The 50,087-nt window shown below is 71.2% G+C and carries 41 protein-coding genes and 1 pseudogene; 29 read left to right on the top strand and 13 right to left on the bottom strand.

Features of this window, described 5'->3' with window-relative positions:
* Window positions 1-50: 50 nt before the first annotated feature.
* The 3 genes from RB628_RS18355 to RB628_RS18365 are packed head-to-tail and all read right to left on the bottom strand — an operon-like array spanning window position 51 to window position 3,336.
* On the bottom strand, window positions 51-1,937 hold the full coding sequence (locus tag RB628_RS18355; protein WP_318321546.1) for a carbohydrate-binding domain-containing protein: 1,887 nt from the start codon (window positions 1,935-1,937) through the stop codon (window positions 51-53).
* Window positions 1,934-2,737 carry a polyphosphate polymerase domain-containing protein gene (locus RB628_RS18360; protein ID WP_318321547.1) on the bottom strand — a complete coding sequence of 268 codons (804 nt, stop codon included), beginning with the start codon at window positions 2,735-2,737 and terminating at the stop codon, window positions 1,934-1,936. The genes RB628_RS18355 and RB628_RS18360 overlap by 4 nt, the downstream gene beginning before the upstream one ends.
* On the bottom strand, window positions 2,734-3,336 hold the full coding sequence (locus RB628_RS18365) for a DUF4956 domain-containing protein (RefSeq protein WP_318321548.1): 603 nt from the start codon (window positions 3,334-3,336) through the stop codon (window positions 2,734-2,736). The genes RB628_RS18360 and RB628_RS18365 overlap by 4 nt, the downstream gene beginning before the upstream one ends.
* Before the next feature lie 700 nt (window positions 3,337-4,036).
* Between RB628_RS18365 and RB628_RS18370 the strand changes: the two genes are divergently transcribed.
* The 3 genes from RB628_RS18370 (at window position 4,037) to RB628_RS18380 (ending at window position 7,596) form a co-directional block, all read left to right on the top strand.
* The gene (locus RB628_RS18370) at window positions 4,037-5,287 is read left to right on the top strand and encodes a sensor histidine kinase (protein ID WP_318321549.1); all 1,251 of its coding nucleotides are present in this window, start codon (window positions 4,037-4,039) and stop codon (window positions 5,285-5,287) included.
* A 128-nt stretch (window positions 5,288-5,415) separates the two neighbouring features.
* Window positions 5,416-6,906: an MFS transporter gene (locus tag RB628_RS18375; protein WP_318321550.1), complete on the top strand. Its 1,491-nt coding sequence runs from the start codon at window positions 5,416-5,418 to the stop codon at window positions 6,904-6,906.
* A 201-nt stretch (window positions 6,907-7,107) separates the two neighbouring features.
* Window positions 7,108-7,596 carry a GtrA family protein gene (locus tag RB628_RS18380; RefSeq protein ID WP_412180682.1) on the top strand — a complete coding sequence of 163 codons (489 nt, stop codon included), beginning with the start codon at window positions 7,108-7,110 and terminating at the stop codon, window positions 7,594-7,596.
* 190 nt (window positions 7,597-7,786) lie between these two features.
* On the opposite strand, the gene RB628_RS18385 is transcribed toward RB628_RS18380, so the two are convergent.
* On the bottom strand, window positions 7,787-11,185 hold the full coding sequence (locus RB628_RS18385) for a S8 family serine peptidase (protein ID WP_318321551.1): 3,399 nt from the start codon (window positions 11,183-11,185) through the stop codon (window positions 7,787-7,789).
* A gap of 337 nt (window positions 11,186-11,522) precedes the next feature.
* Here RB628_RS18385 and RB628_RS18390 point away from each other — a divergent pair, with 337 nt between their 5' ends.
* The 5 genes from RB628_RS18390 (at window position 11,523) to RB628_RS18410 (ending at window position 15,823) form a co-directional block, all read left to right on the top strand.
* Complete coding sequence (locus RB628_RS18390; protein WP_318321552.1) at window positions 11,523-11,648, top strand: hypothetical protein; 126 nt, start codon at window positions 11,523-11,525, stop codon at window positions 11,646-11,648.
* A gap of 45 nt (window positions 11,649-11,693) precedes the next feature.
* Window positions 11,694-12,374 carry a response regulator transcription factor gene (locus tag RB628_RS18395; protein WP_318321553.1) on the top strand — a complete coding sequence of 227 codons (681 nt, stop codon included), beginning with the start codon at window positions 11,694-11,696 and terminating at the stop codon, window positions 12,372-12,374.
* Window positions 12,375-12,497: 123 nt separating this feature from the next.
* The gene (locus RB628_RS18400; protein WP_318321554.1) at window positions 12,498-13,253 is read left to right on the top strand and encodes a class I SAM-dependent methyltransferase; all 756 of its coding nucleotides are present in this window, start codon (window positions 12,498-12,500) and stop codon (window positions 13,251-13,253) included.
* 127 nt (window positions 13,254-13,380) lie between these two features.
* The gene (locus RB628_RS18405) at window positions 13,381-14,571 is read left to right on the top strand and encodes an alpha/beta hydrolase (protein ID WP_318321555.1); all 1,191 of its coding nucleotides are present in this window, start codon (window positions 13,381-13,383) and stop codon (window positions 14,569-14,571) included.
* Window positions 14,558-15,823, top strand: coding sequence for an acyltransferase (locus RB628_RS18410; RefSeq protein WP_318321556.1), 1,266 nt, complete (start codon window positions 14,558-14,560; stop codon window positions 15,821-15,823). The genes RB628_RS18405 and RB628_RS18410 overlap by 14 nt, the downstream gene beginning before the upstream one ends.
* Window positions 15,824-15,921: 98 nt before the next feature.
* Here the strand turns inward: RB628_RS18410 and RB628_RS18415 are convergent, their stop codons facing one another.
* The gene (locus RB628_RS18415; protein WP_318321557.1) at window positions 15,922-16,860 is read right to left on the bottom strand and encodes an RICIN domain-containing protein; all 939 of its coding nucleotides are present in this window, start codon (window positions 16,858-16,860) and stop codon (window positions 15,922-15,924) included.
* 154 nt (window positions 16,861-17,014) lie between these two features.
* Window positions 17,015-18,337 (bottom strand): MFS transporter, encoded by a 1,323-nt coding sequence (locus RB628_RS18420; RefSeq protein ID WP_318321558.1) that lies wholly within the window; start codon window positions 18,335-18,337, stop codon window positions 17,015-17,017.
* Window positions 18,338-18,737: 400 nt separating this feature from the next.
* Here RB628_RS18420 and RB628_RS18425 point away from each other — a divergent pair, with 400 nt between their 5' ends.
* The 14 genes and pseudogenes from RB628_RS18425 to RB628_RS18490 form a co-directional block, all read left to right on the top strand.
* Window positions 18,738-19,559 (top strand): 2-amino-3,7-dideoxy-D-threo-hept-6-ulosonate synthase, encoded by an 822-nt coding sequence (locus RB628_RS18425; RefSeq protein WP_318321559.1) that lies wholly within the window; start codon window positions 18,738-18,740, stop codon window positions 19,557-19,559.
* A complete protein-coding gene (locus tag RB628_RS18430) occupies window positions 19,556-20,758 on the top strand; it encodes a 3-dehydroquinate synthase II family protein (protein ID WP_318321560.1) in 1,203 nt (400 codons plus the stop codon). The genes RB628_RS18425 and RB628_RS18430 overlap by 4 nt, the downstream gene beginning before the upstream one ends.
* A 6-nt stretch (window positions 20,759-20,764) precedes the next feature.
* Complete coding sequence (locus RB628_RS18435) at window positions 20,765-22,165, top strand: fatty acid--CoA ligase family protein (protein WP_318321561.1); 1,401 nt, start codon at window positions 20,765-20,767, stop codon at window positions 22,163-22,165.
* A 126-nt stretch (window positions 22,166-22,291) separates the two neighbouring features.
* The gene (locus RB628_RS18440; RefSeq protein WP_203689508.1) at window positions 22,292-22,567 is read left to right on the top strand and encodes an acyl carrier protein; all 276 of its coding nucleotides are present in this window, start codon (window positions 22,292-22,294) and stop codon (window positions 22,565-22,567) included.
* Window positions 22,564-22,848 carry an acyl carrier protein gene (locus RB628_RS18445; protein WP_318321562.1) on the top strand — a complete coding sequence of 95 codons (285 nt, stop codon included), beginning with the start codon at window positions 22,564-22,566 and terminating at the stop codon, window positions 22,846-22,848. Before RB628_RS18440 ends, RB628_RS18445 begins: the two co-directional genes overlap by 4 nt.
* On the top strand, window positions 22,838-24,118 hold the full coding sequence (locus tag RB628_RS18450) for a beta-ketoacyl-[acyl-carrier-protein] synthase family protein (RefSeq protein WP_318321563.1): 1,281 nt from the start codon (window positions 22,838-22,840) through the stop codon (window positions 24,116-24,118). The genes RB628_RS18445 and RB628_RS18450 overlap by 11 nt, the downstream gene beginning before the upstream one ends.
* The gene (locus RB628_RS18455; RefSeq protein ID WP_318321564.1) at window positions 24,115-24,858 is read left to right on the top strand and encodes a hypothetical protein; all 744 of its coding nucleotides are present in this window, start codon (window positions 24,115-24,117) and stop codon (window positions 24,856-24,858) included. The genes RB628_RS18450 and RB628_RS18455 overlap by 4 nt, the downstream gene beginning before the upstream one ends.
* Entirely contained in the window at window positions 24,845-26,509 is a 1,665-nt protein-coding gene (locus RB628_RS18460; protein ID WP_318321565.1) for a class I adenylate-forming enzyme family protein, read from the top strand. Before RB628_RS18455 ends, RB628_RS18460 begins: the two co-directional genes overlap by 14 nt.
* The gene (locus RB628_RS18465) at window positions 26,506-27,069 is read left to right on the top strand and encodes a hypothetical protein (RefSeq protein ID WP_318321566.1); all 564 of its coding nucleotides are present in this window, start codon (window positions 26,506-26,508) and stop codon (window positions 27,067-27,069) included. The genes RB628_RS18460 and RB628_RS18465 overlap by 4 nt, the downstream gene beginning before the upstream one ends.
* 4 nt (window positions 27,070-27,073) lie before the next feature.
* Window positions 27,074-28,003, top strand: coding sequence for an NAD(P)-dependent oxidoreductase (locus RB628_RS18470; protein WP_318321567.1), 930 nt, complete (start codon window positions 27,074-27,076; stop codon window positions 28,001-28,003).
* Entirely contained in the window at window positions 28,000-30,030 is a 2,031-nt protein-coding gene (locus RB628_RS18475) for an FAD/NAD(P)-binding protein (protein ID WP_318321568.1), read from the top strand. Before RB628_RS18470 ends, RB628_RS18475 begins: the two co-directional genes overlap by 4 nt.
* Window positions 30,031-30,032: 2 nt before the next feature.
* Entirely contained in the window at window positions 30,033-31,499 is a 1,467-nt protein-coding gene (locus RB628_RS18480) for a lyase family protein (protein WP_318321569.1), read from the top strand.
* Window positions 31,487-33,067: an MFS transporter gene (locus RB628_RS18485; RefSeq protein ID WP_318321570.1), complete on the top strand. Its 1,581-nt coding sequence runs from the start codon at window positions 31,487-31,489 to the stop codon at window positions 33,065-33,067. The genes RB628_RS18480 and RB628_RS18485 overlap by 13 nt, the downstream gene beginning before the upstream one ends.
* Before the next feature lie 47 nt (window positions 33,068-33,114).
* A pseudogene (locus RB628_RS18490) lies at window positions 33,115-33,339 on the top strand (SDR family NAD(P)-dependent oxidoreductase); the annotation flags it as partial.
* A 66-nt stretch (window positions 33,340-33,405) separates the two neighbouring features.
* Here RB628_RS18490 and RB628_RS18495 read toward each other — a convergent pair.
* A complete protein-coding gene (locus tag RB628_RS18495) occupies window positions 33,406-33,786 on the bottom strand; it encodes a hypothetical protein (protein WP_318321571.1) in 381 nt (126 codons plus the stop codon).
* 848 nt (window positions 33,787-34,634) lie between these two features.
* Between RB628_RS18495 and RB628_RS18500 the strand changes: the two genes are divergently transcribed.
* Window positions 34,635-37,703, top strand: a complete 3,069-nt coding sequence (locus tag RB628_RS18500; protein WP_318321572.1) for a S8 family peptidase — start codon at window positions 34,635-34,637, stop codon at window positions 37,701-37,703.
* A gap of 61 nt (window positions 37,704-37,764) precedes the next feature.
* On the opposite strand, the gene RB628_RS18505 is transcribed toward RB628_RS18500, so the two are convergent.
* From RB628_RS18505 to RB628_RS18520, 4 genes are read right to left on the bottom strand one after another with little or no spacing between them, the layout of a single operon-like run.
* The gene (locus tag RB628_RS18505; RefSeq protein ID WP_318321573.1) at window positions 37,765-37,998 is read right to left on the bottom strand and encodes a hypothetical protein; all 234 of its coding nucleotides are present in this window, start codon (window positions 37,996-37,998) and stop codon (window positions 37,765-37,767) included.
* Window positions 37,999-38,057: 59 nt separating this feature from the next.
* Window positions 38,058-39,149 carry an ABC transporter permease subunit gene (locus RB628_RS18510; protein WP_318321574.1) on the bottom strand — a complete coding sequence of 364 codons (1,092 nt, stop codon included), beginning with the start codon at window positions 39,147-39,149 and terminating at the stop codon, window positions 38,058-38,060.
* Window positions 39,146-40,096 (bottom strand): ABC transporter ATP-binding protein, encoded by a 951-nt coding sequence (locus RB628_RS18515; protein WP_318321588.1) that lies wholly within the window; start codon window positions 40,094-40,096, stop codon window positions 39,146-39,148. The genes RB628_RS18510 and RB628_RS18515 overlap by 4 nt, the downstream gene beginning before the upstream one ends.
* Before the next feature lie 4 nt (window positions 40,097-40,100).
* Entirely contained in the window at window positions 40,101-40,544 is a 444-nt protein-coding gene (locus tag RB628_RS18520) for a GntR family transcriptional regulator (RefSeq protein WP_318321575.1), read from the bottom strand.
* A gap of 180 nt (window positions 40,545-40,724) precedes the next feature.
* Between RB628_RS18520 and RB628_RS18525 the strand changes: the two genes are divergently transcribed.
* Entirely contained in the window at window positions 40,725-41,129 is a 405-nt protein-coding gene (locus RB628_RS18525) for a response regulator (protein ID WP_318321576.1), read from the top strand.
* Between the two features lie 440 nt (window positions 41,130-41,569).
* On the opposite strand, the gene RB628_RS18530 is transcribed toward RB628_RS18525, so the two are convergent.
* Complete coding sequence (locus RB628_RS18530) at window positions 41,570-41,764, bottom strand: hypothetical protein (protein ID WP_318321577.1); 195 nt, start codon at window positions 41,762-41,764, stop codon at window positions 41,570-41,572.
* A 491-nt stretch (window positions 41,765-42,255) separates the two neighbouring features.
* On the opposite strand from RB628_RS18530, the gene RB628_RS18535 reads away from it, so the two are divergent.
* The 5 genes from RB628_RS18535 to RB628_RS18555 all read left to right on the top strand — a co-directional run bounded on the left by RB628_RS18535 (window position 42,256) and on the right by RB628_RS18555 (window position 48,022).
* Entirely contained in the window at window positions 42,256-42,561 is a 306-nt protein-coding gene (locus RB628_RS18535) for a hypothetical protein (protein WP_318321579.1), read from the top strand.
* The gene (locus RB628_RS18540; protein ID WP_318321580.1) at window positions 42,558-45,446 is read left to right on the top strand and encodes a hypothetical protein; all 2,889 of its coding nucleotides are present in this window, start codon (window positions 42,558-42,560) and stop codon (window positions 45,444-45,446) included. The genes RB628_RS18535 and RB628_RS18540 overlap by 4 nt, the downstream gene beginning before the upstream one ends.
* Window positions 45,332-45,742: a hypothetical protein gene (locus RB628_RS18545; RefSeq protein WP_318321581.1), complete on the top strand. Its 411-nt coding sequence runs from the start codon at window positions 45,332-45,334 to the stop codon at window positions 45,740-45,742. Before RB628_RS18540 ends, RB628_RS18545 begins: the two co-directional genes overlap by 115 nt.
* A gap of 237 nt (window positions 45,743-45,979) precedes the next feature.
* Window positions 45,980-47,320 (top strand): lipase family protein, encoded by a 1,341-nt coding sequence (locus RB628_RS18550; protein ID WP_318321582.1) that lies wholly within the window; start codon window positions 45,980-45,982, stop codon window positions 47,318-47,320.
* A 294-nt stretch (window positions 47,321-47,614) separates the two neighbouring features.
* Window positions 47,615-48,022, top strand: coding sequence for an NUDIX domain-containing protein (locus RB628_RS18555; protein WP_318321583.1), 408 nt, complete (start codon window positions 47,615-47,617; stop codon window positions 48,020-48,022).
* 123 nt (window positions 48,023-48,145) lie between these two features.
* Here the strand turns inward: RB628_RS18555 and RB628_RS18560 are convergent, their stop codons facing one another.
* The gene (locus RB628_RS18560; protein WP_318321584.1) at window positions 48,146-49,708 is read right to left on the bottom strand and encodes a carbohydrate-binding protein; all 1,563 of its coding nucleotides are present in this window, start codon (window positions 49,706-49,708) and stop codon (window positions 48,146-48,148) included.
* Window positions 49,709-50,087: the final 379 nt, after the last annotated feature.

Genomic DNA, 50,087 nt, shown 5'->3' on the forward strand with positions numbered 1-50,087 from the left:
CGCCTGGCAGCTGACGCCAGCCGTCGGACGCCAGCCGTCGGACGCCGCTGTCAGGGGCGACCGCCACCCCCGAAACCGCCGCCCTCCGGGGCCTCGCCCGCCGTCACCGTGGCGATCTTCTCGGCGGAGCCCAACTCGCCCGACTCGGCCAGGCCTCCGGTGTCGGTGCCCGAGGTGCTGCCGCCGGTGTAAATCGTGTACTCCTCACCGTTCTCGATGCCCTTGCCGGAGTACACGATGTTCTGGGCGGCCTTCGAGGTGACGTACGACGCCACGACCTTGCCGTCGGAGTCGGCGATGTGCACGGTGGTGCCGGCCTGGACGGCCGAGTCGAGCGTGGCGGAGAGCCAGCCCTGCCCGGACTCGCTGTCGGGGGCGACGACCATGCCCGCGCTGCCGGCGGCAAGCAGCGTGCCGCCGCTGACGGTGAAGCTGCCGTTGACGTCGAGCGCCCCGTTGCCGTTGCGCTCCGGTCCGTTGACGACGACGGTGCCGCCGGTGATCTCGGCGGTGCCGTTGGAGTCGAAGCCGTCGCCCTCGGCGTCGATGACCAGGATGCCGCCGGTCACCTTGACCGAGTAGTCGCCGACGCCCTCGCCTCCGCCACCGCCGCCGGGACCGCCACCGCCACCGGGACCACCGCCGAAGCCGCCCTGGTCGCTCTGGTCGTCCGAAGTGGCCTCGCTGCCGGAGGCGTTGATGCCGTCGTCGGAGGAGGTGACGTCCGTCGAACCGCCGCTGACGAGGATGTCCTTGCCCTCCAGTCCCTCGTTCGCCCGCGTGACCTTCACCGTGCCGGCGCTGATGACGAGGTCGCCCTCCGCGTGCACCCCGTCGTCGCCGGCGGCGAGGGTGACGGTGGCGCCGCCGAGGTGCACGGCTCCGTCGCCGTGCACGGCGTCGGCGGAGGACGTGACGTCGACGCTGCCGCCCTCCAGGACCGTGATGACGCCCGACTTCAGCCCATGGGCGGAGGAGTCGTCGGATGCCTCGCTGGTGACGGCGACCTTCCCGCCGGTGGCGACGAGGTCGGTGGCCGCGTCGATGCCGTCGCCCGCGCTGGTCACCTTCACGGTGCCGCCGCTGACGGCGATGTAACCGCGGTCGGCGTCCTCGGTGTTGTCCGCCTTGAGCCCGTCGCCCCCGGCGGTGACGGTGACCGTGCCGCCGCTCACCACCACGTAGTCCTTGCCGCGGATGCCGTCGTCGGCGGCGTCGACGGTGAGGGTGCCGCCCTGGATCACCAGGCCGTCGGTGCTGGTGATGCCGTCGGCGCCGTTGCCCTTCACGGTGAGCGAGCCGCTGCCGCCGATCGTCAGGTCGGCGGCGCTGTGCAGGGCGGCGTTCGCTGCCGCGTCCTCGGCGTACGTGTCGGTGTCACCGAGGGTGTTCGCGCTGCCGTCGGCGAGGACGACCACGACCTCGTCGGCGTCGGTGACGTCGATCGCGGCGCCCTTGGAGTTGGCGATCTTCGCGCCGTCGAGGATCAGCGTGACCTTGGCCTCGGGGGCGGTCACCACGACCTGTCCTTCGAGGCTGCCGCTGAGCCGGTAGGTGCCCTCGGCGGTGATCGTGACGGTGGCCCCGTCGACAGTGACGCCGTCCCCGTCGGAGGAGGCGGAGGCACCCTTCAACTCGACGTCCACGGCGGTCGCCCCGTCCACCTCCGTGTCCCCGGTCTCGGCGTGGACGTCCTGGTTGTCGGCGAGCACGGCGGCGGCCTTCTGGGAGCCGTCCACGGAGGCGGCCGAGGACGAACTCGAGTCCGACCCCGAACTGGCCGAGGACGAACCGGAGTTGTCACTCGAACTCGACGAACACCCCATGAGCACGGCGCCGGCGAGTCCCACCGAGGCGAGTACGCCCGCCAGCCTCGTGCGGAACCCCCGGGCTCCCAGCGCTCCTCGCCGACCCCTCGTCCTCAAGTACGCGTTCATGCCGGGCTCCCGTGCAGTGCGGTCGAAACGTTCGGAAAGTGGCGCCGCAGAACGGGCAGCCACCGGTGTGCGGGCAGTCCGGGCCGCAGCGCGGCGAGACCGGTGCCGTACTTGGATATCGCTATGGGCCGGTGTTTCAGCGACCACAGGAGCCGGTCGGCCTCCGACCCGGCCCGCCCCGACTTGGTCTCGACGACGGCCCGGTCCGGCGTGCGCAGTCCGGTCCCGTCGGGCAGCGTCCAGGTCAGCCCGGTGTCGACGGTCACCCTGCTGTCGCTCGCGGGCAGCAACAGGGTCGTGCGCCGGTACGACGTGACCAGCGTGGGGACGAACCGGAATCCGCCGGAGTCGATCCCGGCCCCGGCGAGCACGTCGTCGGCGTACGCGCGCGCCGAGGGGTTCAGGCTCCACAGGTCTCCGTCGTACGGGATGCGCTGTTTGACCGTCGTACCGCGCGGGCCGCTCGTCTTGACCTCGAAGTAGTGGTCACCGGAGTCGAGATAGGTACGGATGCGCAGCTTGAACCGGCGCCGGCGGCGACGCGCGGTCCGCAGGTAGCCGTCCAGCTCCGGGGTGTCGAAGTAGACGGACCGGTATCCGAAGTGCCGCTCCCCGGCCATCTCCAGGACCCGTACGTCCGCGCCCAATCCGCCCAGCACCAGCGGCAGTTCACGGATCGGCAGCATGTACTTACGGTCGAGGCGGGTCAACAGCGAGGCGCGTTCGACGAGTTCGTCGAGCCCGATCGGGTGCAGGGCTCCGACCACCGGTGCGAGGTGGAGGGGCGCGGGCGCGGTCACGCCCCGACTCCCTGTCGCACGGGGGTGGTTCCGGCCTCCCGGGGCGCCTTCGAGCCTTCGGTGACGACGTACCGTACGTCGACCTGGGTCGTGTCGTTGACAAGGTCGACGCCCTTGACCGACATGTTCACCACGCGCCCGCCCAGCAGAACTTCCAGATGGGCCCGCAGTGCCTCGTCGTCGGTGTACGCGGAGTCGAGCCGTAGGCCGAGCTGCCGGTGCCGGCCGAAGAGCCGGGGGTGGTCGCCGACGTACATGGTGAGGACGATCAGCCCCATCAGGGCTGCCGTCAGCACGTTCACGCTGGAGGGGAGCCCGGCGAGCAGGCCGAGGGCGAGAGCGGAGAAGTAGTACGCGATCTCGTGCTGGGCGATCTCGGACGACCGCAGCCGGATGATCGACAGGACCCCGAAGAGTCCCATCCCCAGCCCGATCCCCACCGACGCGGAGCTGAGCGTCATCGCGACGGCGAGGACACCGACGTTCACGCCGAGGAAGGCGGCGATCAGGTCCCGGCGGTGGTGGCGCGGAAAGTACACCCCGAAGGTGAGGACGGCGATGGCTACGAGATCGACGGCGACGAGCAGCGACTGGTTCACGACAGGCGCTCCGTCTTTACGGTGACTTGGCTCATTGTTCAACCATGAGCAACCTGTCTGTGAATCAACTGGGCCGTTTCTTAACGAACCTTGAGAATCACGCGGGCGTCGCGGTGCGGAACGAGTGGGAGCCCGGCATCCCGGCAGAGTGGAGCGGGCTCCACCACCGGTCGGGGGGAGGCCTCCCTCGCCACATCGTCCCCTTCGGGGAATCGTTGATCTCGCCCGGCCGGCCTCCGCACCGAGCCGCTCCGGGAAACCGAAGAAGGTTGCTTGACTTAAGTAACTCGATTATGTTTGCCTAAGTCAAGCAATAAAGAACCCCCCGCACAGGAGTCCCCTCATGGCACACACCACCCTGGCCTGCCTCCTCCTCGGCGCGGTCGCGGCCGGCGTGGCCGCCCTCGTCGCCGCCTGGCACGGCTGGGGCCACCGCCACACCGCCTGACCCGGGGCCCCTCGAAGCCGAGGAGGCCCCGTCGTACCGCGCCCATGGGGACGGGGACGGCGCGGTCGCCGGGCCGGACACCGGAACGCCCCCCATCCGGCATCCGGCCCGGTGACACCACCCCGAGACACACGACGCCGTCCCGGCGCGTGCCGGCCCGCCTCCGCGCACACCTGGACGTCCGCACACGCCGACCCCGGTCACCCCCCTCACCGCTGCCAGCCCCCTCCCCCCGGACAGGAACCGCTACCCATGATCAGCAGCCTGCAGCGGCAGCCGCCCAGCCGTCCCCGCCCCGTCGGCCGTCCCGGCCCCGTCGACGCCGCTGTCGCCGCCGCCGTCTTCGCCTGCTCGTTTCCCGGCATCGTCGTCACACTCCCAGGCGGCCCCGAACTTCCCTGGGGGCCCGGCACGGCGCTGACAGGTGTCTCCTGCGTGGCGTTGCTGTGGCACCGCTGCCACCCTCGCGCCACCGTGGTGATGACCGTCCTGTGCGCCACGGCCATGGCCGGGATCGGCCACGTTCTCTCGGTCCTGCTGCTCGGGCCGCTCATGGTCGCGCTGCACTCGCTGGCCCTGCGTACCGACCGGAAGACCGCCAACTCCTTCACCTTCGGCGGCATCGCCCTGCTGGTCAGCACGGCGCTGATCGTCGGCCCCGCCGGTGAACCGCTGATCCTGAAGCTGGTCGGCCCCGCCGCCTGGCTGGTGCTGCCCACCTCACTGGGCACCGCGACCCGACTGCGCGGCGCCTATCTGGAGGCGGTCCAGGCCCGCGCCGAACACGCGGAGCGCACCCGGGAGGAGGAGGCGCGGCGCCGGGTCGCCGAGGAGCGGATGCGGATCGCCCGCGACCTGCACGACGTCGTCGCCCACCATCTGGTCCTGGCCAAGCTCCAGGCCGGCGCAGTCGCCCGGCAGCTTCCCGCCCGGCCCGACGAGGCGGCGCGGATCGTCACCGACCTGACCGGCACCACCGCCTCGGCCCTGCGCGAACTCAAGGCCACCGTGGGCCTGTTGCGCCACTCCGACCACCCGGACCTGCCCACGGGGACGACCACCCCCGGGCTCGCCCAGCTGCCGGAACTCGCCGCCTCCTTCCAGCACGCCGGGCTCGCGGTCGCCGTCACCGTCGTAGGGGAACCCCGGCCGCTGTCGGCCGGTGTGGATCTCACGGCGTACCGGATAGCGCAGGAGGCCCTGACCAACGTCACCAAGCACGCCGCCGCCCGTTCGGCCGAGGTCCGGCTCACCTACTCCGCGACCGGCGTCGTCCTGGCCGTCACCGACGAGGGACCGGGGAAAAGACCCGCCGGCCCATCCAGCTCCCCGCGCCCGAGCGGCGGTTACGGCCTCATCGGTATGCGGGAGCGGGCCCACTCCGTCGGCGGACGTTTCCGTGCGGAGCATCGCGGCCAGGGGGGTTTCGGGGTGGTCACCGAGCTGCCCCTCCAGGCCGAGCAGCCTGAACAGGCCGAGCAGGCCAAGCAGGCCGGGCTGTGACCCAGACCACCGCCCCGTAACCACGATTTAACTTGCGTAAGTCAAGCAATCCGAATTACGCTTGCGTAAGTCAAGCAACCTGATTGCCCGGCTCGATCCCACGACTCGCCCAACGGAGGCCCGTCCCCATGTCCAACGCCCTTACCCGTCCCGCCGGAGCGGGAACATCCGCCCCGCCGAGGCCGAACGCCGTGGTGGCGGTACTGGCCCTGGCCGGGATCGTCGTCTCGCTGATGCAGACCCTGGTCATCCCGATCGTTCCCGACCTGCCGAGGCTCCTGGACGCTCCCGCGTCCGACACCGCCTGGGCGGTCACCGCCACCCTGCTCGCGGCCTCCGTGGCCACCCCGGTGGTGGGCAGGCTCGGCGACATGTTCGGCAAGCGCCGGATGCTGCTGGTCAGCATCGTGCTGCTGGTGTCCGGTTCGGTGGTCTGCGCACTGGCCGACTCCCTCGTCCCGATGATCATCGGGCGTGCCCTGCAGGGCCTCGCGGCAGCGGTCGTACCGCTCGGCATCAGCATCATGCGTGACGCCCTGCCCGCCGACCGGCTGGCCGGATCCACCGCACTGATGAGCGCCTCGCTCGGTGTCGGCGGAGCCCTGGGTCTGCCCAGCGCCGCCTTCATCGCCGACAACTGGGACTGGCACATCCTCTTCTGGGTCTCCGCGGCCCTGGGCGTCGTCGCCCTCGTCCTCGTCGTCCTGATCGTGCCGGAGTCGAAGGTCCGCGCCGGCGGCCGGTTCGACCTGGTCGGCTCGCTCGGCCTCTCCGCCGGCCTGATGTCCCTGCTGCTGGCCGTCTCCAAGGGCGGCGACTGGGGCTGGACCAGCGGCACCACGCTCGGCCTGGGCGCCGCCGCCGTCCTGATCCTGCTGGCCTGGGGCTGGTGGGAGCTGCGCAGCCCGCAGCCGCTGGTCGACCTGCGCACCACCGTCCGCCCGCAGGTGCTGTTCACCAACCTCGCGTCGATCGCCCTCGGGTTCTCGATGTTCGCGATGTCCCTGGTCCTGCCGCAGCTGCTCCAGCTGCCCGAAGAGACCGGCTACGGCCTGGGCAGGTCCATGCTGACCGTCGGTCTGGTGCTGGCCCCGCAGGGCCTGGTGATGATGGTCATGTCGGCCGTGTCCGCGAAGGTCACCAAGGCCAAGGGCCCGAAGGTCACCCTGATGATCGGTGCGCTGATCGTGGCCGGCGGTTACGGTCTGAACCTCGTCCTGATGTCCGAGGTCTGGCACCTGATCCTGGTGTCCTGTGTCATCGGCGCCGGCATCGGCTTCACCTACGGGGCGCTGCCCGCCCTGATCATGGGCGCCGTCGACCCCACCCAGACGGGTGCCGCCAACAGCCTCAACACGCTGATGCGGTCCCTGGGCACCTCCTTCGCCAGCGCCCTCGCCGGCGTGATCCTCGCCCAGATGACCACCGACTTCGGCGGCATGGCGCTGCCTTCGGAGGACGCCTTCAAGGTGGTCATGGCCATCGGCGCCGGAGCCGCCCTGCTGGCCTTCCTCCTCGCCTCCTTCATCCCGCGCCGGCGTGAGTCCGCGCAGGGGGTCACGGTCGACAGCCCGGTCGAGGCTCCGGAAGCGGCGAAGGCCGCCGCGATCAAGGCGTAAGGCGTCGGGCGTACGCCCGCACAGGCGCCGAACACACAAGGAGGCCGCCGCCCGCATCCGCGGGCGGCGGCCTCCTTCGCGTGATCCGCACGACACCCCCACCATTGCTTGCGTAACTCAAGCAATTCCATATATTTGAGTAAGTCAAGCAATCGCACGTCGGGCATCGAGACCGTACGTACGAAGCGGATGGAGACCGCCATGAACGAAGCGCACCGGCCCCCGGCCGCTCCCGGTCCGCTCGCCTCCTTCGCCCGGTTCGTGCTGTGCGGCGGCGGAGTCGGCGTCCTCTCCAGCTTCGCCGTGACGCTGCTGGCCGTTTCGATGCCCTGGGGACTGGCCAACGCGGTGATCACCATCGCCTCCACCCTCCTCTGCACCGAACTGCACGCACGCTTCAGCTTCGGGGCCGGCCACCGCGCCGGCCGTCGCGAGCACTGGCAGTCGGCGGGCTCGGCGGCGGTGGCGTACGTGGTGACCTGCGCGGCGATGGTGCTGCTGCACCTGCTTCAGTCCTCGCCCTCGGCGCTGACCGAGCAGATCGTCTACCTCGGCGCCGCCGGCCTCGCCGGCGTCGGCCGCTTCGTGGTCCTGCGGCTGTTCGTCTTCGCCACCGGCAGCGGCAGCGGTACCGGTCGCGTTCGCGCCACGGAGCCGGTGCGGGAGAACGTCCCGGCCGGCGCCGTGTGACGTTCCCCCCGTCGCCGGTCCCCCGCGACCAGTGGCCTGGCTATCCCCGCTCGGGGCTGACGGGAACCCGTCAACCTCCCTGCCACGCGTGGCAGTTGTGGGACAGCGAAGAGTCCTGCCCGGGGCGGTGTCGACACCGCCCCGGGCAGGACTCGGTACATGGTCCGCGAAACGCACGCGGTCCGAGGAGTTACTCGGTGGTGAGGTAGGCGCGTTCGATCGTCTGGACCAGCGTGTTGCCGGCCCGGTCGGTCAGCCTGGCCCGCAGCGAGACGGAGCCGGCCGTGGCCGGGTGGGTCAGCGCCAGGTGCGTACTGCCGACGGCCTTGGTGTGCTGCCAGGTGGAGCCGTCGTCGTAGGAGACCTCGAAGGCGAGCCTGGCGGGTCGCTGTCCGGCCGCCGCGCCCTCGACGGTGAAGGGGACCGCGAACCGCCTGCCCGCCTTCGCCGTGCTGGACAGGCTCAGGTCGGGTGAGAAGCGGATCACCGACAGCGGCAGCCGCGTCGACTCGTCCCCGGGGGGCGTGGCGGAGCGGAAGGTCCACTCGGCCCGGACGCGGGTCGAGACCGGATGCACCGCCGGGTCACGGGAGTTGTCGACCGTCAGCCTGTACGCGGTGTCCTGGGCCGGAACCGTGTACTCGGTGAGGCCCTCGCTCGGCGCGATGCCGAAGTCGTCGGCGATCTCCTTGCCGTCCGCCTCCAGCTTGCCGCTCACCGACGTGTAGTCGCTGAGGCCCCAGTGCCCGGCGCCATCGCCGAACAGCGGCACGAAGGCCCTGATGACGTTGCCGTACCGCATGACTCCGGGGAGTGCCCGCTCCGCTCCGGCGTCCGTGGCGGCGGGCATGGCCGGGCCGAAGACACCGACGTTGAAGCGCTCGGTGTAGTTCCGGCCGGCCTCCCAGGTCCTCGGCATCCGCATCAGGAAGTTCTCCGCGACCTTGTCCTCACCCTCGCCGACGGTCTGCCAGGTGCGGAAGGACCACTCGACGTCATTGGCGAGGACGTAGTCGGTCGTGCGCATGGGCAGTTCGCCGCGGAGGTCGTGGGCGGTGAAGACCAGGCCCCCGTCGGGGGTGTGCGGCGACACCTCGACCTGGACGCGCCTGCCCTCGACGGGCACGCCCACCTGGAGGTCGACCTTGGCGAGCTGGTCCTGGCGGACGTCGGCGGTGAAGCCGTCGAGGCGGACGGTGCGGTTCCAGCCCAGGTGGTAGGTGACCGGCCTGCCCTGGTCGTCCTCGCGGGTCCAGTCGCCGGCGAACACGGCGGACATGCCGTCCGTGGTCGCGTCCGGTCCGAGGTGCCCGAACCGCGAGCCCTCGAAGGTCGGCAGGATGTACTGGTAGGCGCCGGTCCTCATGCCCTCGCCCTGGTCGTAGCTGAAGAGGACCGTGGCTTCGGTGTTCTCCGCCGCCGCGTCGGGCACGGTGATCTCCACCGGCCGCGCCTGCCGGGCGTCGACCGTGACGGTGGTGTCCCCGTCCAGGCTCAGCTTCGGCAGCACGAGCATGGCGTGGGTGGCGGACTCGAGAGAGGGGTGGATCACCCCGTTGAGGACGTAGTCGCCCTTGGGCAGCCGCACCGTGAGCTCGCCGTCCTGCTCGTCGGCGTAGTCCGCGTAGAAGGTGCCGTCGAGGTCCGCGAGGGAGGTGACGGCGTCGCCGGTCGGCTCGCCGTTCTCGTCGAGGTGCCTGAGCGTCAGGCTGTACGACTCCACCTCACGCTCCACGCCGACAGCCGTACGCACCTGCACCTCGCCGTCGGCCGAGACGGCGGCCACCGAGCCGCCGAAGGAGCCGTCGGCTGTGCCGGCTCGGCTGTCGGCGGTGACGGAGGCGCTCGCCTCGCCGCCCGCCGGGACGGTGATCCGCTGCGGCGACACGGCGAACATGCCCTCGGCGGCGGGCTCGCCGTCCACCGAGAACGCGTCGACGGACAGGTCGAGGGTGACCGGCTCCGTACCGAGGTTGCGGTACGTCACCTGCTTGGTCGCCGGGTGGTCGTCGCCGTGCGGCCACTGCTGGAGACCGAAGTCGAGCGGCTGCTGCTCGGTGACGACGCCCTGGTCCAGGGCCCTGACCAGGTCGGTTCGCCCGGTGCCCTGCTGGTAGGAGCTGTACGGGCCCGGCTTGGCGGAGCCCGTGAGGGCCGCCTTGATGCGTTCGCCGGTCCAGTCGGGGTGCTGCTGGGCGAGGATCGCGGCGGCGCCCGCGACGTGCGGGGTCGCCATGGAGGTGCCCTCGATGGTGAGGTATCCGGGTACGTCGGAGGGGTACCACTCCTCCAGGAGGCTGCCGGCGGCCGCGGCGGCCGTGATGGCGACGCCGGGCGCGGTCAGGTCGGGCTTGACCCCGCTGTCACCGACGCGCGGGCCACGGCTGGAGAAGCCGGCGAGGGCGTCGGCCTTGTCGACCGCGCCGACGGTGAGCGCGGCGTCGGCGCTGCCGGGCGAGCCGACCGTGCGTTCGCCGGACCCGCCGTCGTTGCCGGCGGCGATGACGAAGAGCGAGTCGCTCTCGGCGGAGAGCCGGTTGACCGTCTCCTCCAACGGGTCGATGCCGGGCATGTCCTCGCCGCCGAGGCTCAGGTTGACGACGTCGGCGCCCTGGGCCACCGCCCACTCCATGCCCGCGATGATCCCGGAGTCCGAGCCGAAGCCGTCGTCGTTCAGGACCTTGCCGTTCAGGAGCTTCGCGCCGGGAGCGACGCCCTTGTAATTGCCCCCGGCCCCGGCGCCCGTACCGGCCGCGGTGGACGCCACGTGCGTGCCGTGGCCGACCTTGTCGCCGGTGCCGGAGGGGGAAGCGGTGAAGTCCTGCTCGGCGATCACCTGGGAGGCGAGGTCGGGGTGGGCCGTGTCGATGCCGGTGTCCAGCACGGCGATCCTGACGCCGGTGCCGTCGTAGCCGGCGGCCCAGGCCGTCGGCGCGCCGATCTGCGGCACGCTCTTGTCGAGGCTGGCCTTGCGCCTGCCGTCGAGCCACAGCTTCTCGACGGCGGTCGAGCCGGTGAACTCCGTTGCCCCGTCGGCTTTTCCGCTCGCGCCGGTCACGGCGTTCCAGAAGTCGGCGCCGCGCTTCTTCACGGGCCGCATCGCCTTGCCGTTGACGACCGGAAGCGCCCGGCCGACCTTGGCCCCGGCCCCGGTGAACGGGGTCATCGAGGGCGCCTTCTTGCCCCGGAAGGTGACGATCAGCGGTACGTCGCTCCGGCCGGCGTCGTCGTAGCCGTCGGCGACCAACTGCGTCACGTCGAACAGGCGGGCGTCCAACTTGCCCTGTGCCAAAAGTAGTTGGGCGTCACCGGGCACGACCTGGGTGTGTCCGTCGACCACCCGGACGGAGAACGGCACGCGCTCCCGGCCCTCCGCCCGCTCCACACCGGTGACCTGGCCGGCGCCGTCCATCATGACCCGGTCACCGGTGACCAGGGTCACCGTCTTGACCGCCTTGGCCGTACCGGCCGCCCTGGCGGCATCGGCCACCCCTGACGTCCTGACGGTGGTGGCGCCGCTCGCGTCCTGGGCTTCCGCGCCCGGCACACCGGCCAGCAGAAGGGCCGTGGAGGCCACTCCGGCCGCCACGACCGCGCGCCTCGGCCTCGCGAGTCTCCCGTGTAACTCCACCTGAACTCCTGACACTTCGACATCGGACAGTGGCCGCCGCACGTACTCCCGACGGCTCGCGCACAGAGACGGACGGGGGTGGCTTCGGGTTGGAAAAACATCCGACCGGTTTCCGACGAGAGGTCAGCGAGCGGACCTCCCCGGAACCCCCTCCTCCACCGTTCGGCCAGTACAGAGGCGGTCCCGGGCCACAGGTTCCAGCCGTTCGGCCGAGGCGGTGGTGCCCTCCGGGGCAGCAGATTGGGCTGCCGGGCCCCGCGGACGTGCGCGGGGTGACACGGAGAGGGAGTCGGACATGACCAAGGCACCTCCGCGCGGCACGCGGACGAACCGGCACCTGGCGCGGGTCACGACACTGGCCGTGGCCGCGCTGGTCGCCACGCAGTGGCTCGCCTCGGCTGCGGGCATCGGCGCCCGCTGACCTCGACGTACTCGAGCAGGCACGACGGCAGGAAAGCAGGGCGGCATGGCAATTCGGGTGGTCGTCGTCGACGACCAGGACATGGTGCGCTCGGGATTCGCCGCGCTGCTGTCCGCACACAGCGACATCGACGTCGTGGGCGAGGCTCCCAACGGCCGGCTCGGTGTCGAGGTCAGCCGCCACACGCACCCCGACGTGGTGCTGATGGACGTACGGATGCCCGAGATGGACGGGCTGGAGGCCGCCCGGCAGCTGCTCGACCCGCCGCGTGGCGTGGTGCACCGGCCCCGGGTGCTCATGCTGACCACGTTCGACATCGACGACTACATCTACGAGGCGCTGCACGCCGGCGCCAGCGGCTTCCTGCTCAAGGACGCGCCGGTCGCCGAGCTGGTGCAGGCGGTACGGGTGATCGCCGCCGGTGACGCGCTGCTCTCGCCGTCCGTCACCCGTCGCCTCATCGAGGAGGTGGCCCGGCGCCGTCCCGCCGCGCCGCGGGGCGCCCGGCTGCGGCTGAACGGCCTCACACCCCGGGAGACGGAGGTCCTGTCGCTGGTGGCGCGGGGCCTGTCGAACACCGAGATCGCGGCGCGGCTGGTGGTCGCCGAGCAGACCGTCAAGACCCACATGACCCGTCTGCTCGCCAAGCTCGGCGCCCGCGACCGGGCCCAACTCGTCGTCCTCGCCTACGAGTCGGGGCTCATCGTGCCCGGGGCACCCGCCTGACCGGGCGCGGTGTCATACCCAGGTGCGACTTCGGAGTCGGCACCCGGGTGTGATGTGCCGCCCCCTGCCCACGCTCCAGCATCACCGCGTCCCGAACGGAACGGTTTCGCAGGAGCGTGACGCATGCACCAGCCCATCGGCCACCACACGAACGACGGTCAGCCCGCCGCCGACCGGCTCGACGGCCGGTCCATCGACCTCGACCACATCAGCCGCCTCTACCGCACCTACGCCGAGGACCTCGACCGGGCCCGCGAACGCCAGCGCACGCTGCTCGCGCCGCCCACCTCGATGAAGGCCCAACTGGACGACATCGAGGCGGAGATCACGTATCTCCTGCTGCGCGAGGCCCGCCCGGAGACGGTCGTGGAGATCGGCACCTTCCACGGCTGGTCCACCACCTGGATCCTGCGCGCCCTGCGCGACAACGGCACCGGGCACCTGCACTCGTACGACATCGTCGACCACGTCGTACGGGAGGTGCCGGACACCCTCTCGGAGGGACGCTGGACGTTCACCCAGGGCGACGCGCGGGAGAACCTGGAGAAGATCCCCACCGCCGCGGACTTCCTCTTCATCGACGCCGCGCACTCCGCGGGCTTCGCCCGCTGGTACATCCGCGAGCTGTTCCCGCGGCTGCGGCCGGGCATCCCGGTGTGCGTCCACGACGTCTTCCACGGCCGCCGGGCGCTGCCGTTCACCGAGGGAGCGGTGGTGCTGCGCTGGCTGGCCGAGCGGGGGAACCCCTGCTTCACCGCCTCCCGGGCCCACGCTCCCGAGATCCACGACCGGCTGAAGGACGTCAAGCGGTCCCTGGCCCTGGGCCACCCCGTCCGGGAGAGCACCGACAACCCGATGATCTTCTTCGACCTGCGGTGAGACCGCCTGCGGTGTCGCTCCCCTACCGGGGTGCTACCCGGAGGTTGGCACCCCGGTGTGACGCCGGCAGGCACCCCCGCTTTCTACCTTCCGCGGCAACGGAAGCACGGAAACGGGGAGACACACCATGAGGCGTTTCAAGCGCGCGCTGACCGCCTGCGCACTGGTCCTGGCGACGGTCGCGGGCACGGTGGGCTGGGCAGCGGGCGAGGTCCAGGCCGCCGTCACCGGCCCGCCTCCGGGTACGGCGGCCTGGACGGCCGACCAGGTGCTCGGCAGACGGCTGCCGGACCCGGCGTCGGCCGCGCCCGCACAGGTCGCGCGGTTCTTCACCGGGCTGACCGCGGCACAGCGGACCGCACTGGCCGCCCGGCACCCGCTCGTCGTGGGCGGCCTCGACGGCGCCCCGCCCGAACTCCGGTACACCGCCAACACCCGCGCCCTCACCGTCGAACGCGCCCGCGAACTGGCCCGCGCCGCCGACCCGGGGCAGCCCGAGGACGTCCGGCGGCAGGCCCGTGCGCGGGCGACGGCGTACGACGGACTCCTGGCTCCCGGGCGCCATGTCCTCGCCTTCGACCCGCGCGGCCGGGGGCAGGTCGCCGAGGTGTACGGGGATCTGCGCACCGCCCGCCGGGTGGCGGTCGTCGTACCGGGCTCCGACACGGACCTGGCCTCGTACGACGCGGCGGCGGTGATGGCCCGGAACCTGCGCGCCGAGATGACCCGGCTGGCGCCGGCGGACCACCCGGCGGTGATCGTGTGGGTCGGCTACACGACCCCGGTCGGCGTCGGCTGGGACGCCGCCACCGGACACCTCGCGGAGGAGGGCGCCCCACGGCTCCTCCGCTTCCTGGACGGTCTGGCCGCGACCACCCACCCGGTGACCCCGGCCTCGGTGTTCTGCCACAGCTACGGCTCGGTGCTGTGCGGCGCCGCCGCCCACCGGCTGACCGGCCGGCAGGTGTCCGACCTGGTGGTCGCGGCCTCGCCCGGTATGCGTCTGGGCCACGCCGGCCAGGTGCGGGTCGGGGCGCGGGCGCGGCTGTGGGCGACCGCCCGGGACGCGACCGACTGGATCCGCCGGATCCCTCCCGTCGAGCTCTTCGGTGTCGGCCACGGCGCCGACCCGGCCGACCCGGACTTCGGCGCCCGGGTCGTGGCATCCGACCGGGCCGAGGGCCACACCGGCTACTTCACCCCCGGCACCGCGTCCCTGCGCAACTACGCCGACATAGCGGTCGGCCACTACGGGGCCGTCACCTGCGCCCACCCCACCCCGGACACCACGGAGGACTGCCGCCATGGCCTTCACTGACCTGCCCGTACGGGCCGCCGCCCGTTCGCGGCTGCCCCGTGCGGTCGACGCCGCGGCCGCACGCATCGAACAGCGCACACCCGCCCACCGCGACCGCGCCCTCGACGGCCTGCGCGCCCTCGCGCTGCTCTCCGTCCCCGTGGGCCACTGGCTGCTCGGCGGCCTCACCCTCGGCCCCGAGGGCGCGCTGCACAACACCAGCCCGCTCGCCACCTTCGGCTTCCTGGCCCCCGCGAGCTGGGTGCTGCAGCTGCTCGGCATCTTCTTCCTGGTGGGCGGCTGCGCCTCCGCCCTCTCCCTGCGCCGCTCCGCCGGACGCGGGGTGCCGACGGGCGTCTGGCTGCGCGGGCGGCTGGCCCGTCTCGGGCGCCCCGTTCTCGGCGTCGCGGCGGTGTGGGCCGTACTCCTGCCGGTGCTGTACGCCGCCGGCGTGCCGACCGGGACACTGCGCACCGGGGTGGTGCTGGTCGTGCAGCCGCTATGGTTCGTCGGCATCTACGTGCTGGTGACCGCCCTCACGCCCTGGTGCGTGCGCGCGGCGCGGACGTACGGCGGGTGGGCCGCCGTGCCGCTGCTCGGCTCGGTCGCCGTCGTGGACCTGCTGCGATACGGGCCCTGGGCGGACTCCGTGCCCTCCTGGCTGGGCCTGCTCAACCTCGGTCCTGGCTGGCTGTTCGCCTACCAGCTGGGCGTCTGCTGGGGCGAGGGGCGGCTCGGCCGACGCGGCGGACGGCTGATGCTGCTCGGGGGCGGCGCACTGTTCGCCGTACTGCTTCTCGCCTTCCACTATCCGGCGAGCATGGTCGGCGTGCCGGGCACGGACCGCACCAACTCCCACCCGCCGTCGCTGCTCGTGCTCGCGCTGGCCTGTGTGCAGTGCGGCGCGGCCGTCCTGCTGCGGGACCGGCTCGACGGGCTGCTGCGGCGCCGGCGCGTGCTGTGGGCGGCGGTCGTGGGCGTCAATCTGTCCGCGATGACGATCTTCTGCTGGCACCAGAGCGCCCTGCTCACCCTGGCGATACCCGGTTCGCTCCTCGGGACCCCGATCCCAGGGCTCACCACTGCCCCGGACACCACCGCCTGGATACTCGCCCGGCTCGCCTGGCTGCCGCTCATCGCCGTCGCCCTGCTCGCCGTGGGTCGCCTCACCCATCGCTTCGAGGCGCCCTGGACCGGTATCCGGGGGTCCCGGCGGGCGGCGGTCGCGGTGCTGGCGGCGGCCTTCGCCGTGTATGCCCTGACGGTCGTCTGAGCGACGTGCGTCGGGCGGGGGTGTGGGCGCCCACCTGGGGTGACGGCACCTGCCGACCGCCGTCGGACACGCGTCGGCGGTCGGCCACCTGCCTCACATCAGCCGAAGACCTGCACCCAGGAGCCGCTGGCGTAGGCCGGGTCGATGTTCCCGGAGTCGTAGCCCATACCGGTCCTGGTGTAGTTGCAGTTGAGGATGTTCCCGCGATGGCCGGGACTGCTCATCCACCCGTAGGTGGCGTCGCTGACCACGCCGTTCGGATCGCCCTGGAAACCCATGGCGATGTTCTCTCCGACGCCGCCCCGGGTGTATCCGGCGTCCCTGGCACGGTCCGTGGGGGACTTTCCGGCGGTCGAGGTGTGCGAGAAGTTGTGGGTCCGCACCATCTCGGCCGCATAGTCGTGGGCGGCCTTCTGCAGGCTCGCGTCGATCACCAGTGCGGCGCAGCCGTTCGCGGTCCGTTGTGCGTTGACGTTGTCGAACGCCTGCTTCTCCAGCGCCGTCATCGCCCCCGCGTCCGCGGGTGCGGCGGGGGCGATCCCGCTCCACCTCTGGTTGCCGCCGCCGTTGCAGGACCACAGCTGGACCGGGGTTCCGTTGGCGACGCCCAGACCGGCCGCGTCCAGGCACAGGCCCAGCCCGGCGTTCTTGACGGTCCCTCCGGAGACGACGTCCCACTGCTGGGTGGTGGTGTCCGTGCAGTCCCTTATGAGAACTGGGGTGCCGTCGACCGCGCTGTCGCTCTCACTGTCCAGGCACTTGTTTCCGTAAACTCCCAGCGTTTTGGTCGTGGTGTCGTACGACCACTGCTGGTTACTGCCTCCGCTGCAGTCCCACAGGGTGAGTTCGGTGCCACTCCCGGTGTTTCCACCGGGGACATCCAGACATCGCCCGGAATCAGCACCACGAAGAGCGGCGGTCGAGACGGCGGCCGATGCCGCCGGAGCCGATATTGCGGCCCCGGCAGCCATCAGACCCAGCGAAACCATTACTGCACCGCTTCGCGCGACCCGGGATTTATAACGGTGGGTAGCCATTCGGAAGCTCCTTGCCTGAGGCGACTCGGAGGCCATTTTGTGCCTCACTTCGGCCCAGACTAGGGCACGCTCCGAAACGGCTCACCGGTAGTCCGGATCCATCGAAAGAGGGCTTTGTTCCCGGTAGTACATTTTGTTGTTGTCGCAGCAGGTGTCAGACGTCGAACTCGTGATCCCGGGTCTCCGGCAGCGCCAGCAGGCACAGGAGGCTCAGCAGGCAGAGGCCGCCCGTGTAGAGGCCGAGGACCAGCGGTGACTCCCAGTGGCTGTTCAGCCAGGTGGCGACGGACGGGGCGAACCCGCCGCCGAGGGTGTTGGCCAGGATGAAGGCGGCGGAGGCGCCGGTGTAGCGCAGCCGGGCCGGGAACAGCTCCGGGAGGAACGCCGCCACCGGGGAGAACATCAGCGCGAGGAACATCAGGCCGACCGTGTAGGCGCCGGTGATCACCAGCCCGTTGCGTGAACTCAGCGAGGCGTACATGGGCACCGCCCACACCACGCACCCGACCGCCCCGGCCAGCATCAGCGGCCGACGGCCGATCCGGTCGGACAGCCTGGCGACCGGGATGGTGATGGCGATTCCGGCCGCCGCGCCGATACTCGCGGCGGTCAGCATCGTGTTCCGGGGGATGCCGAGTTCCTGTGGGCCGTACGAGAGGCTGTAGACGATCGTCAGGTAGTAGACGGCCGAGCCGCCGATCGCCGCGCCGGTGCCGAGCAGCAGCCGGCCGGGGTACTGCTTGAACAGCGCGCCCAGCGGGAACCGGGGCACCGGCTCCGACTCCGCGGCCCGTGCCGCGGCCTTGAAGACCGGCGACTCGGAGACCGTCGTACGCACCCACAGGCCGACCACGACGAGGACGGTGCTGAGCAGGAACGGGATGCGCCAGGCCCAGTCGGTGAAGCCCTCCATGCCCACGATGTTCATGGTGGGCAGGATGACCGCGGTGGACAGCAGGAAGCCGAGCGAGGGGCCGATGTTCGGGATGGACGCGTACAGCGCGCGGCGGCCCGGCGGCGCGTGTTCGGCGGCGAGCAGCACCGCCCCGCCCCACTCGCCGCCCATGCTGACGCCCTGGAGCAGACGGAGTGTCACCAGCAGTACGGGGGCGAGGATTCCGGCGGTCTCGTACGTGGGCAGCAGCCCGACGCCGACCGTGGCCACGCCCATCAGCAGCAGGGAGACGACCAGTGCCTGCCTTCGGCCGAGCCGGTCACCGATCGTGCCGAACAGGACGACGCCGAGGGGGCGGGAGAGGAAGGCCGCGGAGAAGGTGAGGAACGCGGCCAGGGAGGAGAGGGTCGGGTTGCCGGAGGGGAAGAAGGCGGGGCCGAGGACGAGCGCGGAGGCGGTGCCGTACACGGCGAAGTCGTAGTACTCGATCGTGGTGCCGACCAGGCTCGCCGCGGCGACCTTCGGGGCCTCCGTCCTCGCTGTCCGCGGTGGTGACGTGGTCAGTGTCGGTAATTCAGGCATGGGGGGTCACTTCCGGGTCCTGATCGGGGAGGGGGACGACGTCGCATGAAACACGAACCGGAGTGCGGATGTCACCCTAGTCATCGAAATTCAATTTCGACAAGAAGCCCCCGTTCACATGCGGGGGCAGAACGCCCCAACGCGCATAGAGCGCACGAACAGAACGTCCAGGCCGCGTCAACCCAGGCAACCTGTCAATCCTCTGTCAATAATCATGCTTGACTCCGCATAAAAATTTACACACGGTCAACTCTTGCCAACGGGCAGTCGCACGTGAATGCTCGTGATCGCTTAACTTGAAAGTTCTACAACCATCGATTTTCGGACACGGAGAATCGCAACAGAATGTCGCGGTTCGGCTTTCTTAATGCGGCCTCCGGGCTGGGAAGGCTCATTACCCATGCTGAAAACCGGCAAGCAATTACGCTTGAGAAGACTTTCGCTGGCGGGTGACGACCGCCATCTGCTCGTCCCGCTCGACCACAGCGTCTCCGACGGCCCGATCGTCCCCGCGGACAAGTGGGACGACCTGCTGCGGGCGCTGGTGGCCGGCGGCGCCGACGGGATCATCGTCCACAAGGGACGCGCCCGGTCCTTCGCGCCCGACGTCCTGAAGAGCTGCGCGCTGGTGGTGCACCTGAGCGCCAGTACCGCCTGCTCCGCCGACGTCCACGCCAAGGTGCTGGTCTCCGATGTCGAGGAGGCACTGACGCTCGGCGCGGACGCGGTCAGCGTCCATGTGAACATCGGCTCGGACACCGAGGCGCAGCAGCTGGCCGACCTGGGAGCGGTGGCCCGTTCCTGCGACGCCTGGGGCATGCCGCTGATCGCGATGGTGTACCCACGCGGCCCCCGGATCGAGGACCCGCGCGATCCGGCCCTCCTCTCCCACCTGGCCAACGTCGCCGCCGACCTGGGCGCGGACATGGTGAAGACCTCCGTCGCCCTGCCGATCGAGCGCATGGCCGAGGTGGTGGCGAACAGTCCCATCCCCGTCCTCGCGGCCGGCGGTCCACCGGACGGCTCCGACCTTGTCGAGTACGGCACCGCCGTGATGGCCACCGGCTGCCGGGGCCTGGCCATCGGCCGCCGGATCTTCTCCTCCCCTACGCCCGCCGCACTGGTGTCCCGGCTCTCGGCGGTCGTGCACGGCGGCAACAGCGACCTTTCTCACGACATGCGCATGGCTAATTATTCGACGATCGTGGCAGGAGTGGCATGAGGTTCGCATGGATCGACCTGCGTGAGGTCCCCCGTCCGCAGCTCCAGGCGGTGGTGGACGCGGCAATCCACGCCCGGATGGCCGGAGTCGTGGCCGCGGACGCCGAACTGCTCGGGACCCTGCCCCCGACCGTCACCCGGGTCCTGGTCCCAGGAGGTCCCGCACCGGCCACCGCGAAGAAGACCGGCGACAAGGAGGTGAAGGAGGCGAAGGGCGCCGACCGGGAGGCCAAGTCCCCGTCCGGGAACGGCACTTCTCCCTCGGGCACCGGAGTCGACGTACTCCTGCGGAAGTTCGGCACCCAGGACGAACTCGACGCCCTGGCCGCCGACCACCGCGCCTCCGGCGGCACGCCGGTCTCCGGCTTCGTCGACGTACGGGACGACCGCACCCTCCAGCTGTCGTGCGCGGGCGCCATGGTGCTGCCGTACACGGTCATCCACTTCGCCGACCCGACCAAGATCCCGCTGGAGATCGTGCTGGCCGCCGCCGAATCCGCCGGGGGCAAGCTCGTGACGGTCGTCGACGGCCTGGAGGAGGCGGCCATCGTCTTCGACGTGCTGGAGCGCGGCTCGGACGGCATCCTCTTCACGCCCCGCAGCGCCGACGAGGTGTTCGCGGTGGCGCGGCTTCTGGAGGCGACGACACCCCAACTGGAGCTGTCCACCCTGACCGTGGAGAGCATCCGGCACGTCGGACTCGGCGACCGGGTCTGTGTGGACACCTGCTCCCACTTCGAGGAGGACGAGGGCATCCTCGTCGGCTCCTACTCCTCCGGGTTCGTGCTGTGCTGCAGCGAGACCCACCCCCTGCCCTACATGCCGACCCGTCCGTTCCGGGTCAACGCGGGCGCCCTGCACTCGTACACGCTCGGGCCCGACAACCGCACCAACTACCTCAGCGAGGTCGGCTCGGGCAGCGCGCTGCTCGCGGTCGGCGCCGACGGGCGGACCCGGCGGGTCGTCGTCGGGCGGGCGAAACTCGAATCCCGGCCGCTCCTGGAGATCCGTACGCACGCCGAGGACGGCCGGCTGGTCAGCCTGACCGTCCAGGACGACTGGCACGTACGGGTGCTCGGCCCCGGCGGGAAGGTCCTCAACGTCACCGAGCTGCGGACCGGCGACGAGTTGCTCGGATATCTGGCCGCCGACAAGCGCCATGTGGGTCTGCCCATCGGCGAGTTCTGCAAGGAGGTCTGAGGTTCGATGGGCGAACTCGACTCGGATATCGGCCCGGACCTCTCCGCCCTGGTGCAGCGGATGTTCGACGCGCACGACGACCGGCTGCCCTACCTGACGCACCAACAGGAGATGCTCACCCGCGGCGAGTTACTGGAGCGGGTGACCAAGCAGGCCGCCGTCTTCGCCGGGTACGGCATCGGGCCCGGCAGCACCGTGGGCCTGCGCACTCCGCCCAGTTTCACTCAGATCGAGGTGCTGCTCGCCCTGTGGCGCCTCGGCGCCCAGGTGCTGCTCTTCGACTTCCGGCTGAAACCGCCCGAGGTGGCGGCGCTCTGCGCGTCCTGCCGACCGCGGTTCATGGTCAGCGCCGGTTCCAACGTCCGGGCCACGTTCGGTTTCAGGTCCGAGTACGAGGTCCTCACCGAGCGGCGCAGAACCGGCCTCCCCGCCGCCACCGGGCACCGCCTCGTCCAGTTCAGCTCGGGCTCCACCGGACGGCCGAAAGTCATCGGCAGGAGCGCCCGGTCACTCGCCACCGAGGTGGCCCGGTTCGCCGGGGTCCCGGGTATGCCGGCCGGCGGCGACCGGCTGCTGCTGCTCAGTTCGACGGCGCACAGCTTCGGTCTGATCGGCGGGCTCCTGTACTCCCTCGCCGCCGGTGTCTCCGTCGTCTTCGCGCCCCGCGTCTCCGCCCGCGACATCCTGCGGACCGCGCTGGAGCACCGGATCACCGCCCTGTTCGGCGTGCCGGCGCACTACGAACTGCTCGCCGCCGCCTCCGCTCCCCCCGCGCTGCCCGACCTGCGGGTCGCGGTGTCGGGCGGCGAGATCATGCCCCCGCAGGTCGCGGCCCGGTTCGCGCAGCGGTACGGCGTCGAGGTCGGCGAGGCGTACGGGACCACGGAGACCGGCATCGTCGCCATCGACGTCGGCGGCACGCTCCGTCCCTCGGTCGGCCGGACGGCACCGGGTGTGTCGGTCCGCGTGGAACGGGGTGAGCTGGACGTCGCCCTCGACGAGTCGCCGTACCTCTTCGACTCGGGCGGCACCCAGTACGCGGACGGCTGGCTGCACACACGGGACCGGGCGACGCTGGACGCCACCGGCGCGGTACTGGTGCAGGGGCGCGCCGACTCCCTGGTCGTCGTCGGCGGCCTCAAGGTGGACCTCACCGAGGTGGAGAACGTACTCCGCGAGCACCCGGCGGTCGAACAGGCGGTCCTGGTCCACGAGGACGTGACCGAGGCGTACGTCGCGGTGACGGCCGGCGCCGAACGGCCGTCCTCCGAGGACCTGTCGCGGTGGTGCCGGGAGCGGCTGGCCGACTACAAGGTGCCCCGGGTGATCCGGCTGCTGGACGCGTTGCCGCGCACGTCCAACGGAAAGCTGGTGCGGCGGGCGGCGACGTTGCGCTCCGCCGGGTAAGGCGGGGCTCCCGGTTGCCGGCCTCCCGGTTGTCGGTTGTCGGTTGTCTGCGGGCCGGTCGTGGCCTGTCGCGCAGTTCCTCGCGCCCCTACGGGGCGCTCGACTCCTCCCCTGGAGATAGTGATCATGAGCACTTCCACCCTGGAAGACGAGATCCGCGAGTTCGTCCTGACCGCGGTCATCGACGACATGAACATCCTGCTGAGCCGCGACGGCATCACGGACGACAGCCCGGTGACCGTCGGCGGACTGGATGTCGACTCTTTGAGCCTGATCGAACTCACCCTGCGCCTGGAGTCGCGGTTCGGCGTCGAGATCCCGGACACCGACATCGAACCCCTGGCCACCCTGACCCTCGGCGGGCTCGTCGCCGAGGTCGTCCGCCGCGGAGCCAAGGCATGAGTACGAGCACGGGAGCCACCGGCACCGACATCACCACCGACTCCGTACGGGAGCTGCTCTCCGACCGCAAGGTCTTCCCGGGACTGCCCGACGATCTCGGCGAGGACGCCGAACTCGTTCTGGACTCCCTGGGGTTGGTGTGGCTGCTCCATGTGGTGGAGGAGCGGTACGGCCTGGTCGTCGAGCCCACCGACGAGGACATCGCCGGGCTGACGTCGCTCCGCCGGCTCACCGGGTATCTGAGTGCCGCCCAGAAGGGGGGCGTTCGCGGTGACGCGTGAAGTGACGGTGACCGGATACGGCGTACGGACCGCGTTCGGTGAGGGCGCGGAGGCCCTGCGGCGCGGGGTGTTCGCGGGGGTGCCGGCGTTCCGGCCCACGACGCGGTTCGACACGGGGCCGTACCGGACGGCGGTGGCGGCCGCCGCGCCCGACGGTGCGGACGCGGTCGAGGGGTGGGCGCTGCGGCACGCGCTCCGGCGGTGCGGGGGCGATGCTCTGCGCATGGCGGGGCTCGGGACGGGCTCCGGGGCGGCGGTGATTCTGGGGGTCGCCGGGGATCACCGGAGCGTCACCCGGTACTGGCGGGGCGCCGAAGTCTCTGTGCCGAGCCAGGCCTCGCACGAAGGCCGCGGGTCCGTCGCGGCTGGTCACGCCCACGCGGCGGAGCCGCAGAGGTCACGGCCTCGCGCCCCTGAAGAGGCGCTGCCGGCGCCCGAGTCGGACCGTCTCGCCGACGCCGTGCCCGCTCGGCTCGCCGAAGTGCTTGCCGGCGGCCTGGGACTGACCGGGCCCCGGCTCACCTTCACCAATGCCTGTGTCGCCTCCTCCGCCGCGATCATTCACGCCTGTCGGCTGATCTCCTCGGGTCGGATCGACACCGCCGTCTGTGCGGGCGGGTATCTGGTCGAGGAGGAGACCTTCAGCAAGTTCAACTCCGGCCGGGCCCTGTCGCAGGACGGCATGGTGCGGCCGTTCAGTGCCGATCGCAGCGGGCTGCTGCTGGGCGACGGCGTCGCCGCCGTCGTACTGGAGTCCGCCGAGCACGCCCGCCGACGCGGGGCCCGGCCGCTCGCCTCCGTCGTCGGATGGGGCGCCGCCACCGACGCCCACCACATCGCCCAGCCCCACCCGGAAGGCGCCGGCCTCGCCCTCGCCGCACGGCAGGCGTTGCGGCAGGCCGGTGACCCGGACGGGGCGTCCCTCGGCTACGTCAACGCCCATGGCACCGGCACCAGGTACAACGACGGCGCCGAGACACGGGGCCTGCGCGCCGCCTTCCCAAAGCGCGCCGCGTCGATACCGGTCAGCTCGACCAAGAGCACCACCGGCCACCTCCTGGAAGCCGCGGGCGTCGTGGAGTTCGTGATCACGATGCTGGCCCTGCTGGACGGCGTACTCCCGCCGACCGCCGGATACGCCACCCCCGACCCGGAGTGCGACCTCGACTACGTGCCGAACGAACCGCGCCCCGCCGACCCCCGCCGCGCCCTCACCGTCAACGCCGCCTTCGGGGGCGCCAACACCGCACTCCTCCTGGAGCGGCCGTGACCACGACCGACGAGACAGCGCTCCGTACCTCCCTCGGCGTCCTCGCAGGCGCCACCGCGACCCACGACACCGGCCGGGACGACGACATCGCGCTCCCGAAGCTGCCGGGCTTCGTGGAGTCGGCGTTCAGCCCGCTGGCGTACGAGGTCGCCGCCAGGTGTCTGACCGAACACCCCGGGGACGGCGCCCGTACCGCCGTGGCGCTGGCCAGTCTGACGGGGGACACCACCACGGCGGACCTGGCCAGCTCGCGCATGGTGTCCGGACGGGTCCACAACCCCCTGCTGTTCATGCAGGCCACCGCCAACTCCGTGCTGGGGCTCATGAGCCGCGAGTTCGGCATCACCGGCCAGATGTTCAGCCTCTCCACCCTCGACGACCCGCTGGCCGAACTCCTGGCGATGGCCGACCTGTTGCTGGAGGACCCGGAGCTCGACCGGGTCCTGGTGCTGGGCGTGGAGCTGGGCGGCGGTGAACGCGTGGCCGCCGTACACCGCGAACTGGCGGCGGACAGCGCGCGTCCGGTACCCGCCCTCCCCGCGTCCGCGGGCCTGGCAGCGGCGGTGCTGCTCGGCCGTCCCGGAACCGCCGCCGGGGCACGGGTGTCGCTCCGGCCCGTCGCGGCGGCCCGCCGGCCGGGCGGCATCCAGAACCTGTTCGAACTGGCCGCCGCCCACCGCACCGAGACACGAACCGAAGCCGGGAACGAGACGGAGACCCATACCCATGCTCATCAGTAGGCAGGAGCGCGCCCGGATCTGCTCCGACACCGAACTGGGCGCCGGCAATGTCCTGGCGCGTCTGACGGCGTACGACCGTCCACGCGACGAGGTCGTGCTCCGGACGGACGGCAACTGGCGGGCCCCCGACGGCAGTCACCCCACCCGGCTCACCCTGGGGCAGCTGTGCGAGGTCGTCGACACCTACGCGGGCTGGTACGCCGCCCAGGGGGTACTCCCCCGCGACCCCGTCGCCCTCCACTCCTGCTCCAGCGCCGAGTTCGCGGTGAACTTCCTGGCGCTGACGTCCCTCGGCGCGATCCCGTCGTTCGTCAACGGCAACCTGCCGCCCGACATCGCGCGGGAGTACGTACGACGGCAGGGCGCCGTCGGTGCCTTCACGGACCGCGAGCACCACGACGTACTGGCGACGGCGGGCTCGGGCCTCCGCTTCTGCGCGACCGCCGCCGACATCCGCCCCGGGCACCGTGCCTCGCTCCCGCCCTCCCACCCGTACCGTCACGACCCCACCGACCCGGTGCTCATCTCGCACTCGTCCGGAACCACCGGTATGCCCAAGGGAGTTCCGCACACCCACCGGACGCTGATGTACGCGCAGCTGCACCGCCTCCGCTACTCCACCGGCACCGACATGGAACGCACCCTGGTAGGACTGCCGGGCGCCCACAACGCGATGGTGGCCACGCTGCTGTACTGCCTGCTGCTGCGCACCGACATCAAACTGCTGTCCAGCCAGCGCGGCACCGAAGTACTGGACGCCATCGAGGAGTTCAGGCCCACCACTGTGCTGGCCTTCGCCGGGACCTTCGGCGAGATGGCCGCCGAGGACCTCACGACCCGCGATCTGTCCAGCGTGCAGGTGTGGTTCAACACCGGGGACGCGGCGCACGAGGCGCACATCCGCGCCCTCGTGCGGCACGGCAGCCACCAGACGATCGGCAGGGAACTGCGGCGGGTACGGGTGGAAGGCTCCGTCTTCATCGACGGGCTCGGCTCCTCCGAGGCCGGCTACTCCGTCTTCCACAACCGGCACACCAGGGACACCTCGGCCTACTCGCGCTGCGTGGGCAGGCCGATCAGCTTCGCCGAGGCCGCCGTACTCGCCGAGGACGGCACCCCGTTGCCGCCCGGCGAGATCGGCCGCCTCGGCCTCAAGTCCCCCACCCTGACGCCCGGTTACTGGAACGACTCGCTGACCTGGAACCGGATGCGCCTCGGCGGCTACTGGCTCACCGGCGACCTCGCCCACCAGGACGAGGACGGCAACTTCTATCACCTCGACCGCGCCCCGGACGCCATCCGCACCAGCACCGGCGTCGTCTTCAGCACCCGCACCGAGGAACTCCTGCTCCGCGAACTGCCCGAACTCACCGACTGCACGGTCGTCGGGGTCGCCGACGACGGCGTACGGGCGGACTGGGACGGCGACGGGGTGGCGGAGGCCTACGCGCTGCTGCAACTCGCCGATGACGAGGGCGGCGGTGACGACGAGCTGACCGACCGGGTCAACACGGCCCTCACCACCGCCGGATTCCCCCCTGTCACCCGCGCCCTGCGCATGAAACCCGACGACGTCGCCAAGGGCGCCACCGGCAAGGTCCTCAAACGGGTGATGCGCGACCGCTTCGCCGCCGCCAGGGAGCAGCGATGAGCACGGGTACCGAGAACGTCAACCACCGTGCCCGGGCCGGGGAGGCGTACCGGCTGTGGTGGCAGCACGACGCCAACTGGTACCAGGCGGTGGCGCGCCGGTTCGGGCAGGAGGCCGCGAACGAGCTCAACGCCGAGGCGCTGCGCAAGGTCGCGACGCACGTCGGGCAGCGCGTCGGCCGTCTGTCCGGCCCGCTCCCCGCCACCGGCGACACCCACAAGGACCTGGAGGAGCTGCGCCGCCGGTACGACGAGTGCGGCGACCGGATGTTCCCGCCGGAACTGCGCAACGCCTCGACGGAGGTCGAGGAGGCCACCGGGGACGACGGTCTGATCGTCCTCACCCTCCGCCGGAACTTCGCCATCACCATGGTGCGGATGGCGGGTTCACTGGACGGCTACCGGAGCCCGTGCACCGACATCCACGCGGGCTGGTCCGAGGGGCTCGGAGTCACCCTGACGGAGAACCGCGCCGAGACGTGCCTGCGCGACGGCGACAAGGCGTGCCGCCTGCTGATGCGAGTACGCACACCCCTCACTCACGACGGTACGGAGGACTGAGCGCGTGCGGATAGTTGTCGCCGGAGCGACCGGAGCGGTCGGACATCCCCTGGTGGGCGCGCTGCGGGCGCGCGGTCACCAAGTGAGCGCGCTGGTACGGGAGGAGTCCCGGGCCCGCGCCCCGGAAGCGGACGCGGTCGTGGTCGCCGACGCCCTCGACCGCGAGGCACTGTCGGCCGCCGTGTCGGACGCGCACCCTGACGTGGTCGTTCATCAGCTGTCGGCGCTGCGGCTGCTGCGCGACGACCCGCCGGGAGCTTTCGCGCGGACCGCTCGGCTGCGCACCGAGGGCACCGCCAACCTGGTCGCGGCGGCCCGCGCGGCCGGGGCGCGGCGGCTGGTCGCGCAGAGCATCGCCTTCGCCGCCGCCCCGACCGGAGAGGCGGTCGTCGACGAGGACGCGCCGCTGTACGTGGACGCCCCGGACCCGGGGTGGGCGGCCACCGTACGGGCCGTCGCCGAGCTGGAGTCCCAAGTGCTGGACGGCACCGCCGAGTTGAGCGGGCTGGTGCTGCGGTACGGCACGCTCTACGGCCCCGGCACCGCGTACGCCCGTACCGGCGGCGGCACGGCGCAGCGGGTGCTGGCCGGGAAGTTCCCGCTGCCCGAGGGCGGGGCCGGGGTCACCTCGTTCCTGCATGTGGAGGACGCCGTGGGGGCGGCGGTGGCGGCCGTGGAGTCGGAGGCCACCGGCGCCTTCCACATCACGGACGACGAACCCGCCCCGGCCGCCCAGTGGCTGCCCCACTACGCCCGAGCCCTGGACGCGCCGCCGCCACGTACGATTCCGGCGGCGATGGCGCCCAGGCTGCTCGGCTGGTTCATGGCCCACCAACTCACCACGGCGGCAGGCGCGTCCAACGCCCGCGCGCGTACGGAACTCGGCTGGAAACCGCTGCGGCCGAGCTGGCGCGACGGGCTGGGCCAGGAATGACCGGACCCGAACCAGGAATCACCGCATGCGCACCACGCTTTTCGGGCGCCACCCATGACGCCCATGACACCCGTGACACCCGGCACACCCGTGACGCCGTCGTCGTGTGTGTGATCGGCGCCGGCCCCCGCGGGCTCTCGGTCCTGGAGCGGCTCCGCGCCAACGCGGGCCGGGCCGCGCGCCCGGTCGTGGTCCACCTCGTCGACCCGTACCCGCCAGGCCCGGGCGCGGTGTGGCGCACCGACCAGCCGGCCGAGCTGCTGATGAACACGGTCGCCTCCCAGGTGACCCTGTTCACCGACGACAGCGTGCCGTGCGCGGGCCCGTCGGTTCCGGGCCCGAGCCTGTACGAGTGGGCGCGCACCCTGAGCCCCGGGGAGTACCCGGCCGGGGTCCTGGCGGAGGCCCGGCGGCTCGGCCCGGACACCTACCCGACCCGTGCCTTCCACGGCCACTACCTGGAGTGGGTCTTCCGGCTCCTCCTACGCACCGCCCCGCCCGAGGTCACGGTCCACACGCACCGGACGACGGCGACCGAGCTGGCGGACACCCCGGACGGCCGCCAGACGGTGACCCTTGCGGACGGCGACCGGCTCACCGGACTGGACGCGGTCGTACTCGCCCCGGGCCACGGGAAGCTGACCCCGAGCCCGGAGGAACGGGACCTGCGCTCCTACGCCACCCGGCACTCCCGCGCCGGCTCCGGCGTGGCCTACGTGGGCCCCGCGAACCCGGCCGACGCCGACCTGAGCGGCCTCCGGGCCGGCACCCCGGTCGCACTGCGCGGACTCGGGCTGAACTTCTTCGACCAGCTGGCGCTGCTCACCGAAGGCCGCGGGGGCACCTTCAAACAGGGCAGCCGGGGTGCCGGGCTCGTGTACATCCCGAGCGGCAACGAGCCGGTGCTGTACGCCGGTTCACGGCGCGGAGTGCCGTACCACGCACGCGGCGAGAACGAGAAGGGCGCGCTCGGCCGCCACCACCCGCGCTTCCTCACCCCGGAGGTCATCGCCGGACTGCGCAGGCGGCCGGTCGGCTTCCGGGCGGACATCTGGCCCCTGATCGACCGCGAGGTACGGACCGTCTACTACGAGGCGTGGATCCGCGCCGCCCAAGGTCCCTGGGCGGCAGCGGAGTTCGTACGGTCCTGCTTCGCCGGCCGCGACCCCGAGCCGGTCCTCCTCGACCGGTACGACGTCCCGCCGGACGAGCGCTGGGACTGGCGGCGCATCGAACAACCTTACGGTGAACGGCACTTCACGGACCGGGCCGACTTCCGGCACTGGCTGCTGGGGTATCTGCGCCGGGATGTCGCCGCCGCCCGTCTCGGCAATGTGAACGGGCCGCTGAAGGCGGCGCTGGACGCGCTGCGGGATCTGCGCAACGAGGTCCGGCTGGTGGTCGATCACGGCGGGATCTCCGGTGAGTCGCACCGGGTCGAACTGGACGCCTGGTACACGCCGTTGAACGCGTTCGCGTCGATCGGCCCGCCCGCGTTCCGGATCGAGCAGCTGATCGCGCTGGTCGAGGCCGAGGTGCTGCACGTGGTCGGCCCGGGGATGCGGGTGCGGCCGGGGGAGCGCGAGGCCGGTTTCCTCGTGGACGCGGAGGGGGTGTCGGAGGCGCCGGTGCTGGTGAGTGCGCTTGTCGAGGCGCGGCTGCCCGACATCGACGTACGGCGCAGCGCCGATCCCCTGCTGCGGGGGCTGCTGGCCGGGGGCGGGTGCGTCCCGTACCGGCCGGGTGGCCTCAAGGCACACGAGACGGGCGGGGTGGCGGTGACCGACGGCGCGCCCCGGCTGCTGGACGCCTCGGGGCGCCCGCACCCGCGCCGGTTCGCCTTCGGGGTGCCGACGGAGGGGGTGCGCTGGGTGACGGCGGTCGGCATCAGACCGGGCGTGGGCTCGGTGACGCTGGAGGACTCGGATGCGATCGCGCGGGCGGTGCTGGGGCTGGGTGAGCGCGAAGCACCGCCGGACGCGGGCACGTTGACAGCCGGCCGGGTACCGGCCGCAGGGAGTCGGTGAGCATGAACGGAAGAACGGCTCCCGCGTCCGTCGGCACCGACGCGGGGCTGCTCGCACCCACCTGGGCGGGCACGCCCGCGGCGGCCGAGATGACGGACGAGGCGTGGCTCCAGGCCATGCTGGACGTGGAAGTGGCGCTGGCGCGGGCTCAGTTCGCGGTCGGACTGACACCCGCCACAGCTCTGGCGGTGATCGCCTCGGAGGCCCACGCGGACCGCCTCGACCTGGTCGCCCTGGCGCACGCGGCCCGAGCCGCCGCCAACCCGGTCGTCGCCCTGGTCACCGCCCTGACCGAGTCGGTCGCGGCGAAGGACCCGGCCGCCGCCGAGTACGTACACAGGGGTTCGACCAGCCAGGACATCCTGGACTCGGCGGCCATGCTGACAGCCCGCCGGGTACTCACCCTGATCGCCACCGACCTGGCACGCACCGCCACGGCCCTGGCCGCACTGGCGGACACCCACCGCCACACGGTCCTGGCCGCCCGCACACTGGCCCAGCACGCGGTACCCACCACCCTCGGTCTCAAGGCGGCGGGCTGGCTGCGACTGGTCACGGACGCCCGCACACGAGTACGGGCGGTGGCTTCCACTCTCCCGGCCCAACTGGGCGGCGCAGCAGGAACGTTGGCGGCGTACCGCGAGTACGCGATCCTCGACGGCGGAGATTCGAGGGCAGCGCAGGGCGGAATCGAGCTGCTGGCCCCGTTCGCGAGGGCCCTCGGGCTGGTGGAGCCGACGCTGCCGTGGCACACCGTACGCACCCCGATCGCCGAACTGGGCGCGGTACTTCAGCTGGTCACCGGGGCGCTCGGCAAGTTCGCGCTGGACGTGCAGACAATGTCCCGTACGGAGATCGGCGAGCTCTCCGAGCCGGCGGCGGCAGGACGAGGCGCCTCGTCGGCGATGCCGCAGAAGCGAAACCCGGCGCTGGCCACCCTCGTCGTGTCGGCCGCCCGCCAGGTACCGGCGTACGCACTGGTGTTGGCGCAGTGTCTGCTGGCCGAGGACGAACGCCCCGCCGGGGCATGGCACGCCGAGTGGCAGCCGCTGCGGGAGGCACTGCGACTGACGGGCGGCGCGGCGCACACGGCGGTGGAACTGGCGGAGGGCCTGATCGTCCACCCGGAACGCATGCTGGCCAACCTCGAACTGACCGGCGGAGCCGTCGTCACCGAGCGCCTGGCGGTCGTCCTGGCCCCCGCACTCGGCAAGGCGCACGCGAAGAAGCTCCTGACGGCGGCCGCGGCGGAGGCGGCCGAGACCGGACGCCCGCTCACCGAACTCCTCCGCGCCCACCCGGAGTTGTCGGCCGGCTTCACCCCCGCCCACCTGTCGGAACTGCTCGACCCGACCCGCTACACAGGCGTGGCGAACGCACTGATCGACCGAGCACTACGCGCATACGAGGACGACGAGGACAGGTACGAGGACGAGGACAGGGGAGGCGTCGTCCGATGGGCGAAGTGAGAGTGAGCGATGTGAGCGGTGCAGGGACGTCCCGGTCGTCGTGGCCGGTCCTCCTGGTCGTGGTCTGTGCCCAGACGCTGATCTGGCTGGACACCTCGGTTCTCAACATCGCCGTCACCACCCTGGCCGACCCGGCCGACGGTCTGGGCGCGACCCCGGCCGAACTGGAGTGGGTGGCGAGCGCCTACACCCTCGTCTTCGCCGGCGCCCTCTTCGCGGGCGGCGCACTGGCCGACCGTTTCGGCCCCCGGACCACGCTCCTGGCGGGCCTGGCACTGTTCGGCGCGGCCTCGGGAGCGGGTGCGTTCGCTGACAGTCCCGGTTGGCTCATCGCGGCGCGGGCGGTGATGGGCGCGGGCAGCGCCCTGCTGATGCCGGCGACGCTGTCGGTGATCGTGCAGACCACCCCGGAGGAGAGGCGCACCCGGGCGATCGCGATCTGGAGCTCGTCCAGCGGCCTGGGGGTGGCCGTGGGCCCGGTGGTCGGCGGGGCTCTGCTCAGCAACTTCTGGTGGGGTTCGGTGTTCCTGGTCAACGTGCCGATCGTGGTCCTGTGCATGGCCGGAGTGGCCGCGGTGGTACCGGAGTTGAGGGCCCCGAGGCGCAGACAGCTGGACCTGCCGGGCATGGCCCTGTCGGTCCTGGGTCTGGGCGGCGTCGTGTACGGAATCATCGAACTCGGCAACGGCCGGACCTGGTACGGCCCCCACGTACTCCTCCCCCTCGTCCTGGGCGGCGGCCTGCTGGCCGCCTTCGTGACCGGCCAGCGCACGTCACCGGCGCCCAGCCTCGACGTACGGCTGTTCCGGCAGCCGGGGTTCGCGGCCGGGAGCGTGGTGCTGCTGATCTCGTTCATGGCGCTGGCCGGCCACCTCTTCTACGCGGCCTTCTACCTCCAGGGCCCCCGCGGCCTCTCCCCCGCCGACGCCGGAACCGTGATGATCGCCGCCGCGATCGGCATCGTCCTGGGCAGCCAGGCGTCGCCGGCGATGAGCCGCTGGCTCACGGCCCGTTGGACGGTGGCGGCCGGCGTCCTCGCCACGGCGGTCACGTACATCGCGTACGCCTGGCTGGACGGCGGGACACCGATCTGGTTCGTCGCCGCTCTGCTGTGGATCCAGGGCTTCGGAATGGGCCTGGTCGGTACGCCGGTCACGGCCGTGATGATGCGCGGGGTGCCGCCGCAGCTGGCGGGCGCCGGGTCGGCGGTCAACAGCGTGACGCGGCAGGTGGGCGGCACGCTGGGGGTGGCGATGGCCGGTTCGATCCTGTCGGGGGTGTACCGGGCGAGAATGTCGGACGCGGAACTCCCCTCAGGGGGCGGGCGGTTGTCCGCGGCGGCCGAGGAACAGGCGCGTACGTCCGCCGAGGCGGCCCGCTCCCTGGCCGGCTCCCTCCGCCTGCCCGAACTGGCGACCACGGCCGACCGGGCCTTCCTCGACGCGATGTACGCCGCCACCCTCTCCATCGCCGCCCTGGCCCTCGTCGGCTTCGCGGTGTCGGTCGTGGGCCTGCGCACACGGGCGGCGGAACCGCAGAGTGCCCCGGCGAAGGCGGAATCGGCATGACGGACGTATCGGGGGAGGAGGAGAGGGACATGGAGACGGAAGCCGTGATGGCTCAGGCCGCGCCCCGTTCGGTGTTCGTCACCGGCGGAAACAGGGGGATCGGGCTGGCCATAGCCCGCCGTTTCGCGACGGCGGGCGACCGGGTCGCGGTGACCTACCGAAGCGGGAAACCGGAGGCTTCGGAAGGATTCCTGCCCGTACTTTGCGATGTGACGGACAGTCGGCAGGTGGACCGGGCCTTCGAGGAGGCCGAGGCGGCACACGGCCCGGTGACGGACTAGCCACGACGGCCTGACTGCTGATCGCGCGGGCCGAAGAACCATCCGGAAACGTCGTGATCAGGGTTGTCCGGTGCCGGTTCCGCCCCTGTGCAGCATCTGGGCCAGCAGCAGGGCACCACCGGCCGCCGCCCCCACCGCTGCTCCCGCGGCCAGGAAACCGTGTGAGGAGCGCCAGGACAGCACCGACCAGCGCGAATGTGCGGAGAACAACGATCCCGTACTCAGCCACGAACCGGTTGAGAGCAGCGACAGGTGAGAACCGATCGAGCCGACCGACAGGGCGCTTCCGACCGAGCCGACCGACAGGGCCGAACCGACGGACCCCACGGACAGCACCGAACCCACTGAGCCGATCGACAACACCGAGTCCCGTGACCACAACGACAGCACCGAACCGGAGGAGGCACAACCGGTCGACCGTGCGGGCAGTTTTGTCATGAGGCCATCCTGCCCGATGGTCCCTCCGGCTCGACATGAACGAATCAAATGGTCGCGGAGCACGGTGCGCGCACCACGGCCGCGCCACGCCGATGAGCGAACCGGAAACAGACAGGCGCCCGACCCCGGCCGAAGCCGACCCGGGCGCCCAGCAGCGCGGACGTCGCCGCCTACGGCGCCACCTTGCCGATCTTCACCGTGCCCACGCCCGTGACCGTCCCCAGGCCCCCGCTCTGGCCGCCGTACGTGAAGTCGGTCCCCGGTGCCGACGTGGTCAACGCCCGCAGGTGCCGTCGCCGTCGACGCGAAGGCGAGCGGTACGGGTCCGGCGGCGGCGAGCCCGGTCACTGGACCGGCGGCCACGGCGACTCGTATCGCTCGTCTCCCGCCCGGTATCGGGGTGCCACGGGGGGGTGGTGGGGGGCATGCGAAGTCCCTGGTGCTGAAGGGACTTTGAGCCAAGCTTTGCTCAAGCGACGCGCCGCTAGTGAGGGTTCAGGCACTCCGGAGGCAAGGATGGCGTGAATCCGCCATACGCCATCAGGAACTCAACAGGACATCCCACGACATCTCAAGGAATCCAACCACCCTTACTTATCTGCGACTTGAACGTGTAACCAGCGTTTCAGAACGCGACTCGACCTTGCCGAGGAGAAGTTACTCGCAGGTTTTCCCGCACCTGCTCCGGTGGGCCGATCATCGCTACTGGAAAGTAGCCGGCGAACACCGTGAAGAAGCTGTGCAGTTACTGAGCTTTCAAGCACTTCAGCCTTCTGCGGCAGCCCCATGGGCAACAAGATGACCTTGATCTCGGGGATTTGACCACTCCATACGGGAAGGGCACCACCTTGTTCAGAACAGCCTCCCTGCTCGCGCCCGCGCTGGCCGGGGGAATGATTTTCGCCTACGGCCCTCCCGCCCAGGCCGCGTCGGCCCAGCCGGCCGACAGCACCCGGCAGACACACTCCGCCGGCACCTATCTCGTCCAGCTCGCCGACGACCCCGTCGCCACGTACTCGAAGACCGCGCCCGCGCCGGGCAAGCGCCTCAACACGCGGACGGAAGCCGTACGGGACTACGTCGGCCATCTGAAGCGGCAGCGCGAGAAGGTGCTGGACGAGGTCCCGGGGGTCCGGCCGCTGTACAGCTACCAGTACGTGATCAACGGGTTCGCCGCCGAGCTGACGGCCCGTCAGGCGAATACGCTGGCCCGCACCGAGGGCGTCGTCTCCCTGGCCCGCAACGAGATGCGCCAGGTGACGGCCACCACGGAGACGGACGCGAGCACCACGACCGGCATCCACGCCACGGACACCGCTGCCGCCTCCTCCGGCACGGCGTCCTCCGGCACGCTCCCCGCCCCCGACACCGCCGGGTTCCTCGGGCTGAAGAAGTCCGGCGGGCTCTATTCCAAGGTGCCCGGCGGGCAGGAGAACGCGGGCCGGGGAATGATCATCGGTGTCCTCGACACCGGGATCGACACCAGCAACCCCTCCGTGGCGGCCCTTCCGGAGCCCCTCGCCGACGCCGACGTCATCGCCAAGAAGTGGAAGGGCAGTTGTGACCGCGGCGCGGACAGCGCGCACCAGGTCACCTGCAACAACAAGGTGATCGGCGCCCAGTACTTCAACAAGGCCATCACCGACCCCGCCGACACCGACTGGGCGTCGCCGATGGACGCCGATTCCCACGGCACCCACACCGCGACCACCTCGGCCGGCAACCACGACGTGGCCGCCACCGTGCCCGACAGCGGTATATCCGGCCGCATATCCGGGATCGCCCCCGCTGCCCGCATCGCGGCCTACAAGGTCTGCTGGCACGACGGCTGCCCGACGGTGGACATCGCCGCCGCCTACGACAAGGCCGTGGCCGACGGTGTCGACGTCATCAACTACTCCATCGGCGGCGGCAACGGCGAGCCCACCAACACCCCCGAACACACAGCGATGTTCAACGCCGCCAAGGCGGGCGTCTTCGTCGCGGTCTCGGCGGGCAACGAGGGGCCCGGCACCGTTTCCAACGGCGTCCCGTGGGTGACCACCACGGCCGCCTCCAGCCACGAGGTCGGCTACCGCACGACCGTCACCCTCGGCGACGGCACCTCCTACACCGGCGTCGGCATCAGCGCCTCCGCCGTACCGTCCGCACCGCTCGTCGACGCGGCCGAGGCCGCCCGAGACGGTGTCGACCCCGCCCGGGCCGAACTGTGCGTGCCGGACTCCCTCGACCCGGCCGAGGTCAAGGGTGCTGTCGTGCTCTGCAAGCGCGGCGACAACGCCCGCACCGACAAGAGCGCCCAGGTCAAGGCCGCCGGCGGCGTCGGCATGGTGTTGTACAACGGCAACGCGAGCGACGAGGAGATCGCCGACGCGCACACCGTCCCGGCCGTCCACCTGCCCCTCACGGACGGTCTGGCCGTCAAGGCGTACGCCGACAGCGCCTCCGGCGTCACCGCGGAACTCGGCGCGGCGCAGGGCGTGCGGCAGCAGGCCCCGCAGGTCGCCGGCTTCTCCTCCGGCGGCCCGGACCTCAACAGCGGCGGCGACCTGCTCAAGCCCGACATCACGGCGCCCGGCGTGGACATCGTCGCCGGCACCACCCCCGGCGGCGACGGCTCGTTCAAGGGCGAGCAGGGCCTCATGTCCGGCACGTCCATGTCCTCCCCGCAGGTCGCCGGACTGGCCCTGCTGCTGCGGCAGTTGCACCCCGACTGGTCCCCCATGGAGGTCAAGTCGGCGCTGATGACCACCGCGTCCACCAAGGACACCGAGGGCGAGCCCATCCGGCGCGCCGGTTCCGACAGCCCGGCCACCCCGCTCGACTACGGCTCCGGACACGTCGTACCGAACACCGCCGACGACCCCGGTCTGGTCTATGACTCCAACTCCGCCGACTGGACGTCGTACATGTGCGCCCTCGGCGACCAGCCGCTGACCGGTGACGGCAGCGACGACTGCGCCACCGCCCGCAAGACCGACCCGAGCGACCTCAACACCCCGAACATCTCGGTCGGCGACCTGACCGGCGGGCAGACGGTCACCCGCACGGTCACCAACGTCACCGCCACCATCGGCGTCTACACCGCCAAGCTCCAGACCCCGCGCGGCTACCAGGCCGAGGTCGAGCCGAAGCTGCTCGTCATCCCGGCGGGCGGATCGGCGACGTACAAGGTCACCTTCACCCGCACCGACGCCGCCTACGGCGACTGGGTCTACGGCTCGGTCACCCTCAGCGACAACGACGGGCACCAGGTCCGCAGCACCATCGCCCTGCGCGCCGCGCAGCTCACCGCACCGGCCACGGCCGCCGCCAAGGAGGCGACCGGGTCGCTCGCCCTCACCCCGAAGGCCGGTTGGAAGGGCACCTTCACCACCACGGTGAACGGCCTCTACGCGGGCACCACGAAGACGGGCACCCTGACCGGCACGGACCCCGACTTCGACTCGCCGCCGTCGACGCTCCCGGCCTCCGCGGCCCGGACGGAGATCACCGTCCCCGAGGGCACCACCCTCGCCCGCGTCGCCCTGCGCTCCGCCGACCATCTGACGGGCAGTGACGTCGACCTGTTCGTGTTCGACAGGAACGGCACCCTGCTCACCAGCCCCGGCCCCTCCAGCGACGAGCAGATCGACCTCGCCCCGGGGACGTACGAGGTGTACGTCAACCAGTACGCCCTGCCCGAGGGCGTCACCAGCCAGACGTACACGCTCCACACCTGGCTGATCGGCGCGGGCACGCAGCCGGACAACGCGGCCACGGTCACCCCGGCCGAACGGCAGGTGGCGGCGGGCGACACCGTCGAGACCACCGTCTCCTGGCGTGACCTCACGCCCGGCAGCGCCTATCTCGGCCTGGTCGAGTACGGCGACGGCACCGACACGGTCGGCTCGACCGTCCTGACCGTCACGCCGTAACAGAAGACAGGAAAGGGGCTGTTCCGCCGCTCGCCGCGACGGAACAGCCCCTTTCTGCTGCCTACTTGGTGGTCCGGTAGGCCCGGTGGACCGTCTGCTTCAGGGTGTTGCCGGCCTTGTCCGTGAGCGTCACGCGCAGGGAGACCGTGCCTGCCCTGGCCGGGTGGCGCAGGTCGAGGCGCTTGCCGCCGACCGCCTTCGCCGGGTGCCAGGTCCGGCCGTCGTCGTACGAGACCGAGAAGGCCGGCTTGCGGGCGGTGCGCGCGGTGGCCGCGCCCTCGACCGTGAACGGCACCGGGAAGCGCGTAGGGGGAAAGAGGCGCCCCTTCACAAAGGGGCGCGGGGCGTACGGACTCAGACGAGCCGCTTACGGCCCCAGAGGAAGAGGAACGCCACGACACCGGCCGTCAGGGCGAACAGAATCGACGCCCCGAACCACTGCATACCGTTCATCTGCGACATCGGGAGGTACTCCACCGACCAGCCCACGACATCGGCCCTGTCCAGGCACACCTGCCGTGCCGCGTCGGTCCGCGACCCCGAACAGGTGCTCCACCCCGCCAGATCCCCGCTGCCGGTGACATACGACTGGTCGATTTCGTAGGCGCCGTGGGGGAGCGACGGGAACAGGTTCTCGCCCGTGACACCCTTGTTCGTCGTGACCGTGACAGCGTTGCCGAGCGACACCATGGAGTAGGACCAGACGAGCTGGACGACCACGGTGAACCCGAAGGTGACGACCATGGCCATCAGCGTGCGGCGCAGCACCACACCGATCGCGACCCCGCCGAAGACGGAGAGGAGGGTGAGGGCGACGGGCACCGGGCCCGTGTTGTTGAAGGCCTCGCTGGAGATCCAGTCCATGACCGTGACCTCGGACTTGACGGGGTTCCACCACCAGCCGAACACCGCCGACAGCACGCCCGTACTCACCACGACCACCAGCCCGGCCAGCGCCAGCTTCGTGGCGAGCCAGCGGGTCCGGCTCATGGACTGGGCGGCGACCAGCTTGGCCGTGCCGTTCTCCAGGTCGCCCGCGAGCAGCGGGGCGCCGAGGAAGACACCGAGCAGGACGGGGATCATCCCGAGGCCTATGGAGACGAAGGAGAACGCGTCGATGTACCGCTGGAAGTCGTTGCCCGCCTCGTCGAGGCTCTTGGCGGGATGGCCGTAGCCGTCGAGGAAATCCATCATCTGGCCGCGCTGGTAGACCATCCAGGCCACGGAAAGCGCGGTGGCGGCGAGGATCGACCAGAACGCGGCCCGGTGCTGGCGCCAGACCAGCCAGGTCATACCGCTGAGGCGGGGACGCCGGGTGGCCTCCGTGGTGGTCCCGTTCGTGGTCCCGTTCATGGCCCCGTTCGTGGTCCCGTTCATGGCCCCGTTCATGGCCCCGTTCCTGCCGTCGCTCGTGGAGCCGGCCGAGGTGCTGGTGAAGGTGCTCATGCCGCCACCGTCCCGGTACCGGACGCGTGACCCTGGCCCAGACCCTGCCCCTGGACCTGTGCGGTGGGGGTGATCAGCGGTGGTGCGTCAGGTGAGCGGAGATAGGCGAGCAGGAGTTCCTCCATGTTCGGGGCGTCCGTCTCCCAGGGGCCGGTGACCGGTCCTTCGGGGCGGACGAGGGCGGTGAACTGCCGTCCGCTGGTCCGGGACTCGACGAGGGTGTGGTGCCCGAGAGCGGCAGGCAGATCCTCACCCTCCCTGGCCCCGGTGACCACGGTGTGCACGGACATCAGCTCGTCCACGTCACCGGCGAGGCGCACTCCGCCGCGGGCGACGACGACGAGGTAGTCGCACACGTTCTCCAGTTCGGCGAGGACGTGGGTGGACATCAGCACGGTGGTGCCGCGCTCGGCGGCCTCCGCGAGGAGGGTGCCCATGATCTCGTGGCGCACGACCGGGTCGAGGTCCGACATCGGCTCGTCGAGCAGCAGCAGGTCGGGGCGCTTGCCGAAGGCGAGGGCGATGGCGACGCGGGTGCGCTGACCACCGGAGAGGGTGCTGACCTTCGCGTCGAAGGGCACATTGCCCGCGCGGACGATGTCCTCGGCGGCTCGCTGGTCCCAGCCGGGGTTCAGCTCCCGCCCCAGACGCAGGGTCTCCGCCACGGTGAAGCGCCGGAACAGGGGCTTCTCCTGGGCGAGGAACGCGGTGCGCCGGCCGGACTCCGCCGAGTCCGGCGCCTCCCCGAACAGGCTGAGCGAGCCCTGCGTCGGCTGCAGGACATGGGCCGCGATGCTCAACAGCGTGGTCTTGCCCGCCCCGTTGGGTCCGACCAGCCCGCAGATCCGGCCCGCCGGGAGCCGGAAGGAGCAGTCCCGCAGCGCCCAGCCCCGCCGGTAGCGCATCCCCAGTCCGTACGCCTCAAGCGCCGGCTCCCCCGCGTACATACCGTCACTCACCTGTGCTCCTAGTTGTCGTGGACCCCGTTGCCGCCACGTTCCCGGCGGCGTACTGCTTCTCCATCGCCGACGCGACCAGCGCGGCCACGTCCTCCTGCTCCAGACCGGCCCCGGCCGCCCTCGACATCCACGCCACCAGCTCCGCGTACAGCGGTGAGTCGGTGCCCGTCTCGGGGCGGCCCAGGGTGCGGCGTACGAAGGTGCCCTGGCCCGGTCGCGGTTCGACCAGCCCCTCGCGCTCCAGCTCGCGGTACGCCTTGAGGGTGGTGTTCGGGTTGACCGTGCTGGTCTCGGCGACCTCCTTTGCGGTGGGCAGCCGGTCCCCCGGCACCAGTACGCCCAGCCGCAGGGCCTGCTTGGTCTGCTGCACGATCTGCTGGAAGGCGGGGACCCCGCTCCGCCTGTCGATGCGGTACTCCACGATCACCACCACCATTCCACTACTTAATTAGTGGAATGATGATGGAGGGGTGCGGCGGCAGTTGTCAACGCGGTCCGGGGTTCTCCGAAATGACCGGAGAGGCTTCTCGGGCAACGTTTCGGTGGCCAGCCTGGGTCCAGGCCCTGAAAAACGAACCACCCGAGGGCGATCCGCCCCACCGAAAGAGCCTCCGGCGTGAACCAAGATCTTTCTGTACCCGAGCACCCCTCCGTCCTCGTGGTCGAGGACGAGTCCGGCACCTCCGGCATGCTGGTCATGGCGCTGCGCTTCCTCGGCTTCGACGCGCACCTCGTGCCCACGGGGGCGGAGACGAGCACCGAGGTCCGCCGCCGGCAGCCCGACGCGGTGCTCCTGGACCTGGCTCCTCCCGGCCTGGACGGCACCGAGGCCCGCGGACGGCTCCGCACCGCCGGGATCGACACCCCGGTGGTCTTCCTCAGCGCCCGTACGGCCGTCGAGGACACGTGCCACGCCCTGGCCGTGTGCGCCGACGACTACGCCACCAGGCCGTTCGACCTCACCGAGGTCAGCGCACGCATCCGGGCCCCGATCCGGCCGTCTCCTCCCCACCGACCGTGAGGTTGTTCGCGCTCGTCACACAGCGCCCTTGCCTCATGGGCCCCCCTTCGGTGACCGTGTGACACGGCCACACCCCCTGCTTGCCGGTCGGGGGACCGAGCGTTCGGCGTCGGCAGGGGATCACCCTCGCCACCGGACCGCCTTTGTCACCACGCCCCCTCACAGCGCCGTCCCATCACCACACCCTCATCACCTCTCCCGCACCGGAAACCTGATTCTCGCCAAGTCCACCGCATCCGGCCAGTTCCTCGCATTGTTACGGACGGTCGTTCGAGTGATGGGGCTGACCTGATGGTCCTGTGTGGAAATCCTGGTACGGATTACCGGGCGGTACACCCGATGTGGCGTAATTCGCTCAGCCCAAAGTCTCGCTCTGTCACCATCAACGCCATCGCAAAACCAGGGGTCCGGAACGCGGCGGGGGGCGTGCCATGGGACTGCTAGGCAACGAGCTGGCGTTCGCGCAGGCTCTGACCGCCCAGGAGCGCGAGGATGTCATGGCTCTCGGCAACCCGAAGCACTTCGCGGCGGGCTCCCATCTGCTCACGGAGGGCGACCGTGGTGACGTACTTCGGCGATCTGGTGGGCGCCCGCCGCGACCTCGCGACGCTCGCCGCCCGGGTCGGGGCGGTCACGACGACTGGATGAGCGCGTACGCCTGGCCGGACGCCCCGTCCTGGAACGCCCCCGCCGACGCCACGGGTCTCACGGACGACGCCGAACCCTCCGTATCCACATCCCCGTCCGCATCCCCGTCCGCATCCGCATCCGCATCCGCATCCGCGCAAAGGCAGCACCCCGACGGGACACCGCGCTGGCTGGAGCGGGAGACCGGCGAGGGTGGCCCGGAGCTGGTCGCCACGCTCGCCGCCGACCTCACCGACGCCGCCCTGGAGGCGATGCGGTCCTACTGGGGCGCCGTGGAACGCGGCCAGGCCGGGACGCTCGCCGCGACCCGTATCGAGGGACGGGTCGCCGAACTCCTCTCGAAGGCGCGCAGGCACCTGAAGCACAACGGGGTGCTGGCCCCACCGCCCGCCGCACCCGGCCCGCCCCGCCGAACCTGCTGGGCACCGACCCTCAGGGGCTCGCCGGCCTGGTCGGCGCGGAGACCGAAAGGCAGGCCGTGGTCCAGCTGTCCTCGCCCGAGCAGGGCGCCCTCCTCAGCCGCGACCTGGCGGCAGCGGTGTGGATCAGGTTCGCACCTCTGGCCATGCGCGAGGAGGTCGAGAAGACCTGGCGTACGAACGCATCGGGCCGGCCCGAAGACGTGGAGTGGACGCCGTCGGGACGGTACGCGGGCCTGCTCCGGCTCACCCCCCTGCGCCCCGGCGTGGTCGACACCTTCCGCCCCCGCGACGACGGAGACGGTGACGCGCACGACGGCCCGCACGACGGCCCGTACGACCGAGGGGACGGCGACCGCTGGTGACCCGCACCCCGCATCCCGGACCCGAGCGTCCGGCGGCTCCCGACGGGCCCGCCGACGCCAAACTCGGCTTCAGCACCCCCTCCGGCCACCGCCGCACCGCCCGGGCCCGCTTCGGCCCCGAGTCCCGGCGCGACCCGCACCTGCCCCAGCTGATCCGCAACGCCCTGCTCGACGACCGGGGCCAGGGACAGCGCTGCGTACAGGTGCGCCTCTCCGCCGCCGACGCGACGGAACCGGCCGCCCGCGCCCTCCTCGACACCGAGGCCGGCACCGCGCTGCGCCTCCACAAACTGGTCGAGGGCACCGAGTTCGCCCCGCTCTTCCCCCGGCTCATCGGCTACGAGCTGGACACCGACGAGCCCTTCCTCCTCTACGACCCACCGCGCGGCGCCACCGCCGCGAAGACCCACGTGATGTCGTCGACCGACCAGCGCGTCCTCACCCGCGACCTGATGCTCGCTCTGTCCCTGCTGGACGACCAGGGTCTGGTACCGCGCGGCATCTCGCCCGCCACCGTGCTCTGGGACGGCACCGCCCTCCAGCTCTGGGGCCTGGAGGGAGTGACCGCGGTGGGCCGCCCCCGCACCCCGTGGGGCCAGGCCCCGTACGCCTCCCCCGAACAGCGCCGGAGCGAGGGCCTCGCCGACTCGCGGGACGCGGTGTGGAGCGCGGCCCAGGTGCTCTACCGTCTGGTGACCGGCCGCCCCGGCCACCCCGACCGGGCCCCCGCCGACCTGGCCGAACACCGCGTCCTCAACGAAACCCTGAGCGAGGCCTTCGCCCCCCGGGCGACCGGCCGCCCGACCCCCGCCCAACTCCTCGGCCTGCTGTCCCCGGGCACCTTCCCCCGCGCCACCGTCCTCTCGCCCTCCGACGTGACACGCCAGGACCGGGAGGTGTTCGAACAGGCGCTGCGGGCCAAACGGCAGGCACCGGTGGCCCCTTCGACGGTGGGCGCGGGAGCGGGGCTGAGCGACAGCGAGGTGCTCTGCCCGTACTGCCTGGAGACCATCCAGCTCGACCTCGGCGCCCTGTACGTCACCGACAGCCGGATGCAGTACCAGCCCCTGAACCTCGCGGGCGTCGGCAAGCTGCGCCGCCAGGACGTCATGCGGGGCGCCGTCCAGAAGTGCACGGCGGACCCGGACTTCCCGGAGCACTTCATCCCCGTGCCCTACCTCACCTACGGCCGCCCGCTGACGGTCGCGATGGTCGGCCAGTCCTCCACCGGCAAGAGTCATCTGCTGACCCAGATGATCGCCGAGATCACCGACGGCGGCCTGGAACCCTTCGGCCTCACCTGGCAGTCCGTCAACCCCGAGCAGCATGCCCGGTTCGTACGGGAACGGGTGCAGCCCCTGCGCAACGGCCGCGTCCTGGACCACACCACCGCCCTGGGCCTGGACGGCTTCGCCCGCTTCGTCGAGTCCCTCCTCATCACCGACGCCCACGGGCAGGTGCGCCCGGTCGCCTTCTTCGACCTGGGCGGCGGGGACCTCGTACGGACGGACGCGGCCCTGCGGTTCCTCCTCGGGGTGGACGCCCTGGTCTTCGTCGTCGACCCCGTACTGGCGCTCCCACTCCCGCAGCTGGACCACGCGAGGGAACGCGGGGGCGTGGAGGTGAACAGGGACGGCGACCTCGCCTTCGCGACGGTCCTGGACCGGCTTCCGAAGACGGGCCCGTACCTGGAGGTGGCGGCCACGATGGTGCTGGGCAAGGCGGACCTGCTGCGCTTCCGGTCCCCGGTCGACCACTGGCTGGGCCAGGGGCGCCCGGCCGCCCTCGACCCCGTCCTGATGCGCGACGAGAGCCAGGACGTCCACGCGTTCCTGCGCCGGCACGCGGGCCAGGCCTGGCTGCGCCCCTTCGACGCGATCCGCCGGTGCACCCTGCACGTCGCGTCGGCCACCGGCGGCCAGGAGGACCAGGGCCGGACCGGCCGCCCGAGCACGGTCAGCCATGTCCTGGTGGGCCCTCCGTGCACTCTGAAGACCCGTCAGTGCCTGGGTCTGGCCTACGGCGGCTGGGGCGCACGGGAGTTGGCGGAACGAGCGACGGGCTCCAAGCCGATGGTCGAGTGCTCGACACTCGACGCCTCCGGCCCCCTGGCCAGGTTGACGGGCAGCAAACCGCCCGCCCCCTGCTTCGAACGCCAGGCGGCGGCCCGCCTGGTCGACCACCTCCTCGCCAACCGGGAGGACCCTCCGGGCGTACCGCAGCTGACGGCGGAGCTGAGCGGCGGCGCGACGCTGGACTGGGCACGGCGGCGGGACCTGCTGGGGAAGATCCTGAGCGGGGACCGCCGGGGCGGCGGCCACACGCAGACGCCCAAGAGCCCGACGGAGCGGGAGCAGAGACACCAGCAGCAGCCGTATACGGCGACACCGCCGTACCGGGCCCCCCGTCCAACACCGGACCCCACCCCGCCCCCGAGCCCGAGCCCGCCCCGCACACACACCAGCATCACCACCACGAGGTCCAACAGGTCCAACAGGTCCAACTGCACGAAGACCTGCGTGGCCACGAGCGCGGAAGCCACCTGCAACACAGCATCCTGGTGGCGCAGTTGCGCGAACTGCCCGACGAGGTACTGCTGCACGAGCTCCGCTCCGACGAACTCCCCCCGGAGTCGGTGGAGTTGCTTCTGTCCGAACTGGGAAGTGCCCAGCGCCGCGAGAAACGCCACCCGGAGATGCAGCACGCCCTGTGCGCGCACGTACTCCGCAACAACCTGTATCTGGCACCCCACGGCCGGACCGGGGAGCCCATGTCGCGCACAGCCCTGGCCGGCCGGGCGGCCGACCTCTTCAACTGGGCCGTGGCCCCGCTGGCCCGCGACGAACGCTATCTGCACGACCTGTACGAACTGCTGCACAGCCTGAGCCGGGCCCCCCACCCCATCGGAAGCAACTGGCTCGCGCAGAGCATCATTTCCCCGGCGAACGGCGAGGCCCCCGACCTGCCGCCGACCGTATGGCAACAGCTCCTGCGCGACCGGCTGACCCGCCCGGACAGACCACAGCCGGCCGTTCCCCCGCCACCACCACCCACGGCACCCGTACCTTCGACGTCCGGCATGTCCCGCTTCTCGGAGCTCACGATCGACGTGGGCTGCGTGCTCTGGGTGAGCGTCACACTGATCGCCGTACTCGTCGCGATCTTGCTGGTGGTCATGTGAGACGCCCACCGTCGGCCACCCTGAAAGCCACCGGCCGCGTTTCGTCACGCGCCGACCACGCCAATTAGACAACGAGTCAAGTTACTCAACCGTAACCTACCCGACGCTACCCGGGGTAACTCACCAGTAGGTACGGTCCTGGCGAACCACCAAGTAGTTGAGAGGCGCTCTCTCCATGCTTCTCCCGGTTCCTTCCCGCTTCCTGCTCACTGCCAGCCGCATCACAGGAGGTTCGCCATGCCCGCACGCAGACGGCTCCTGGCCGTAGCGCTCACCGCTGCGACTTGCCTGGGCACCCAGGCACTCTCGTACGCCTCAGCCGGAGCGGCGGACGCCTCCTCGACGGAGACGGTCGTGTCCCGGGGCGTCGAGATCCCGGCGTTCTACACGCCACCGGCCACGCTCCCCACCCCCAACGGCTCGCTGATCCGCACCGAACCCCTCCCCCTGGCCATCTCCCTCCCCACCCTCGAAGGCCCCCTGCCGGGCAGGGCGACCCGCCTGATGTACAAGTCCACGGACTCGAACGGCAACCCGGTCGCGGTCACCGGGGCGTACATCGAACCGACGGCGGTCTGGAAGGCAGGCGGCCCGCGCCCCCTGGTCGCGGTCGCCCCGGGCACGATGGGCCAGGGCGACCAGTGCGCGGCGTCGCTGGGCCTGGAGCATCCGCTGACCTTCAACGGCCGTACCATGTCCGTCGGTTACGAGGACGTGGCGATCTACCGCCTCCTGGCAACGGGCGCCGCCGTGGTCGTCACGGACTACGCCGGCCTGGGAGCGACGGACCGCCTCCACACGTACGTCAACCGCCTCGACGAGGCCCACGCGGTACTGGACGCGGTACGCGCCGCCCGCTCCCTCCCCGGCACGTCGGTCACGTCCGCGTCCCGGGTGGGCCTGTTCGGCTACAGCCAGGGCGGCGGAGCGACGGCGGCGGCAGCGGAACTCCAGGCCTCCTACGCCCCCGACATCACCCTGGCCGGCACGTACTCGGGCGCCCCACCGGCCGACCTGACCTCGGTCACGAAGGCGATCGACGGAAGCGAACTCGCGGGCGCGCTGGGCTGGTCGCTCAACGGCTTCCTGCAGTCGGACCCGACGCTGAAGCCGATAGCGGAGGCCCATTTGAGCGCGGCGGGCAAGGCGGCGCTGACCGACCTGTCGACGATGTGCGTGGGGGACGCGCTGTTCGGCTACGGCTACGCGAAGAGCACGAAGTGGACGACGGACGGCAGGTCCATCTCCGACATCATCGCGTCCACGCCGGTGTTCCAGACGTTCCTGGACAGCCAGCGCATCGGCACACTGAAACCATCGGGTCCGGTGCGCGTGGCAACGGGGATCAGCGACAACCTGGTCCCGCACGGGCAGGCGCGCCGTCTGGCCGCGGACTGGTGCGCGAAGGGCGCGGACATCACGTACAAGCCGGTGATCCTGCCGAACGTGATCAGCCCCCTGCTCAACCACTTCGCTCCGCTCCTGACGGACCAGGGGAGCGCGGTGAACTGGCTGACGGCCAGGTTGGCGGGCAAGACGGCGACTTCCAACTGCGGGGCGTTGCCGATCCTGCCCTGAGTACACGGGTGCGTGAGTACGCGTGAGCGGCGGCGACCGAGTCTGGTCGCCGCCGCTCACACGTCGACGCCCGACCGCACGAACTGCGCACATGGCGACAGCTGAGGAGTCAATCGCCCACCCGTCCAGCCCATAAGCAGCCCGATCCACCCGGGTCTCGATACGGTCGAACAGCCTGAATTTCCGGGCAGGTGGCGCATGCGCCGGCAACCACCCCTGGAAGACCCGAGCTTCCCAAGCCCAGTGTGCGGACGGTGCTGACGCAGACGATGCCCTCCGATACGGTCCCGAGCCATGGCGAACGGCAACGGTGTGCCGGAGAAGGTGGCGTGGATCCTGCTTCGGGACGACCGGGTGTTGGTGACGCGTAGCCACGGCAGAGATCGCTACTACATCCCGGGGGGTCATCGTGAGCCGGGCGAGTCCGACGGCGAGACCCTGGTGCGGGAGATCGACGAGGAACTGCGGGCGGCGATCGACCCCGGTTCCATGGTGCACTTCGGCACTTTCGAGATCGGCGAGGGCCATCCGGATCACGGCCCCTTCCGGATGATCTGTTACACCGCCGATCACCGCGGTGAGCTGATCCCGTCGAGGGAGATCGCCGAGAAGGCGTGGTTCCGCTACGCCGACCGGGACCGGGTCTCGGCCGTCGACGAGATGGCTTTCGACGCGCTTCACGAGGCCGGGAGGCTTTCCTGATCCCGTTCCTGAGGCCCTTACGACCGCTGCTGCGGTCTTCCTCAACTGGCGGACGCCCCCAGGTCACGGATCTGGGGGCGTCCGGGGCATCGCACAGTCGAACTCACCCGCTTACGGAAGCCGCTACCCGCCGAACGTCACCACGAGCCGCCCGTCCGAAGCGAACGACCAGTTCATCCCGCCCGCATACGACGAGCACCGCGAGCCGTTGCTCCCGGACCAGAACTGGTTCGACGTGTCCGAGTTGCCGATGATCCGGTCGTTCGTGCCGCTGCCGCTCCGGCATGACGTGTTCGTGCGGAACACCGACGTACCGCCGTCGAAGTTGAAGTTGCGCTCCGCGTTGTCGATGCTCACGTTGTCCGACACCGTCATCGTGCCGGGGTTGCTGTTCCAGGTGAAGCCGTGTTTGCCGTTGTCGTAGGCGATGCTGCGCCGGACGACGTGGTTGACGGCGATGTCGTCGCCGCCGAGCTTGTAGCCGTTGCGGTCGCCGTTGCCGGCCTGGGAACCGTCGGTGAGGGTGCCGTTCTCGTAGGCGAGGGAGTCCTCGATGGTCACCGGGCCGATTGCTCCGGTGTCCGTCTTGGTGTAGAGGTCCCAGCCGTCGTCGATGTTGTTGTGCGCCACCGCATAGCGGAAGACGTTGCCGGAACCGGTGGTGAGCTTGGCCGCGAAGCCGTCCGCGTCCTCACCGTCCGAGTCGGCGTTGTCGTGCGACTCGGCGCTCACGATCAGGTTGTCTGCCGGCCAGTTGGCGGCCGGGGTCGTTGAGGCGATGCGTCCGAGCTGGAGGCCCGTGTCGCGGTTGAAGCGGGTCACCGTGCGCTCGATGACGTTGTTGCTGCCGCCGACGTAGATGCCGTTGTCACCGGCCCGTTCGACGACGAGGCCCTTGATGTGCCAGTGGTCGGCGTTCAGCTGGAGTCCGCGGTTCGACGAACTCTCGCTCTGGGCCGAGAAGTTGAGGACCGGGGTCTCTCCGGGGTACGCGGAGAGGGTGGTGCGGGCGGACGACGTGCCGTTGTTGCCGACCGGGATGGTCACCGTCGCGGAGTGGTTGTACGTGCCTCCGCGGACGTAGATCGTGCCGCCCGCGGAGATACGGCTGATCGCCGAGGTGAGAGTGGTCGGGGCGGTCGACGTTCCCGCCGCGCTGTCCGTGCCGGACGGGGACACGTAGAGCGCGGAGGCCGTCGGGGGTGTGGTGCCGCCGTCCGGGACGTTCGCGTCGAGGTAGTCGATGTTGGGGAGACCCGCGGCGGCCGTCGGATCGAGGCGGATGGTGTTGCTGCCCGCGACCACCGGCACGGTCAGGGTCTTCGTCGTCCACGCCGTCCAGGTGCCGGTGCCCTCGAACGACGCCGTCGCGGCCGTCGTACCGTTCACGACGACGCTCACGGACCGGGCGGTGGTGGTGCCGTTGGCAAAGCGGACGCTCAGTGTCGCCGTGCCCGATGCGGGTGCGGATACGGTGAACTGGGCATACGAGCCAGCGGAGTTGGTGCCGTTGCAGAATCCGCTGCCCGAATAGCCGGTCCAGTCGGAGTCGATGGTGCCGGTGCAGACCGCCGGTGAGGTCTCGGCCTCGTAGCGCGTGGTCGCGGCCTGGGCCGTGGTGCCGGACAGCGCGACGAGTGTGCCTGCCAGCAGGCCGACGCACGCGATGACGGGTCTCAGTTGCATCGTGGTTCTCCATCTCCAGGACGGTGGATCAGGTGGATCAGCTTCCGGGCCGGATTGGAAAGCGCTTTCTCCCGGAAGTTAGAGGGGCGGTCCAGGACACGTCAATAGACGCGTACTTGATCGTTGTTCACATGGGTAGACGCGATGGAGGGGGTTCAGTCGCTCCGCCTGCCCGAATGCCTGCCCCCCGAATGCCTGACCGTCGGGCTGTTCCCCCCTTCCCCCCTCGGAGGTCCGGCACGCGGCCGGAACCGGTTCGGTCGCTTCACGCCGTTCAGGTCGTGCGGCGGTACCGTCACCGTCCGCGCGCCGTCCGTCCCGCTGGGTCGTGTCCCGCCTCGTGGTGTAAGCGACCTTGCTCGACGCGTTCCGGTAGGCC

It is taken from the genome of Streptomyces sp. ADMS (assembly GCF_033441795.1).
Classification (GTDB): domain Bacteria; phylum Actinomycetota; class Actinomycetes; order Streptomycetales; family Streptomycetaceae; genus Streptomyces.

What these genes read in the sequence shown, in the direction of transcription:
- RB628_RS18550 (WP_318321582.1), top strand. Translation starts at nt 45,980, where the DNA reads ATGCCCGCACGCAGACGGCTCCTGGCCGTAGCGCTCACCGCTGCGACT.
- RB628_RS18515 (WP_318321588.1), bottom strand. Translation starts at nt 40,096, where the DNA reads ATGTACGCGGGGGAGCCGGCGCTTGAGGCGTACGGACTGGGGATGCGC.
- RB628_RS18430 (WP_318321560.1), top strand. Translation starts at nt 19,556, where the DNA reads ATGAGGTTCGCATGGATCGACCTGCGTGAGGTCCCCCGTCCGCAGCTC.
- RB628_RS18395 (WP_318321553.1), top strand. Translation starts at nt 11,694, where the DNA reads ATGGCAATTCGGGTGGTCGTCGTCGACGACCAGGACATGGTGCGCTCG.
- RB628_RS18355 (WP_318321546.1), bottom strand. Translation starts at nt 1,937, where the DNA reads ATGAACGCGTACTTGAGGACGAGGGGTCGGCGAGGAGCGCTGGGAGCC.
- RB628_RS18420 (WP_318321558.1), bottom strand. Translation starts at nt 18,337, where the DNA reads ATGCCTGAATTACCGACACTGACCACGTCACCACCGCGGACAGCGAGG.
- RB628_RS18380 (WP_412180682.1), top strand. Translation starts at nt 7,108, where the DNA reads ATGAACGAAGCGCACCGGCCCCCGGCCGCTCCCGGTCCGCTCGCCTCC.
- RB628_RS18435 (WP_318321561.1), top strand. Translation starts at nt 20,765, where the DNA reads ATGGGCGAACTCGACTCGGATATCGGCCCGGACCTCTCCGCCCTGGTG.
- RB628_RS18375 (WP_318321550.1), top strand. Translation starts at nt 5,416, where the DNA reads ATGTCCAACGCCCTTACCCGTCCCGCCGGAGCGGGAACATCCGCCCCG.
- RB628_RS18390 (WP_318321552.1), top strand. Translation starts at nt 11,523, where the DNA reads ATGACCAAGGCACCTCCGCGCGGCACGCGGACGAACCGGCACCTGGCG.
- RB628_RS18545 (WP_318321581.1), top strand. Translation starts at nt 45,332, where the DNA reads ATGTCGCGCACAGCCCTGGCCGGCCGGGCGGCCGACCTCTTCAACTGG.
- RB628_RS18485 (WP_318321570.1), top strand. Translation starts at nt 31,487, where the DNA reads ATGGGCGAAGTGAGAGTGAGCGATGTGAGCGGTGCAGGGACGTCCCGG.
- RB628_RS18495 (WP_318321571.1), bottom strand. Translation starts at nt 33,786, where the DNA reads ATGACAAAACTGCCCGCACGGTCGACCGGTTGTGCCTCCTCCGGTTCG.
- RB628_RS18480 (WP_318321569.1), top strand. Translation starts at nt 30,033, where the DNA reads ATGAACGGAAGAACGGCTCCCGCGTCCGTCGGCACCGACGCGGGGCTG.
- RB628_RS18555 (WP_318321583.1), top strand. Translation starts at nt 47,615, where the DNA reads ATGGCGAACGGCAACGGTGTGCCGGAGAAGGTGGCGTGGATCCTGCTT.
- RB628_RS18440 (WP_203689508.1), top strand. Translation starts at nt 22,292, where the DNA reads ATGAGCACTTCCACCCTGGAAGACGAGATCCGCGAGTTCGTCCTGACC.
- RB628_RS18560 (WP_318321584.1), bottom strand. Translation starts at nt 49,708, where the DNA reads ATGCAACTGAGACCCGTCATCGCGTGCGTCGGCCTGCTGGCAGGCACA.
- RB628_RS18510 (WP_318321574.1), bottom strand. Translation starts at nt 39,149, where the DNA reads ATGAGCACCTTCACCAGCACCTCGGCCGGCTCCACGAGCGACGGCAGG.
- RB628_RS18460 (WP_318321565.1), top strand. Translation starts at nt 24,845, where the DNA reads ATGCTCATCAGTAGGCAGGAGCGCGCCCGGATCTGCTCCGACACCGAA.
- RB628_RS18400 (WP_318321554.1), top strand. Translation starts at nt 12,498, where the DNA reads ATGCACCAGCCCATCGGCCACCACACGAACGACGGTCAGCCCGCCGCC.
- RB628_RS18520 (WP_318321575.1), bottom strand. Translation starts at nt 40,544, where the DNA reads ATGGTGGTGGTGATCGTGGAGTACCGCATCGACAGGCGGAGCGGGGTC.
- RB628_RS18415 (WP_318321557.1), bottom strand. Translation starts at nt 16,860, where the DNA reads ATGGCTACCCACCGTTATAAATCCCGGGTCGCGCGAAGCGGTGCAGTA.
- RB628_RS18410 (WP_318321556.1), top strand. Translation starts at nt 14,558, where the DNA reads ATGGCCTTCACTGACCTGCCCGTACGGGCCGCCGCCCGTTCGCGGCTG.
- RB628_RS18370 (WP_318321549.1), top strand. Translation starts at nt 4,037, where the DNA reads ATGATCAGCAGCCTGCAGCGGCAGCCGCCCAGCCGTCCCCGCCCCGTC.
- RB628_RS18405 (WP_318321555.1), top strand. Translation starts at nt 13,381, where the DNA reads ATGAGGCGTTTCAAGCGCGCGCTGACCGCCTGCGCACTGGTCCTGGCG.
- RB628_RS18475 (WP_318321568.1), top strand. Translation starts at nt 28,000, where the DNA reads ATGACCGGACCCGAACCAGGAATCACCGCATGCGCACCACGCTTTTCG.
- RB628_RS18445 (WP_318321562.1), top strand. Translation starts at nt 22,564, where the DNA reads ATGAGTACGAGCACGGGAGCCACCGGCACCGACATCACCACCGACTCC.
- RB628_RS18465 (WP_318321566.1), top strand. Translation starts at nt 26,506, where the DNA reads ATGAGCACGGGTACCGAGAACGTCAACCACCGTGCCCGGGCCGGGGAG.
- RB628_RS18425 (WP_318321559.1), top strand. Translation starts at nt 18,738, where the DNA reads ATGCTGAAAACCGGCAAGCAATTACGCTTGAGAAGACTTTCGCTGGCG.